This window comes from Ignavibacteriota bacterium (assembly GCA_016708125.1).
Taxonomy (GTDB): domain Bacteria; phylum Bacteroidota; class Ignavibacteria; order Ignavibacteriales; family Melioribacteraceae.
Genome location: JADJGF010000001.1, coordinates 403,701 through 461,371 on the forward strand (window position 1 = coordinate 403,701; position 57,671 = coordinate 461,371).

Here is a 57,671-nt window from a genome sequence, read left to right on the forward strand (position 1 = left end):
GAAATGAAATTATAATTCCGGAATCCGAAATTGAAGCAAATCTTAATTCAGATAATTTTAATATTGGCGCACTTGGAAATTTAATTCCATACGTTAATAACCAATCTGGTATTATAAATTCGCAGATTGAAATTGGTGGAACATATGCAAATCCAATTACAACAGGATTTATTAATCTTGAAGATGGAAAATTTACTTTTACTGAAAATAATTTAGAATACTCATTAAATTCAAATATTAATTTTAGAGATCAATATGCATCAATAGATAAATTTGAAATTTCAAATCACGCTGGTTCAATGTATTCCGGTAAAATTAATGCAAACGGAATTGTTGAACTTAGAGAATTTCCATTTAACAAAATTAATATTTCACTCAATGGAGATTTGGCTTTGCTGGGAAGCAGATCAAAAACAAAAGATGCAAATATTTACGGTGATCTTTTTATAAAAACGGATGATGATTGGAAATTTAAATTTGAGAATGATGTTTATACTTTTGAGGGAGATATTTTAGTCGATAAAGCTGATTTAGTTTACGCATCTAAAAATCAGCAGAATGCAAGATTTAATAATAGATTAGTTTACAAATTTGTGGAAGACAGTTCTAAAATTAATTGGAAAACTCAAAAATTTATTAGAATATTAAACGAAAATAATTTTAAAAATAATATTGCTAAATCAAGCTCATCAAAATTTGATTTTAATACTAACATAATTATTAAAAATATTGCCTCATTTAATTTTTTGATAAATCCAGAATTAAATCAGAAGCTAAATGTAGAAACAACGGGACAATTAGAATTTGAAACAATTGCAGATGAAATTAAAACACAAGGATCGTTAGCACTTTTGGATGGCTCGCGATTGGAATTCTTTAATAAAACTTTTGATTCGAAAGGAACTATCAGATTTGAAAGCGATATAACTGATCCGCATTTAAATATTGTTGCAACTTACATTGGTGAGATTGAAAATTTTGAGCAGCCCGGAAAAGTTGAAGAAGTTGCCGTTAAATTAAAAATCAATTCTCCCCTTTCAACATTAGGAAAAAATCCTTCCGCAGAAAATGAAAATCTATCGGTTTATGTTGGAAGAACAAATATTGAAAATGATATTCCCGATTCGAAATATGATGCATCAAACGCATTATCATTTATCTTGCTTAATCAATTAAGTATGGATATTACAGATGAACAAAAATCTACATTGATTGACGTTGCGGAAAACACAGCTTATTCTTTTCTTGGATCACAATTAACAAATTATTTTTCATCGGCACTTGGCGGATTGGTAAGCAATATCCGCTTTAACAAATATTCGAGTGATAGTTATAAATTACTTTTCTCCGGAAAATATAATAATATTCGGTATTCGTTTGGTGGTAATACAAAATATATGGAATGGAATAAAACCGATATTAAATTTGAGTATTTATTCAATCCAAGTTTTTTAATTCGTGTTGAGCAAAAAGATCCGATTGTAGAAACAACTACCGGAGAAAAAATTCAAGAGTTAGGTCTAAAATATAAATTTGAGTTTTAATGAAAAAAATTATTAAAGATTATTTTATCGCAAATCCAAACAATGCTATTACTTCCAAAACCCTGGGGAAAATTCTAAATATTAAAAAGAAAGATTACGAATTTTTCAAACAAGAACTTTATACAATAGCAAAAGAAGGAATAGTAAAAAAATCCGGTAAACGCTACAAATTAAACTTGGAATCAAAAAAGAAAATTATTGGCGAACTTCAGTTGGTAAACGGGCAAAATTACGGATTTGTAACTTTTAAAGATAAAAATCTGAAAGACGTATTTATTTCTGAAAAAAATCTAACAACAGCTTTTGACGGCGACAAAGTTGAAGTTGCTTTATTTGCAAAAAGAACCGGTAAAAATTTAGAAGGTGAAATTACCAAAATTGTTGAACGTAAAAGAAAAGAAATTGTAGGAGTTTTAAGAAAATCAAAATCTTTTTATTTTGTTGAACCGGATGATTCGAAAATTCACCGCGATTTTTATATTTCATCAAGCAATATCAATAAAGCAAAAGACGGCGATAAAGTTGTTGTAACAAAAATTGAATGGGAAAATTCTCATCTAAATCCGGAAGGAATAATTTCTGAAGTTTTGGGAAAATCCGGTTCTTACGATGCCGAAATTGCTTCAATTGCAAGAGAGTTTGGAATAAAATATAAATTTCCTAATTCAGTTTTAAAGGAAGCAAAAAATCTATCAAATAAAATTCCTGATGAAGAATATCAAAATAGAATTGATTTTCGAAATGTAAATGTTTTTACAATTGATCCGAAAACTGCAAAAGATTTTGATGACGCAGTTTCAATTCAAAAATTGGAAAATGGAAATACATTAATTGGAATTCACATTGCGGATGTAAGTCATTTTGTTCAGCCCGGAACGCAAACCTTTAAGGAAGCCGAAAGCAGAGGAACCAGCGTTTATATAGTTGGGAAAGTAATTCCAATGCTTCCCGAAACTTTATCAAATAATATTTGCTCTCTGGTTCCAAATGAAGATCGTTTAACTTTTAGCGTTCTTGTTGAGTTTGATAAAACGTTCAAACAAAAGAATTATAAAATTGCAAAAACTGTAATTAACAGTAAAAGAAGATTTACTTATGATGAAGTTCAAGAAATTTTGGAAACATCAAAAGGTGATTTTGTAAATGAAATAAAAAGCATAAATGAAATTGCAAGATTTTTACGAAACGAAAGAACGAAAAACGGTAGCATTAATTTTACAACTCCGGATATAGAATTTGAATTAGATAAAACCGGCATTCCGGTTTCCGTTAAAATTAAAGAAAGCAACGAAAGCCATCAGCTTATTGAAGAATTTATGCTTTTGGCAAATAAAATTATCTCGGAACACATAACTAAAACGAAAAAGAAAGAAAAAAATCCTTTTGTTTATAGAATTCATGATTTGCCAAGTGAAGAAAAAATTCAAGAGTTTGCAAAATTTGTTCAATCATTGGGATATACTTTTAATCCGCAAGTAACAAATAAAAGTAAGGAATTGCAGAATCTTTTAGAGAAAGTTAAAGGTTCCGAAGAAGAAGCTGTAATTAATGAAATTGCAATTCGGTCAATGGCTAAAGCTGTTTACTCTACACAAAATATTGGTCATTACGGATTAGGATTTAAATACTATTCCCATTTCACTTCGCCGATAAGAAGATTTCCGGATTTGATTGCTCACTTATTAATTTTTGATTATTTGAAAAATGAAAAACCAAAATTCACTTGGAAACAATTAGAAGAAATTTGTGAACATTCATCATTTACAGAAAGAAATGCAGCAAGCGCAGAAAGACTTTCGGTAAAATTAAAACAAATTGAATTTCTCAAAAATAAAATTGGAGAAACTTTTAACGGAATTATTTCCGGAATTACTCATTTTGGAATTTTTGTGGAACTTAGTGATAATTTGGCAGAAGGCTTAATTTCGATGAGAGATTTGGATGATGATTATTATATTTTTGATGAAAGTTCATATTCGTTAAAAGGAAAACATTCCGAAAAACAATTTCGGTTAGGCGATAAAATAGTTGTAAAGTTAAAAAGAGTAAACGAAGAAAAAAGAGTGATTGATTTTACTCTTTCTTAATGAATAAATAATTTTTATAATTATATAAATGTGATTCGGAATTTATAATGAAAATTACCATGAAATTATTTTTAGCAATTTTATTTTTCTCAAATATATTATTTGCACAGTTCGGGAAAAATCGAGTTCAATATAGAGACCATGAATGGTTCTATGTTCAATCAAAACATTTTGATATTTATTTTTCTGAAGGTGGAGATGATGCTGCCGAATTTACTGCACAAGCTGCAGAAGCCGCTTTGGAAGATCTTCAGAAAAAATTGGATTACCAGCTCAATAATAGAATTTCTCTCGTTGTTTATAATTCACATAACGAATTTCAAGAAACAAATACAACAGACGGATATCTTTCACAAGGAATCGGCGGATTTACCGAGCCATTTAAAAATAGAGTTGTATTCCCTTTCGAAGGATCATATAGCAAATACAGACATGTAATTCATCACGAATTAGTTCATGCTGTAATGCGCGATATGCTATACGGCGGAACAATTCAAAATATTATTGCAAAAGGAATTACTCTGCAATTGCCAATTTGGTATCACGAAGGAATGGCAGAATATTTATCAAGCGGATGGGAAACAAATTCTGATATGTTTATTCGTGATGCAATTATTAATGAATATCTTCCGGATATAAATAGGCTTGATGGATATTTTGCTTATAGAGGCGGACAAGCATTATTTAAATATATTGCAGATACTTACGGCGAGGAAAAAATTGCCGAACTTTTGCATAATGTAAAAGGAAAAGGAAATGTTATCGGAGGTTTCAAATCTTCAATTGGAATTGATCTTGAAGAATTAAATGAAAAATGGAAAAAAGAAGTTAAAAGAAATTATTGGCCGGAAATTGCTTCAAGAAAAGATCCAGATGAATTTGCAAAAAGATTAACGGATAATAAAAAACTCGGCGGATTTTATAATATAAGTCCGGCAATTTCTCCGCAAGGCGATAAAATTGTTTTCATATCAGATAGAAATATTTATTCAGATGTTTATATAATGAATTCGTTTGATGGAGAAGTAATAAAAAAAGTAATTGAAAGCGGTAGAACGGAGGACCTAGAAGAATTAAATTTACTTTTTCCCGCATTAACTTGGGCTCCGGATAATATAAGAATTGCACTTTCAAGTAAAAGTGAAGGTTCCGATGTAATAAAAATTATTAATACAGAAACTGAAGAAGATGAAGATTTGCCTTTTAAACTTCATGGAATTGAATCTGTTAGCTGGTCGCCGGATGGAAAAAATATTGCATTTTTAGGAAGCAATGCTAAACAATCTGACATCTACATTTACAATTTTGAAACTAGAAATCTTACAAATATTACTGATGATATTTTTAGCGAATATGTACCAAGCTGGTCGCCGGATAGTAAAAAAGTAATTTTTTCATCTGATAGAAATGGTTTTAATAAAAATAATTTTAATCAGGATGGTTTATCAATGTCAACTTTACAAGGATTTCAAATGGATCTTTATTTAGTTGATGTTGAAACAAAGAATGTTGATCGCGTTACCGATTGGCAATTCAGTGATGAAAAACAAGCAGTTTTTTCTCAAACAGGAAATGAAATAATTTTTATTTCTGACTTTAACGGAATTGATAATCTCTATAAAAAAAGAATAACTTTATCAAAAAATGATTCTGCAAATTCAATTTTAGAAACACCGGCAATTGCATTAACAAATTCGCTAAATAAAATTGAAAGTATTTCACTTTCTCAAGATGCAAAAAAATTAGTTTTCTCGGCATTTTATAATGCTGGTTTCAATATTTTTTTGATCAATAATCCGTTTGAAATGGAAGAAGTTAAGGATATTGAATTCACTAAATATATGAGTCAATTTTATGAAGATGAAATTCCTCAAGTTGAAGAAATAGCCCAGACTGAAATTCCGGAGGAAGGGAAAGAATTTATTTTTACAGACGATGCAAAAAAAGATTCTTCAGCAGAAAATAACTCAAAAATATTTATTGGTCAAATTATTGATCATGAAAAAGAATTGGAAGACACAATTAGAACAGATTATGCAGATTTTGTTTTTGCTAAAAATGATGTTTTTAAAGAAAACGAATTAGAAAACAAACCTCAGCTTTTATTCAGAGAAAAATTAGATGAAGAAGGAAATTTTCTAGTTAATAAATACAAAGTTGATTTCTCACCTGATTTAATTTACGCAAATGCCGGTTATAGTTCTTTGTACGGAGTTTTAGGCACAACAGTTTTATCTTTTAGCGATGTACTTGGAAATCACAGATTAGTTGGAACAACAAGTTTGCAAATTGATTTGAAAAATAGTGATTATGGTCTTGCATATTATTATCTGCCGGAAAGAATTAATTTTGGCGTTGCTGCATATCATACAGCAAGATTTGTTTATTTATCCGGATATTTCGGAAGCGATTTATATCGTTTTAGAAGTTACGGCGGAAATGTTTTTGCAAGCTATCCGTTAAACACATTTCATAGAATTGAAGCAAATTTAAGTATTCTAAGAGTTACGCGAGAAAATTTAGATTTTATTGAAGTGCCAGTTGAGAAAGCAACTTTTATAATTCCATCAATTAGTTATGTAAAAGATAATGTAATGTGGGGATACACTTCGCCGATCGAAGGTTCACGATATAATCTTACCCTAATGGGAAACCCCGGATTTACAGGCTCAAAAGAAAGTTTTGGAACATTAACTTGGGATTACAGAAAATATTTTAGATTTTTTTATGATAATGGATTTGCTGCAAGATTTTCCGGTGGTTATTCTTTTGGAATAAATGCTCAACGTTTCTTTATCGGCGGAACTGATAGTTGGATAAATAGAACATTTGCAACTCAAGATATTCCGTTAAATTCAGCATCAGATTTTGTTTTTCTTACACCAGCTCTTCCATTAAGAGGTTTTGATTATGCAGAACAAATTGGAACCAAATATTCGCTTGTGAATCTGGAATTAAGAATTCCTCTAATTAGATATTTATTAACCGGCGGAATTCCGTTATTTTTCCAAAATATTATTGGAACAGCATTTATTGATGCCGGAAGTGCGTGGAGTGACAATAGTCAACTTAGGTTTTTCAAAAAATCTTCAGAAGGAAAAACTGTTACTAATGATTTATTAATTGGCGGAGGATTTGGCGCAAGACTTTATTTCCTATTCTTATGGAAATTTGATGTGGCTTGGTCTTATGATGCTCAAAATTATTCTAAACCAAAATATTATATTTCTTTGGGATTAGATTTTTAATTTTCTGACGAAGGTTTGCTTTCTTTCTTTGTTTCTTTTGGCGTAGAACTATTTTCAGATTTTGCAATTGAATCTGAAGGTTTTTTAGAATTTTTATAATCCGTTTGATAAAATCCCGAACCTTTAAAAATTGGAGCAGCACCAGCTCCAATTAATCTATTTAATTTTCCAGAACACTTTGGACACACTTTTAATGGCTCATCAGTCATTTTTTGTAATTCTTCAAAAGTATAATTACATTCTGTACATTTATAATCATATGTCGGCATAAAAACCTCTGAAATTTGAGTGGCAAATTTATAGATTATATTTGTAAAATAAAATTTTATTTACAAATACTAATTCGCTATGTTTCCAAAAAATAGTTACGGTTATGAAAGGTATAAAATCTGCACTACTATTAGCATATTTTAGTTTTTTTCTAAGTTCTTGTTTAAACTACAATCAAGTTACAACTTTAAAAACTGATAATTCCGGAAAAATGTTTATCCATTATTGGGTGGAAATGGATCCCGATCTTGATTCTTTGCTCATAAATAAAATTGGATTGTTCAATAAAGAAAGTTTGACTGATAATTTTACTTCAACTTTTACAAGTATTAACTACGCAAATATTTTTAATGATTTTACCGATAGTACATTACACGCCCAAATTGAATTTGAATTTGTAAATTTTGATTCACTAAATCAGTTGAACTTTTTTAAACATTCAGAACTATCAATAATTGATGGACCTGATGAAACAAAAATATTTTCTCAATTTATTCAGCCAATTTCTACAACCTTTGGACTTTCCGAAAAAAATTATTCAATTACTTATACTTATTATCTACCCGGAAATATAATTAGGCATGATGCAAATTCACTTTCGAGAAATAAGCTCGAATGGAATTTTACTGCAAATGATATTGGAAATGGAAAAATTATTTCGGCTACCTTTATCCCCTTTAAACTAAAAGAAACACCAATTTGGATTTATGCATTAGCAAGTATTGTAATTTTAATTGTTTTAGTTTTTCTTCTTAAAAAAAGTAAAAAGTAGAAGAAAAATTACTATTTTTAAAAAATATCAAGTTTGACTTAACTTTTAGTTTTACTTATATTTATAGCTTGTATAAAAAATCGCAATTTAATTTTAAAAATGGCTGCTGCTGGTCCAAAAATTTTTTCTGGTTCTTCAAATCCGGAATTAGCAAAAAGAATCGCTAATTACATCGGAATTCCGCTAGGCGGCATTGACCTTAAAAAGTTTAAAGATGGCGAAATATGGGTAAAATTTAAAGAAAATATTCGCGGTGGTGATGTTTACTTGGTTCAATCTACACATCAGCCGGCAGAAAATCTTTTAGAATTATTAATAATGATTGACGCAGCAAAACGGTCTTCGGTTGCAACCGTAACAGCTGTAATTCCTTATTTTGGATATGCAAGACAAGATAGAAAAGATCAGCCGAGAGTAGCAATTACCGCAAAATTAATTGCAAACTTGATTTCAGTCGCGGGTGCAGATAGAGTTATAACAATGGATCTTCACGCTGCTCAAATTCAAGGTTTTTTTGATATTCCATCTGATCATTTATATGCTTCGTCTGTTTTTTTAGACGTATTTGAAAATCATTCTGATGATTTGGTTGTTGTTTCTGCGGATGTTGGCGGAATTAAATTAGCAAGATCTTACGCAAAAAGATTAAATGCAAATTTGGTTGTTATTGATAAAAGAAGACCAAAGCAAAACCAAGCTGAAGTAATGAATATTATTGGTGATGTAAAAGGTAAAGATGTTTTACTTGTTGATGATTTAATTGATACCGGCGGGACATTTATTTCTGCCATAAATGCATTAATTGAAAACGGTGCAAAATCAATTTACGGAGCAGTTACGCACCCTGTACTTTCAAGTGATGCTATAGAGAGAATAGAAAATTCAGCAATAACAAAACTATATGTTACGGATTCTATTCCTCTTAAAGAAAATGGAAATCTTAAAAAAATTGTAGTTCTTTCTGCTTCAAGGTTATTAGCTGAAGCAATTAGAAGAACCCACAATCATGAATCTATAAGTTCATTGTTTGATATTGATAAAGGTTAGAATTTAGAGTAATAATTGGAGTAAATAAAATTATGTCAGATATTAACATAATAGCGCAAAAAAGAGTAAAATCAACAAAAGGAGCTGTTAATCAACTTAAAAGAGAAGGAAACGTTCCAGGTGTTCTTTATTCAAAAGATTTGGAACCGTTAAATATTACAGTTAATGAGCTTTCTCTTAAACCTGTTGTTTATACTTCTGAAGTTCATTTAGTAAACTTAACAATTGAAGGCCAAGAAAATGTAAGATCAATTTTAAAAGATATTCAATTTCATCCTTTAACAGATAGAATTATTCATGTGGATTTTCAAGCGGTAACTCTTGGCAAAGCAATTCAACTTCAGGTTCCGGTTTCTTTTATTGGCTCTGCAATTGGAGTTAAAGAAGGCGGCAGAATTCAGCAAAATGTTCATAAATTAGATATTGAATGTTTACCAAAAGATATTCCCCAACATCTTGAAATAGATATTACAAATCTTCATATCGGAAAATCGATACTAATTAGTGATTTATCATTTGAAAATATTGAAATATTGAATTCAAAAGATACAGTTGTTGTTTCTGTTACATCTATTAAAGAAACATCTGATGAAGAAAAAACCGATTTGCTTCATGATACACCAAAAGAACCCGAAGTAATTGGAAAAGGTAAATCTCTAGAAGATTCTGAAGGATAATTTTTGAGATTAATTGTCGGAATTGGAAATCCCGGTAAGATTTATGTTGGAACCAGACATAATATAGGATTTTACATTTTAGATAATTTTGCTCATAAATTAAAAATTGATTTTTCTCCAACAAAAAGTGATTTTTGGCAAATGGAAAGTAGCTTAGATACTTTCCATTTTTTATTAATTAAACCAACAACTTTCGTTAATAATTCAGGATTGGTTGTTCAACAACTTGTTGATAAATTTCAATTAAATATTGAAGATTTATTAGTAATTTATGATGATGTTAATCTTGAGCTTGGGAAAATAAGAATTAGAAAAAACGGAAGCGACGGCGGACACAACGGAATTAAATCAATAATTTATCATTTACAATCTGATGAATTTCCAAGAATTAGAATTGGAATAAATGGAAATGATGAAAAAACTGATTTGGCAGATTACGTTTTAAGTAAATTTTCAAATGATGAAATCAAAACAATTCAAGAAAAACTTCCTTTTATATTCAGCTTACTTTCGGAATTTATTGTTAATGGATATGGAAAGATGTTAGATTATTTCAGTAAAGAATCAAACAAAAATACTTCCAAATTATCTCACAATGAGGAATGAATTTATGGAATTACTAATCTACATTATACCAGTTCTTGGCTTATCTGCACTTGCATTTTCATATTACAAAAACTCTTGGATTTCTAAAAAAAGCACCGGCACTGAAAATATGACCAAAATTTCTAAATACATTAGAGATGGTGCAATTGCTTTTCTTAAAACAGAGTACAAAGTTCTTTTCTGGGTAATTCTTGTTGTTGCAATTTTATTAGCATATTCAAATTCCGGAAACGAAGAATCTTCATGGTTAATTTCATTATCATTTGTTATTGGCGCATTTAGTTCTGGTCTTGCCGGATATTTAGGAATGAATGCGGCAACTAAAGCTAATGTGAGAACAACCGAAGCCGCAAGAATAGGTCTAGGCCCCGCTTTAGAAATTGCATTTTCCGGTGGAACAATTATGGGAATGAATGTTGTTGGTTTAGGTGTTTTTGGTCTCGGTATTTTATTTATTTTTTATTCAAATCTTAATTGGGATATTTTTAAAATAATAAATGTTCTTTCCGGCTTCTCATTAGGAGCTTCAACAATTGCGCTATTTGCAAGAGTTGGTGGTGGAATTTATACAAAAGCTGCAGATGTTGGAGCAGATTTAGCCGGTAAAGTTTATGAAGGAATTCCTGAAGATGATCATAGAAACCCCGCGACAATTGCTGATAATGTTGGCGATAATGTCGGTGATGTTGCCGGAATGGGTGCAGATTTATTTGAAAGTTACGTTGGGGCCATTGTTGGAACTATGGTTTTGGGTGCTGTTTTTGTTACGCCCGATGTTCCGGAATTAAAATTAGAAGCTGTAATTTTACCTTTAGTTTTAGCCGGAGTTGGAATTATACTTTCAATTTTAGGTTCACTTCTTGTAAGAGTTAAAGAAGGCGGAAATCCTCAAAAAGCTCTAAATTTTGGTGAGTTTAGTGCCGCCGGAATGATGATTGTTGCATCATATTTTATTATTACTTGGATGCTACCTCAATCATGGACCTACAATAATTTTGAATATACAAGTTTAGGAATTTTCTTTGCAACTTTAATCGGATTAGTTGCCGGAACTCTTATTGGACTTATTACTGAATATTATACCGGAACAGATTATAAACCAGTTCACAAAATAGCTTACCAATCCTTGACGGGTGCAGCAACAACAATTATTTCCGGTATGGGAGTTGGAATGAGTTCAACAGCACTTCCAACAATAATTTTAGCACTGGGAATAATTGGTGCATATGAATTTGCAAATTTATATGGAATTGCAATTGCCGCATTGGGAATGCTTTCAACTACCGGAATACAATTAGCAGTTGATGCATACGGACCAATTTCGGATAATGCCGGCGGTATTGCAGAAATGGCTGAATTACCAAAAGAAGTTAGAGAAAGAACTGATAAATTAGATGCCGTTGGAAATACAACTGCTGCAATTGGAAAAGGTTTTGCAATTGGTTCGGCTGCATTAACAGCTTTGGCATTATTTTCGGCTTACATGCAGCAAGCGGAAATTAATGTAATTGATTTGGCAAAACCAATTATTATGGGTGGATTATTTATTGGCGCAATGCTTCCATTTTTATTTTCATCAATGGCAATGGGAGCTGTTGGAAGAGCCGCAAGAGAAATGATTATTGAAGTAGGCAGACAATTTAGAGAAATTCCCGGTTTGCGTGAAGGAACTGCCGAAGCCGAATATTCAAAATGTGTTGAAATTTCTACGCAAGCTGCAATTAAAGAAATGATTTTACCCGGATTAATGGCAATTTCAGTTCCGGTAATTATTGGATTTATTTCAAAAGAAATGCTTGCCGGTTTATTAGCCGGAGTTACAGTTTCCGGAGTTTTAATGGCAATTTTTCAATCAAACGCCGGCGGAGCCTGGGATAATGCAAAAAAATTGATTGAAGGAAATTTAAATATTGATGGCAAAATGTACGGAAAAGGTTCGGAACCGCACAAAGCATCAGTTGTCGGCGATACTGTTGGTGATCCTTTAAAAGATACATCCGGACCATCACTAAATATTTTAATTAAATTAATGTCTGTAGTTTCCTTGGTAATTGCGCCATTAATTAAGTAAATTTACAGACTATTTTTTAACAACCCTGCTATTAAAAATAATTTTAATAGCCTAAAGGCCAAAGGGAGGAACAATGGCAACACGACATTATGAGAGTGTTGTAATTCTTAATGCAACGCTTGAAGATCCCCAAATTGAGGAAATTATTACCTCAATTCATCACCACATTAAAACAAATGGCGGTGAAATTACAGATGTAGAAAATTGGGGAAGAAAAAGACTCGCTTACGCAATTAATAATGCTAAAAGCGGATATTACCTAATCACCAGATTCATTGCAGCACCTTCAATGATTTCCGAATTTGAAAGATCACTCAAGCTTGATGAAAATGTTATAAGATATTTAACAATTTCATTGGATAAAAAGGCAATTGAATATCTCAAAAATGCCGCAAATAAAAAAGAAGAACCAGCTTCCGAACAAGGAACTGAGGTTCTTGAAAAATCAACGTTAGAATCAGTTAAAGAATAAAAAACGATTAGATGGAGGAAACAAATGGCTGAATTGAAAATGCCTGAATTAAATAATGTAATTGTAGCCGGCAATTTAACAAAAGATCCAATTTTCAGAGAAACTTCAAATAATACTCCTGTTGCTAATTTTCACGTTGCTGCAAATAGAAGATACAAAGACAGTAATAATCAGTGGCAAGAAGATGTTTGCTATGTTGGGGTTGTTGCTTGGAATAAATTGGCTGATAGCTGCAAAGATAGATTAAGAAAAGGCAGTGCTGTTCTTGTTGATGGAGAATTACAAAGCAGAACTTTTAAAACTGAAGATGGAAAAAATAGAACAATCGTAGAAATAAAAGCAAAACGAATACAATTTTTAAATAAATTAGGCAAATCAAATGAAGAATTTCCAGATGCAGCAGCTGAAGATTCTGATGACAGCTTAATTGAAGATACATCGTTTGATAAATTTCTAAATGATGAAGAGTCAAACCTTATCAATGATGACAAATAATTGAGGTAAAAATGAAAAATAAAAAAGCTCGTAGAGTTATAGACGAATACATCGATTACAAAGATGGAAAAAAACTTATTAAATTTATTTCTGACCAAGGTAAAATTATTCCAAGAAGAATTACCGGATTAAGTGCTAAACAACACAGAGAACTTGTTAGAGCAGTTAAAAGAGCAAGACAAGTAGCAATTTTACCATTTGTTTCAGAAGCAGTTAAGTAGGAGTAAATAATGAAAGTAATACTTAGAAAAAATTATGATCAACTTGGTAAAATTGGCGATCTTGTTGATGTAAAAGACGGATTTGCAAGAAATTTTTTATTACCAAGACAGATTGCATATATTGCAACAAAAGGCAATATTAGATCTTTAGAAGAAGAAAAGCAACAAATTGTAAAAAAAGAAGCAAAAGAACTTACTGCAGCAAAATCACTTGCGACAGAATTAGAAAATGTTTCTATAACAATTCCTGTTAAAGTTGGTGAAGAAGACAAAATTTTTGGATCTGTTACAAATCAAATGATTGCAGATGCTTTAAAAGAAAAGAAATATGATATTGATAAAAGAAAAATTGATTTGGAAGAACCAATAAAAGCTTTAGGAATTTATAGTGTTAACATTAAATTACATCCGGAAGTTAGTGCTGTAGTAAAAACTTGGGTTGTAAGAGAATAGTATTGTATTGATGAAAAATATTAAAGCCTTCAGAAATTTTTATTGAAGGCTTTTTTTATTTAATAACAGATTGATGAAGTAACTCAATCCGTGTTTTAATTGATTTTCTTATCTCATCTATCTATATTTTCACACTTATTTTAAATAAAACTATAATTAATTTACACTGTGGGCATTATGAAAGAGTTAAGATTTAGGTCAATATTAGTAATTGCAGCAGTTGCACTTAGTGTTTACTTGCTGTACCCTACTTTTCAGGATTATAACAACAATAAAGAAATTGCAAAAACAGTTAATAATCTGAAAGACAGTATTAAAACTTCAAATAGTAATTTATCAGATGAACAAATCCAAAATATTCTTGAATATAAAGAAGACAGTATTCGCGTTGCTGATCCAGATATTAAAGCAGCAAGAGAAAAACGAATTAAATTAGGTCTGGATTTACAAGGTGGAATGTACCTTGTTATGGAAGTTAATACTGCTAAATTACTTGAACGACTTGCAAAAGATCCGGATTTACAATTCCAAAATATTCTTAAAGAAACAACAGAAATTGCAAAGACTTCTGATCAGGATTTTGTTTCAATTCTTTCCGGAAAACTTGCTGAAAACAATATTAGACTCAGCAGATATTTTGGATCAATCAGACAAGAAGATTCAGAAATAATTGATGAACTTACAGAACAAGAATCTGACGCTGTTACAAGAGCTATAGAAATTATCAGAAACAGAATTGATCAATACGGAGTTTCGGAACCGTCAATTCAAAAACAAGGTGCAAGAAGAATTATTGTTGAATTGCCGGGCGTTGCAAAAAAAGAAGAAGCTAAAAATCTTTTGCAAGGCAGAGCAATGTTGGAGTTTAAATTGGTAAAGGATGCAGAATTTACTTTTCCAATTATGAATAAAATAGATGAAGTTCTTGCAAATTTAAATAAAGACACTACCGAAGTTGCTATTGAAGATTCATTACTTTCCGATACCGAACTTTCTGCAGAAGAATCTGCTAAAAAACATCCATTCTTTTCTGTTGCACGATTGATTTCTCAAAATAGTGCTGATGCGATTGTTGAAGAAGGCAAAAAAGATTTATTAAATAATTTGCTAAACCGAGCGGAAGTAAGAAAAGTTATTCCGGATAATGTTGAATTTGTTTATTCGGCAAAACCTTACGCTGTACAAGATGGAATTACTTATTATGTTTTGTATCTTGTAAATAAACAAGCTGAGCTTACTGGCGGAGTTATTGTTGATGCTCAGGCTAATATTAGTCAGCAAACAACTGCCCCGGTTGTAAATATGCAAATGAATTCGGAAGGTGCAAGAGAATGGGCAAGAATTACCGGTGCAAACGTTAATAAAAGATGTGCTGTGGTTTTAGATGGTTTTGTTTATACCGCACCAAATATTAATGAAAAAATCCCATCCGGAAGTTCACAAATCTCCGGAATGGATGATTTGGAAGAAGCCAAATTAATTGAAATTGTATTAAAAGCCGGTGCTTTACCAGCCCCAGTTGATATCATTGAAGAAAGAACAGTTGGTCCGTCACTTGGGCAAGATTCAATCAATCAAGGTTTTAATTCAACAATAATTGCTTTTATTATTATTGCATTTTTCATGTTCATATATTATAAAAAATCTGGCGCATTTGCTGATTTAGCATTATTGTTTACGATTTTATTTATTATGGGAATTTTGGCAGCCTTCAATGCAACTTTAACTCTTCCCGGCATTGCTGGTATTATTCTAACAATTGGAATGGCGGTGGATGCTAACGTTCTTATTTTTGAAAGAATTAGAGAAGAATTAACAACCGGAAAAACTGTAAAAGCTGCTGTTCAAGGTGGTTTTTCACATTCCTATTCCGCAATTTTTGATTCAAACATTACATCGTTTTTTACTGCAGTAATTCTTTATCAATTTGGAAGCGGACCAATTCAAGGATTTGCATTAACTTTGATGATAGGAATCCTTTCAAGTTTATTTTGCGCATTAGTTATTACAAAATTATTATTTGAGTTTATGATTGCTAAAGGATATGCAATTAATATAGGAAGCAGATCGAGAATATTCGATAAACTAAATTACAATTTTCTTGGTAAAAGAAAAATTGGTTATATACTTTCCGGATCATTACTTGCAATTGCAATTATTAGTTTTCTAATTAGAGGCGTTGAATTAGGAATTGATTTTAAAGGCGGTTCTGAAATTGCTGTTCAATTTGCAAAACCTATTGAAATTACAGATGTTAGACAAGAACTAAGTTCTATTGGATTGGGAAATGTTGAAGTAAAAACTTTTGGTGATGATTCCGGTGTTTTAGTTAGAACAGAATTGCAAGAAATTCCTAAAAATTTAGTTCCGAATGTAATTTCAACATTGGATAAATCAATAAATAAATATTTTCCGGGTGTACAAAAAACAATTGTTGATTCTTCTTTAAATTCATTTACATTTGAATTTCCATCAGTTGAAATTACTAACTCTCTTATAGAAAAACTTTTTGTTGATGGATTTCAAACTTCAAGAGCGACTGACGATATTGAAAACCGAAGAATGACAGTTAATTTAACAATTGCAGATTGGATTAAAGAAAATTTAATTCAATTACACTCTGATAATCCTTTCCAAGTTTTGAAAGAAGAAAAAGTTGGACCTAAAGTTGGCGAAGAATTAAAATTTGATGCAATTGTTGCCGTTATACTTTCACTTATTGTAATCTTAATTTACTTAGGTTTCAGATTTAAATTTGGATTTGCGCTTGGTGCGGTAATTGCCCTTTTCCATGACGTTTTAATTACTCTCGGAGCATTCTCGTTATTGTACGGATTGATACCTGGACTTAATTTAGAAATTTCTGTAAGTGTGGTTGCGGCCTTTTTAACTTTAGTTGGTTACTCAATTAATGATACTGTAGTTGTTTTTGATAGAATTAGAGAAGATATTAAAATACACAAAACTGCTAATATTGAAGAAATAATGAATAAAGCTATAAATAAAACGTTATCAAGAACCGTAATTACAAGCTTAACTACTCTATTTGCAGTAATTGTAATTCTAATTTTCGCCGGTGAGGTTTTAAGAGGTTTTGCATTCTCATTATTCTTCGGAATTATAATTGGTACATATTCATCAATTTTTGTTGCGAGTGCATTCGTTTTAGAATATGCAAAAAAACGCGGACAAAAAATTCAATTCTAAATTGAATATTATTTTAGTAAAACAAAAAGGCAACTAATAAGTTGCCTTTTTTTATTTCTACAAATTCAGTAAAAAATTTGATTATAATTTTGCTGATGGCTTTGTAATATTGAGTAAAGCTTTGTGAGAATTCGATAATTTGAAAAGACAAAAACGAAAAACAGATGTTCGTTATTTGGAATTCCGGCGTTTTTAATAAGAAGAGAAATCTAATAATTAAAGTAAGAGATGTCTCATCAAAAACAATTCGACATGACAAATCTCTAATACTCAATAAAATAAAGATTATAAAACTTTTAATACTACCATTGTAATATCGTCATTGGGTTCTGTATTACCTCTAAAAACTTCTAAATTTTGTATTGATAAATTTAAAATTTCTTTTGCGCTTAGATGAGATTTTTCTTTTATCACTGAAATAAGTTTATCATAACCAAATAAATCATTATTAGAATTCATTGCTTCGTTTACGCCATCTGAAGAAAAAATAAAAATATCATGCGGAGAAATATTAACTTCCAATTCTTCCAAATTATTTTTGAACAAATCTCCACTTTCTAATCCAATACCAATTCCTTTTGGTTTTATATATTGCACAACTCCATCTGTAATTTTTAAAGTTGGAGTATGACCGGCTCTGCAAATTTTTATTTGCCTTTTTGCAACATCAATAAATGCAACCGTTAATGTTATAAACCATTGTTTATCAATATTTCCGGTGATTCTTTTGTTTAATTCATAGAGAACTTCTTTCGGCGATCTGGTATCAGTGCAGAAAAGTTGTATCATTGTTTGAAGTTTTGACATATAAAAAGATGCGGAAAGTCCTTTGCCGGAAACGTCTCCAACAACAATAAACATTTGCGTATCTGTAATTTTAATAACATCATAATAATCGCCGCCGACTTGCATTGCGGGAATCATAATTCCGGAAATATCTAAATTATTTAATTTCGGAATATTAATTGGAAGCAATCCTTCTTGTATTTGACGCGCAACAACTAATTCCCTTTCGAGCTTTATTTTCTTGGCTTCTTCTTCATACAATCTTGCATTTTCTAAAGAAACAGCCGTTTGATTTGCCGCAGCAATTAATAAATCAATATCTTTCCCGGCAAATTGCGCTCCCGAATGTTTCAATCCAAATAATAATAATCCAATAATTTTCTTTTTAATATAAAGCGGAATTATTGTATAAATTCCTTCTGCAATTAATTCTTTAGAAACACATGGAAAAATATTTTCAAACTCGGTTTGATCAAATGCAATTGGATGTTTAAGTTCTAATTTTTCATTTATTTTCAATTCAATTACATTTTCACAATTTGTAAATGTTAAATTTTTATTTTGAAAACCGTCTTCCCTTTTCAGAATAAATTCATTTGTGTTAAAATCTTTTATTGCAATTCCAAACTTTTCAACTTTTAAAGAATCAACAAATGTTTCTAAAACCGAATCTAAAATATTATCCATTCCAACAATTGTAGAAATATCATTGCTGAATTTCATCAAAACTTTTTGATACGCAAATTGTTCCGGATAAAAATATTTTGTAATTACATTTTGAAATCTGTCTTTTGTCGATTGAAAAATAAGCGCAAAAATTATGAAAATTCCTCCGGCAACAACGCCTTGATATTCCGAAGTTACAGCTTCACTTATGTACTGACCCAAAACATAAATTATTAAAAAATAACTTCCGGCAATTGTAATTGTTGCGGTTCCGTAGAGAATTGTGTTTTTTAAAACATCGCTTACATCCAATAATGAATATCTGAAAATCGAATATCCAAAACTTAACGGAAGCAGAATGATTAAAAATATTGGTAGATAATATTCCGGATTATTAAATATAGAATCAGCTAAAACATTTGCAAATGTATTTACATAAATAATTGAAATTACTCCAACGGTATAGCCGATCAATACTACAAATATTGAAGCTCGTTCGGTTGGATCTTTTAATTTCATAAAACTTCTGAATAGAGAAATTAACCCGATTATTAATGCAATAAGAATGGAAACATTTATAAATCCGATAAGTATGAAAGTTGATTTATTATCAAAAACATTTGAAGTTGCAAGCGGATAATAAACAAAATATATTCTTGAAATTACAGCAACTGCCGCAAAAATTGTTGGCGTAATAATCAAAAATTTTGAAGTGTATTTCTTTTTTATAATTTTTGTTTCAAGCGGAAATACCCAGAAAAAATAAATAAAAATATACGGAAGAAATATTGATGAAATTACCCAGCTTAGATCTGCAAAAAGCGTTAAAATTTTATACTCAAAAAATGGATTTAATAATTGATTTCCGGAAAAAAGGTAAACTGTATTTGAGAGAACAAACAGAGCTCCAATTCTATAAAATAATAATTGCGGAAATCCATAAGGTTTTGATGATAAAACTACAAATCCAACCGCAAGCCAAATTATGCCAAGAATTGCAAAAGCCAATCCGCCTATATCAATAATTTTCTTTACTTTAATAGTTGTGTCAAAAACTTTTCCCTCTCTTGAAACTGTAAAAACAAGCGAATCGCCGGTTGGTTTTCTATCTGCCAAATATGAAGCGTGAAATAAATTTCTTAATTTTTTACCGTCAATTTTTAAGAAAGTATCGCCGTCTCTAATTCCTGCATTCCAAGTTATTCCATTATGTTTTACCAAATCGAAATAAATTCTTAAACTGTCTTTACCAATTTTTTCTTGCTTCCACAAACATTCATCATTTGTTCTTGGCGTAATATTCAAAATAAAATACAGATTAATAAATCCTATTATTCCAAGTAATATTGTTACCGGAAGAATTATTTTTTTTCTGTATTTTGCTAAAAATTTACTTAACATAATTTATTTTATTTTTAGTACAAGACACGTAATATCATCAGATTGTTCTGATCCTTTTGTATGAAGATTTATATCTTCTAAAATATTGTTCAATATCATTTTCGAATTTTGATTAAAACAATTTAACATAAGATTTTCCAATCGTTCATCGGTATATTCATTATTGTTAAAATCCATTGCTTCGGTAATTCCATCCGTAAATAATAAAATTACATCTTCAGAATTTAAACTTATAGTTTCCATTTCGTACGGAATTATTGTTTTCATTACGCCAAGAATCATTCCGCCTTTTCTTAATTTTTTAATTCCGTCTTTGTTAACCAATAACGGCGGATTGTGTCCCATATTTACATAAGAAAATTCGTTTGTAATTGAATCAAAAATTCCCCAGAAAAATGTTATAAAACTTCCGTTTGTCGTATTCTCAGAAACAACATCATTCAAAAAATTAGACGCTTCTTGCAGTTTATAGTTCTGCTTATAAATTGCTTTAAGAAATGCTTGAAGATTTGCCATTAACAATGATGCTTGAATTCCTTTGCCGGAAACATCTGCAATTGCAATTAGTAATTTATTTTCAGTAAGCTGAACAACATCGTAAAAATCTCCGCCTACCATTTTCGCGGTTTTATTAATTGCTTCAATTTCAAACTTTGCTGATTTTGGTAATTTGCGCGGAAGTAAATTTCTTTGAATATTTTTGGCAATTTCTAAATCTTTTTCAATTTTTTGTTTTTCCAATGCTTGCTGAAAAAGTAAACTATTTTCAATTGAAATAATTGCCAAACTTGCAACAGATGATAAATATTCCAAATCTGATTGAGTATAATCTTTGTTTGATAATCTTTTGCCAAGAAAAATAATTCCTTTTGTAACATTTTTAATTATCATCGGAATTATAACTTCAATTCCAATTTTTTTTAATTCATCAAACTTGGGCGAACTGCTTGCGTGAATTGGGGATGAGACAGATTTACACTCGCAATGATTTATTAAATCTTCCAAAAGTTTATTGTTGAATTTACTTTCAAGAATATTAAAATTTTCATTTTGAATTAATACAATTGCAAATTTTGAAACAAGCATTTGCGCACTTATTGCAAAAGTTAACAATTTTGAAACTCTATCAATATCCAAAATACTGCTGAATTCTTTTCCTAAATCAAACAATGAATTTAATTGATTTATTTTTCCATCGAGCTGTTTGTTAATTTCATTTAGTTTTTCAAAATTTTGAATATTCTTAATTGCGGCACTTCCAATTTTTACAATTGTTGAAAGAAATAATTTGTCTTCTTCATCATAATCTTTTTGAGAAAGTTTTTTACCTAGTAAAATAAATCCAATTACTTTATCTGTTGAAATAATTTGTTCGTAAATTTTAATATTTTCTTGAAGAAGTAAATCATCAAAATTTCTATCTAAATTATTTACAATCAAATTTGAAATTCTTTTCGCATCAATTTGAGTAAAACCTTTGTAAAGTTTAGGCTCAAGGTTTTTCTCATCAAAAAGTGCAATAATTCCTTTTGTAGTATGAAGTTTTCCGAAACAAGTTAAAAGTAAATTGTTGAGTGCAAAATCTAAATTTAAATTTGAGTTTATATTATTTGAAAAATCAACGAGAGCAGAAAAATTACGAAGTGCAATGTTACTATTTGGTAAATTCATTATAAATTATGAAAGATATTTGACAAGCGTAACTTTGTTTTTCTTGTCTTTTGGTTGAGAATATTTTACCTCATCCATTAATTTTTTCATCAGAAACATTCCTAATCCGCCGACTTTCTTTTCTTGATAATATTTTTTCAAGTCCGGTTCCGGAATTGAAGTTGAATTAAAATGTTCGCCATTATCTGTAATAGAAACCGAAAATTTGTTACTTTTCACGGAAATATTAATTCCAATTTTTCCTTTATTAGAATATTTGTAAGCATGTTTAATAATATTTGTGCAAGCTTCATCAGCAGCTAAAACAATTTTTCCCGATGTATCATTGTCAAAACCGGCATCTTTAGCGGCTGTGCGGATAAAATCTCTAATTACAGATAAATTATCAGTACTGCTTTTAACTGTAATTTTTTTAATTATATTTTTTCTAAAATCGTTCAATGTTATTTTGCCTGGATGAATTTTTCAATTGCATCTTTTTCATCTTTAAAGAATTCATACAATAAAGGAAATCCTAATAAATCAAAAATATTGTACACTTCATCTTTAAGATTGCTAAATTTAATATCGCCGCTATTTTCACGCATTGTTTCTACATAAGCCATAAAAACTCCTAAACCGGCACTGCTTATATATTGAAGGTCTCGAAAATTTACTACGACTTTAAATTGCTTACTATCAATAAGCGAATTAAAAGCATTTTCAAGCTCGGGCGCTGTGTGTGCATCTAAAAATCCTTTTACATTAAGCACACTAACTTTGCCAACACCCTCCTTACGAACATAAAAATCTGCCATTAACTTTCTCCCTCTATTTTGTGGGAATTCCACTTTAATAAAACTAACGTAATATCATCATGCTGAGAATTATTTTTAGAAAACGTTGTAACGGATGTCATAATTTGATTTGATAATTCATCAACAGATAATTGGGAATTTTTATTTATTACATCTTCCAATCTATTGTAGCCAAATTCTTCTTTATTTTCATTTAAAGCTTCATTAATTCCATCTGTAAACAATATCAAAATATCGTTATTATTTAGTTTAATTTCCATTTCTTTTATATTGTTACTGAACTTACTTGTAAAATCTAAACCAAGCCCTATTCCTTCGGGAATTAATTTTTCTACATTATTTCCGTTAAAGTAAAAAAGCGGCGCATGACCCGCTCGTACAAAATTAAAAATTCCATTTGAAGTATCAATAATTCCATAAATTGCAGTAACAAAACTTTTTTTCGATAAACAATTTTCCAAAATGGAATTTGCTTGAATTAGTATTTCCTTGGGATTATTTATCAATTTAGAAAGTGAGGAAAATACTCCTTTAACTTCCGCCATAACAAATGCTGCTTCAATTCCCTTTCCGGAAACATCCGCAATTACAATTCCCAATTTGTTTTCATCAATTTTAAAGAAATCGTAATAATCGCCTCCGACTTCAAACGCCGGAACGAACAAAGCAGAAATTTCTAAATTTTCACATTTAGGTGTTTGCTGTGGTAAAATTTTATATTGAACATCTCGCGCAACATCCAGCTCTTTTTCTAATCTTTCTTTCTCAATCGATTCTTCCAAAAGTTTTGCATTTTCAATTGCAACAGATGCAATTCCCGCAAATGTGCTTACCGATTTGATGTCTTCTTCTTCAAACATTCTGCTGCTTTTTCTTGCGGAAAATAAATATCCATTATTTTTATTTTGAATTAATAATGGTGCTGAAACTACTGATTTTATTGAATGAGGTAATTTATGTTTCTTATCAAATATTTGTAAATCCGTTGTCTTAACATCATTTTCAATCAACAAATTATTGTTCATCAAAAAAGTAGAAATATGATTTGCATCAACCAAACCAATTCCGGAAATTGAGTGAATATCAAATCCGCTATTTTTTTTAATTACAATCCAAGCAGAATCAGAATTACTTACTTTAATTGTTGTTGAAGTTATTGTTTCCGAAAGTTCTTCAAAATCAAAAACTTGGCTCATCAAAATACTTATATCTTTAAGGCTTGTAAGTTCTTCGGATTTTCTATCAATAGCTTCTGCGGTTGGAAGATGAAATAAAGTTGTGAAAAATATTATTGTAAAATAAATTATTCCGTACAGCATTACTAAACTTGCAAAATATTCAAGCGCCGGTGAGAAGTTTCTGATAATGCTGAAATCTTCTTCTTGTGTTGTTGCAAAATTTATTGCGGATAATGAAATCAACAAAACAGAAATTACCAAAAGTGTAATTTTTTGTTTTTTATTTAGAAATGCAATCCATGCAACTCGCAATGAATTTAGAAAAATTAATCCGATTGATATTGCAAAAAATGTGTTATAAATAAAATCAAAATCGCCGTCTGCAATTACAATAATTCCATTCCCGGTTTTTGTAACATTTAAAAATGATGCGGAAAGTGAAGTTAAAATTATAAATATAATTAGTGTATTGAAGTAAACACTTGGATCTTTTTTCTGCCGGTGAAAGCAAAGTTTTTTGTAAACGGAAAATATGTATGCGAGTGAACCAATAAAAATAAAAACAATAAATGTTGAAAATAAAATGTAAACTAATCCCGATGAAATTCCCGCATTACTTTCGTCAAATAGCCAAGATGTAATTGAAATTATGAAGAATATTAAAGCGTTTAAAATTCCAACATTTACAACAAGCGAAAGCGGTTTGCTTAATTTGGGATCAATAAATTCTATAACATAATTTACCCAAGCAAATACGCTTATTAAAACAAGAAGTTCGTTTATTAATAAAAATAGAATTGAATCATTAACCGGAAAAATAATTTTGAAAATAAAAAATACTATTGAAATGAAAACGGCATTTTCTAATTTTTTATTTCCGAATGAATGAGAATTTTTGATTTGCAAAATTACTTACCCAATTTTTTCTGAGATAATTTTTATCCTCTAATTTCATCTTTATACGGTTCAAGAATAATCTTCAAAGTTTCACGTGCTCTAAAAATCCTTGATTTTATTGTTCCAACTTCACACTCAAGTTTTTCTGCAATTTCTTGATAACTATATCCATCAATATCTCTAAGTATTAGCGGAGTTTTCAATTTATCCGGAAGTTTCAAAATTGCTTTCTGCACAATTTTCTGTAAATCAAAATTATCGTTATCGGTTTTGCCGCGCTTTTCATAATCATTATCATCTATTGGAACAAAAATACTTCTTACTTTTTTCTTTCTTAAATAATCTCTGCACTTGTTAACCGTTATTCTATAAAGCCAAGTTGTAAATTTTGATTCAAACCGAAATTCTTTCAGCTTGTGATAAACATTTATAAAAACATCTTGTGAAATGTCATCAACATAATCGACATCGCCCAAAGTTAAAAAAACTAAATTTCTAACTTTATCTTTGTGCTTTTGAATCAATTCCGTAAAAGCTCTTTCGTCGCCTTGTTTGAATTTCTCAATTATCGGGAAATCATCATCAAGGATATTATTTAATTCTGTTTCTTCTGAGTTCAAAATTTAGACGATGTTTATTGATAGAAAGTTCTATAATTATAAATATGGATTTTATTCATTATTTATAAATATATAAAAATGTAACCACAAATAAACTTTAAGAATAACAATACTTTTAATGATTTTAAGCATTTTTTAATAAACTTTTCTTGATTTAAAAATTACTTATAACTAATTTACCAACAAATAATTAGGAGCAAAGATGAGAATAAAAACTTCTGAAAAATATTCAGCAGTCGTAATTGAATTTAAAGGGAACGTTATTGGCGGTCCGGAAGCTGAAGAATTTAGCAAACTTTTGCATAGTTATTTAGATGAAGGTAAAAAAAATGTTGTTGTTGATTTAAGCAGCGTAAAATTTATGAACAGTTCCGGTTTGGGAATGTTAATAAGCGGATTTACAACAATGAAAAACGGCGGCGGTTCTCTTAAACTTGCAAGAGCTACAGAAAAAATTAATAGTCTTCTTGTAATTACAAAATTAATTACAATTTTTGATAACTTTGATTCTGTTGATGAAGCTGTAAAAAGTTTCTAATTTTTTTTTATAAATAAAATATTTTTACCCCAAATTATTTTAAATAATTTGGGTTATTTTTTGTCTTTTTTGCAATTTTGAAAATTAAGCAAATCTCACTATTATATTTTAATTACTTTGAGGAAAATTTATGAGTGTGTCAATTGTTGTCGGAAGTCAATGGGGCGATGAAGGAAAAGGAAAAGTTGTTGATTTATTAGGTTCTAATGTTGATATTGTTGTTCGTTATCAAGGCGGTGCAAATGCGGGACACACAATTAAAATTGGCGATAAACAATATATTTTTCATTTAATTCCATCCGGAATTTTACATCCAAATGTAATTTGCGTAATTGGAAACGGTGTTGTAATTGAGCCAAAAGCATTATTGGATGAATTGGAAATGCTGCATCAAAACGGAATTGATTTTGAAGGTAGATTATTTATTAGTCACAATGCACATTTAATAATGCCGTATCATAAATTAATTGATTCAATTAATGAACAAGGGAATTCCAAAATTGGAACAACCGGAAGAGGAATTGGTCCGTGCTACATTGATAAATATGCGAGAAGAGGAATTAGAATTGCAGACCTATTAGATAAAAAGGAACTCAAAATAAAAATCAAAAAAAATCTTGATGAAAAAAATAATTTGCTTAAAAATATTTATCATCATGAAGAATTAAATATTGATGAAATAATTGATGAACTAATTTCTTTTGATAAAAAAATTGATAAATATATTACAGATACTGCGGAATATTTAAATGACGCAATTGTTAAAAATAAATCAATATTACTTGAAGGAGCGCAAGGAGCTTTGCTTGATGTTGATCACGGAACTTATCCTTACGTAACTTCTTCAAATCCAACTTCCGGCGGAGCTTGTACCGGAACTGGAATTCCTCCAACAAAAATTACAGATGTGATTGGAATTGTTAAAGCATATACAACACGTGTTGGTTTGGGTCCATTTCCTACCGAATTATTTGATGAAGACGGTGAAAATTTACGAAAAATCGGAGCAGAATTTGGCGCAACAACCGGAAGAGCTAGAAGATGCGGTTGGTTTGATGCATTCCTCGTAAATTATTCCAGAAAAATTAATGGAATTGAAAGAGTTGTAATTACCAAACTTGATGTACTTGGACATTTTGATGAAATTAAAGTCTGCACCGGCTATGAATTAAACGGAAAAAAATTAAAATATTTCCCAACTTCATCCGCTGAATTGAATAATGTCATTCCAATATACACAACTTTAAAAGGATGGAAATCAGATATTTCCGAAATAAAAAATTATGATGATCTTCCTGTTGAAGCAAAGGAATATTTAACTTTTATTTCGGTTCAATGCGGTTTTGAAATTAAATATATTTCCGTTGGTCCCAAAAGATCTCAAACAATTGAACTTTGATAAAAGATATTTCATAATAACTTTTAAAACATCCGCATATTTATTAGTTTTCAATAGAATTATTTTAAACTAAAAATTTTCTACATTCTAAAAATGTTATATGAATTTTAAACTTGTTTTACTTGTTATTGCTTTAGCAATTACTGCTGGAACATTTTACTACACACAATCACTTGTAAACGAATTACAAAAAAGAGAAATTCAAGTAGCAGAACTTTACGCCAACACTCTTGAATTTATTGCAAATCCAAATTCTGATAATAATGCAGATTTAACTTTCATTTTTGAAAATATAATTAAGAGAATTAATTTCCCTTTAATTTTAACTGATACAAGCGGAATTCCAATAAGCGGAAGTCAAGGAGCTGGAATTAAAAATATTGATATTGATTCAAATCTAACACAACTAGAAATTGATGCTTTTTTAATTAACAAAGTAAAAGAATTAGCAACTGTGCATAATCCTATAAATGTTTCTTTTAAAGATTTGGACGGTAAAGAAAAAGTTTTTAACAAAATTTATTTTGGAAATTCCGTTTTAATTCAAAAGTTAAAATATTATCCTTTTCTTCAAGTTTTATTTGCAATATTGTTTCTAACAATTTCCTACATCAGTTTTAGTTATGTTAAAAGAACTGAGCAAAGTAATATTTGGGTCGGAATGGCAAAGGAAATTGCTCATCAATTGGGAACACCGATTTCAAGCTTAATGGGCTGGACGGAATTACTAAAACTTAAATATCAAAAACCGGAAGAAGTTGTAAATGTTGCCAACGAAATGGAAAGTGATCTAACACGTTTGAATAAAATTACAAATCGATTTTCTAAAATTGGTTCAAAACCTGTACTTAAAAAAAATGATTTAAATGATGTAATAAAATCGGTATTAAAATATTTTGAGAAACGACTTCCTCAAACGGGCAAAGATGTTGAGCTGATTTACCTAAATAATAAATCAATATTATTAAATTTAAATGCTTCACTTTTTGAATGGGTTATTGAAAATTTAATTAAAAATTCCATTGATGCAATTGGAAGTAAGAAAGGTAAAATTTTAGTTTCCGTTGTAGAGAAGGAAAACACAATCGAAATTGAAGTTACAGATAATGGAAAAGGTATAAATCCTAAAAACAGAAAAGATGTTTTTAAACCCGGTTATAGTACAAAAAGCAGAGGCTGGGGTTTGGGTTTAAGTTTATCAAAAAGAATTATTGAAGATTATCATAAAGGAAAACTTTTACTAAAATCTTCAATTCCTAATGAAGGAACAACGTTTTTACTTATTCTAAATAAAAATATATTAAAAGTTCAGGAAGAATTATGAGTTACTCAAGACCATCTTGGGATGAATATTTTTTAAAGTTGGCAATGCTGGTTTCGGAAAGAGCAACTTGTCCAAGAATGCATTGCGGCTGCGTTTTAGTTAGAGATAAAAGAATATTAGCAACCGGATATAATGGATCAATTCCCGGTGATTCTCATTGCGAAGATGACGGCTGTATGATTGTGGATAATCATTGTGTTAGAACAATTCATGCAGAAATGAATGCAATAATTCAATGTTCAATTCACGGAGTAAGCACGCTTGGCGCAACTGCATATATTACAAATATGCCTTGTACAAACTGTTCAAAAGCTTTAATTGCAGCGGGAATTAAGGAAATTGTTATTTTTTCCGATTATCATGATACAAAAGCTGAAGAATTCTTTAAAATTGCAAATGTTGAAATTAGACGATTGGAAATTCCGAAAAATTCTATTAATTATGATTTGAAAAATTATTCTTCCGCAAAGGAAATTAAGAAAGATGAGTAAAATGTCGAATGATATTTTTCAAAAATATTTCAAAGCCGAAAATTTTATAAATAGAGATTTAAGCTGGCTCGAATTTAACAAACGAGTTTTAGAAGAAGCTTTAAATCCAAAATTACCTCTGCTTGATAAAATAAAATTTATCTCAATATTTTTTACAAATCTTGATGAATTTTATATGATCAGAGTTTCTGGTTTAAAAGAACAAATCAGAGCCAATATAATTACCGCAACAATTGATGGATTAACGCCGTTTCAAGAATTAAGAGCAATTGATAAAGAAGTTAAAAGTTTATTAACCTTAATTGATGAACTTTGGAAAAACACTATTATTCCGGATTTAACAAAAAACAATATTATAATTTCAAAATTAGTTGACTTACCCAAAAATGAACAAGAAGCTTTAAGTCAATATTTTCACAATGAAATTTTTCCGGTTTTAACTCCTCTGGCATTTGATCCCGGAAGACCTTTTCCATACATATCAAACTTAAGTTTGAGTTTTGCAGTATTAATTTCAAACTCAAAAAAAGAAAAACATTTTGCTCGTATAAAAATCCCAAATATTTTACCAAGACTTTTAAGAGTTGATAAAATACTTTATCCAAATCAGCCAAAAAAGAATGGAAAACTTGCTGCCAAGTTTGTTTGGATTGATGATTTAATAAAACAAAATCTGCACTTTTTATTTCCGGGTATTAATATTGAATGCTCACATCTTTTTAGAATTACAAGAAACACAGATATAAGTATTCAAGAAGATGAAGCCGATGATTTGCTTCAAGTAATTGAAGAAAATATTAAACAAAGAAAATTTGGTTCTGTTGTAAGGTTGGAAGTTGAAAAAGAAATTCCAAATTTTATGATAGAAACCTTCATTGAAAATTTAAATATTACCACAACTGATATACATTTTATCGATGGTCCGCTTGGTTTAAGTCAAATAATGGAATTGTATAGTTTACCATTTCATCATTTAAAGGAAACACCTTATCAGCCAAAACCGTTTATAAATTTTGATGAAAATGAAAATATGTTTTCCATTTTAAGAAAAGGAGATGTTCTACTTCATCATCCGTATGATTCATTTACACCGGTTATTGATTTCATAAAATCTGCATCGCAAGATCCTGATGTTTTAGCTATTAAGCAGACATTATATAGGGTTGGGCAAGATTCTCCGATTGTTAAATATTTGATAGAGGCAGCGGAAAGAAGAAAACAAGTTGCTGTTCTTGTAGAATTAAAAGCAAGATTTGACGAAGAAAATAATATTTTCTGGGCAAGAGAGCTTGAAAAAGCTGGTGTTCATGTTGTTTATGGTTTAGTAGGATTAAAAACTCACGCAAAAATGACAATGGTTGTGAGACGCGAAAGTGACGGAGTTAAAAGATATGTTCATTTAAGTACCGGAAATTATAATGCTTCGACAGCTAAGTTATATACTGACTTTGGATTATTCACATCAGATAAAGAAATTTGTGAAGATGTTTCGGAAGTTTTCAATTATCTAACTGGTTATTCAGAAAAAAGCGAATTTAAAAAATTATTTGTATCGCCCATAAATACGCGTACTAAAATTATCAATTTAATTAAGCGTGAAATTGAAAATGTAAAAAACGGCGGCGAAGGTTATTTAATTTTCAAATTTAATTCGCTTGTCGATAACTCAATAATTGCCGCTTTATATGAAGCTTCACAAAATGGAGTTAAGATTGATTTAATTATTAGAGGAATTTGTTGTTTAAAACCTCAAGTAAAAGGATTAAGTGAAAATATAAATGTGAGAAGTATAATTGGAAGATTTCTTGAGCATAGCCGAATTTATTATTTCTTCAATAACGGTAACAAAGAAATGTATTTAAGCAGCGCCGATTTAATGCCAAGAAATTTAGACAGACGAGTTGAAACGACTTTCCCTATTGAGAATAAGGAAATTAAAGAAAATATTTTGAAAAATGTTCTGCAAGTATTTTTGAATGATAACACCAAAACAAGAATTTTAAATTCCGATGGTGATTATTCTAGAATTTATCCATCTGAAGGTGAAGAAGAAATTTCTGTTCAAGAAATTTTAATGAAAGGTAATTCTCTATATTCGTTAAAATAAATTTATTTCTTTACTAAAATAATCTATAAACTTGAGCAACCAAAAAACAAACTGTTAATCCCAAAACTACTGGGAAAATAGTTGAAAATATCGTCCACTTTAAACTTCCCGTTTCCTTATAGATTGTATAAATAGTAGTTGAGCACGGATTATGAATTAAACTAAATAACATAAGATTAATTCCGGTTAAAACTGTCCAGCCACCGGCTTTTAAAATTTCACCAGTTTCATTTACGGAATCAAGTTCAAACATTACTCCCGAGCCGGAACCAGCATCAACAATTCCTGCACTCATTACCGTTAACATTAAAATAGTTGGAATTACAATTTCATTTGCGGGAATTGCAATAATATATGCAAGTAAAATTACTCCATTTAATCCAATAAATAATGCAAATGGATCAGTAAAAACAATAAAATATTCGGCCAGAGAAATTTCATTTACATTAATATTTGCAACTAACCAAATTACCATTCCAGCCGGAACAGCGAAAACAATTGCTCGCCACAAAACAAAAATTGTTCTATCAACTAATGAAGTATAAAGTGTTTGTAAAATTCTTGGCGGTCTATACGGCGGAAGTTCTAAACTAAAAGCAGAAGCCTCACCTTTTAAAACTGTTCTCGATAAAGTCCAAGAAATTACTAAACTTAAAAAAATTCCTAAAAGCGCAACTCCAACTACAGCCGATGCAGAAGCCAAACTTGCCAAATTTGGTGGAACTAAACCCCCAATAAAAATTGATGCTATCAAAATTTGCGTTGGCCATCTCCCGTTACACAATGAAAAATTATTTGTAATTATTGCTATTAATCTTTCTCTCGGACTATCAATAACTCTTGCCGCAATTACTCCAGCAGCATTGCAACCAAATCCCATACTCATTGTTAAAGCTTGTTTTCCATGAGCGCCGGCTTTCTGAAAAAGTTTATCCATATTAAACGCAACTCTTGGTAAATATCCAAAATCTTCTAACAATGTAAATAGTGGAAAAAATATTGCCATTGGCGGAAGCATTACGCTGATTACCCAAGCCATTGCAAGGTAAGCGCCATCAATAAAAAGTCCATCTATAAAATGAGGAATTCCAATTGATAACGATGCACTTTTTAGAATTGGATGAATTTTATCAATAAGAAATTCTGCAATTAATCCGGAAGGATAATTTGCGCCTTGTATTGTTAACCAAAATACAATTGCTAAAAGAAAAAACATAATTGGGAATCCCAGTAATCTGCTTGTAACAATTTTATCTAATGAAACTTCCCATTCTGTTCTTAATTTATTTTTTTCATTAATTATTGATTTTGTTGCAATCAAATTTGCATCACTAAAAATGGATTCGGTAATTGAATCATGTAAGTTTTCACCCAAATCCCATCTTAGTGAATCGGCATAATTTAGTAAATCAATATTTTTATTTGAACTATTTTTTACATCATTCATACTGCTTCACCAATCTGATTTGAAGAAAGAATTCCAATATTTCCAATTTCACCGGATTTTACAGCATCAATAATTGTTTGATCACCTTCAAGTAATCTTATTGCAACCCATCTTGCATTTGGCAAATCAGGAAAAACATTTTTGATTCTTTCACTTAATTGATCAATAGTTATATTGATTTTTTTTGAATATCCTTTAACTCTATGCGGAACACAAACATATTCCCCTTTTGCAACTTGATGAATATATTCCAACAACTGATTCATTCCTGTTCTGCTTCTTGCAGAAGTTGCAACCACCGGAATTCCTAATTGTTTTGATAATTCTCGTTCATTTATTTTTATTTTTTTTCGTTCGGCTTCGTCAATTAAATTAAGACATATAATTGCTCTATTTGTAATTTCTAAAATTTGAAGAACTAAATTTAAATTGCGTTCAAGTTTTGTAGAATCAACAACAATTACAGTTACATCAGGCTGACCGAATAAAATAAAATTTCTTGCAACTTCTTCATCAGCGCTTGTGGAAAGTAAAGAATAAGTCCCAGGTAAATCAACAATTTTATATTTATTTTCATTGAATTCAAATCCGCCTTCTGCTCGCGTAACTGTTTTTCCGGGCCAATTTCCGGTGTGTTGCCTTAATCCCGTTAGATTATTAAAAATTGTACTTTTTCCTGTATTGGGATTTCCTGCCAAAGCAACAACATAATTGAAACCGTGCATATCAACGCCTAATTTTATTAGGTTTGCTAAGTTATGTGCCGGGCAATTTGCGCAATCACTTTTTGTATTTGTCATTTTTTAACCAACATTTTTAAGAATTACTTGTTTTGCATGATCTTTTCGCAAAGCCACAATTGTATCTTTTACAACAAACGCAATAGGGTCATTCAACGGACTTTTCATCAAAACAGAAATTTTTGCTCCCGGAACAATTCCAAAATCTAACAATCTTCTTCTTTGCTGTCCTCTACACTCCGGAAGAATTTGTAAAATTTCACCTTCTTCACCGGTTTTCAAGCTTAATAAATCTTTATGAAGTTCTTCTATAAACTCTTTTTGCTCAGCTAATTCAACATGAATATTTGATGCAATAAGCGGTGTAATATTTTTTTCTATTCCGTCTGAAATAATTATTAATTTCTTATTTGATTTACTGAGAAGTTTAATAACTTTTCCGGGATAAAGTTTTTCGTCAATTAAATTCATGTAAATTGATTTTGGCTCATCTTCAATATGTAATATTTTTACTGTATCACCAGCTTTAATTTCATTTAAAGAAATACCTTTTTTTTCCGGTAAAATTCCATCATTTGTCGGAATTGGATCACCGTGCGGATCAAATTTAGGATTACCAATTTTTGCAGATAATAAATCAGCTTCGGCTGGTGTCATGAAATGTTCTATCAATTCTGCCTGCTCATGCCAATCTAATTCTTTCGTTCCAATTTCATCGGCTAAATAACTTTCCCATAATCTGTGAACTCTAATTATTCGAAGTGCATATTGTTTACCGGATCCTGTAAGTAAAATTCCCTGATCATTTATTTCAATTAAATTTAGTTTTTTTAATTTTGAAACAATATGGGATGCGCTATCGGTTGAGATTCTTAAATTTCCGGCAATACTATTTAAGGTTGGTTTTAATTTGTGATACTCATAATCAAAAATATGTTTTAATGCATCTTCAAGCTGAACTTTTTTATTCGAGATTTTAAATTTTTTATACTTTGCAAAAATTCCTTTTTGCGGATAAAAAACAATTAAACTTAAGAATAGTATGATTATAAATATTGTTAATGAAATTATAGGACTAATTGTCATTATCATTTTCAATCTCTCTCACAAAAATATTTTCAATAATTTTTTCACTAAGCATTTGCTTAGTTTTATTAATATTGATTAAAATTGAACCATCAAAATTTATTTTATCTAAAATTGAAATTTCTTTATTAAGCGAAATACTAATTTTTGATAAATATTTCATCAGTTCATCAGATTTATCATTTACCCGCACAATTAAATATTTTTTATTGATGCTGCATTCCTTCATTGGAATATCATCTTTAACCGCACGAAATTCCCCCCTTTTATTCGGGATTGGTTCGCCATGCGGATCAAGGCTTGGGAAATTCAAATGCTCATCAATCTTATCAATCAAATTTATTGTAGTACAATGTTCTAATTTTTCAGCTTCAGCGTGAACTTCATCCCAAGATAATCCTAAAGTTTCGATAAGAAATAATTCCCACAATCTATGTTTACGAATAACATCAATTGCAATTTTTTTTCCCTTGGCTAATAATTTTATTCCCTTAAACTTTCTGTATTCAATATAACCTTGCTGCGATAATTTATTTGCCATCTCTGAAATTGCAGCTTTAGAAACATTTAGTTCTTTTGCCAATTCTGATGAAGTTATCATTTTCCCATTTAAACTATTCTGCATGAAAATGGTTTTTAAATAATTTTCTTTTGATATTGTTGCCATAATTATTATAAAGTTAGGTATACTTAATTTTAAAGTCAAGTATATTTTATTTCTCTTAATCAAGTTTGCTAAATCTTAGTAACTTGGTTATCAAACTCCTAATTCCTATTTTTACTTTATTATTATTAAAAATTTAGAAAGAAATTTTATGGCAGAAAATTTAAGCGGACAAATTGGAACATTACACACAAAACTTTTACCTAATGTAAAATATACTATTGCTGTTGCAAGTGGAAAAGGCGGCGTTGGGAAAAGTACAGTATCAGTAAATTTAGCATTAGCTTTATCTAAATTAGGTGCAAAAGTTGGATTATTAGATGCTGATATTTACGGACCGAGCATTCCTTTAATGATGGGAATTACCGGAAAACCGAAAATTTATCAAAATGAGGGAACGAACAAAATGGTTCCTTTAGAAAATTATGGAATAAAATTAATGTCAATCGGATTTTTAATTGATGATGATAATCCCGTAATTTGGCGCGGACCAATGGCGAGCGGCGCATTAAAGCAATTTATGTCTGATGTTGATTGGGGAGAATTGGATTATCTAATTTACGATTTACCACCTGGAACCGGAGATATTCAATTGACTTTAGTGCAGACAATTCCTTTAACTGGTGCAATAATTGTTACAACTCCTCAAGAAGTATCTTTAATTGATGCTAAAAAAGGTTTAAAAATGTTTGAAAAAGTAAATGTTCCGGTTTACGGAATTATTGAAAATATGAGTTATTTCATTGCACCGGATACTGGAAATAAATATAATATTTTTGGATCTGGCGGCGGAAAAAGTTTAGCCAACGAACTTAACTCAAGGTTTCTTGGCGGAATTCCGATTGATCCAAGAATTTGTGAAGGCGGAGATAACGGAAAACCAATTGTTCAAGTTTTACCGGAAAGTGAAGAATCACAAATAATAATTGGAATTGCACAAAATTTAATAACATCCGTAGAAACAAATGCTGCATCGGCTTCTGATATAGAAATTGAATTATAAATGATACAGATTGATAAGAATATTATTTTACAAACTTTAGAATCAATTAGACCATTTCTCAATGAAGATAATGGCGATATTGAATTTGTAAATATTACCGAAGACGGAATTGTTGAAGTTAAGCTTCTTGGCGCATGTGCAGATTGCCCAATGTCAACAATGACTTTGAGAGCCGGTGTTGAACGGGCTTTGTTAAAAGCGATTCCACAAATAAAAAGAGTTGAATCAATAAATTAAATTTGGAGTAAAATGAGAAAGTACATTATTGCCGGAAATTGGAAAATGAACAAAAATTTATCTGAAGCAATACAATTAGTTTCAGATTTGAAAACTGAATTGGATGGTAAAACGATAAACGCCGAAGTTATAGTTGCACCAACTTTTATAGCTTTAGAAGCTGTAAAATCTTTAATTAAAGGAACTTCAATAAAATTAAGTGCACAAAATATGCATTCTTCAGATTCAGGCGCTTTTACGGGAGAAATTTCCGCAGATATGTTAAAAAGTGTTGGATGTGAATATGTTATTCTTGGTCATTCCGAACGAAGAACAATTTTTGGTGAAACCGATGAATTTATAAATCAAAAAGTTAAACAAGCATTAAAAAATAATTTAATTCCTATTTTATGCTGCGGTGAATCTTTAGAAGAAAGAGAAAACGGTACAACTTTTAAAGTAGTAGAATCTCAAATAAGAGCATGTTTAAGCGGTTTATCAGACGAAGAAATTAAAAATGTTGTAATTGCTTATGAACCAATTTGGGCTATTGGAACCGGTAAAACCGCTTCTCCAGAGCAAGCTCAAGAAGTTCATGAATTTATTAGAACTTTGCTGACAAATTTAACAAACGCAGAAATAGCTTCAGAAATTACAATTCAATATGGCGGAAGCGTAAATGCAAAAAACGCAAAAGAATTATTATCCAAACCGGATATTGATGGCGCATTAGTCGGCGGCGCTTGTTTAAAAGCAGATTCTTTTAGAGATATTATTCTAAGTGTGTAATTTTTTTAGGGGTAAATTTAATTTTACCCCTAATTCTTCTAACTTATTGTAATAAAATAAGTTAACAAATACATATCGAATTGATTTCGCCTCTTTTTTTTAGTATATTTTCAAACTATTTTAATACTAATATTTTACTTAAATGTTAAAAAAATATCTTCCTCTTTTCATTATTTTATTATTCCAAACAAATTTAATAGCTCAATTTAAAATTGATCAGCTTCCATCTGATTTAGATCAGTTAAGAGATTCATTATTTCTTGGAATAACGAAGACAAGAACAATCCAAAATTTGAATAATTCTTGGAAGGTTTTTTTTGTTGATGAGCCGGAAAATTTTAGTGAAGTTTCTTTTCCGCTGAAGTTCACTTCCCAAAAAACTGTAATTTTTGAAAAAGAATTTTCAATTGCTGCTGATAAACTTGCCAAAAATTTAATTCAACTGAATTTTTTAGGATTGAATTATTCGGCTGAAATATTTCTCAACAATGCTACAATTTATAAACACGCAGGCGGTGAAATTCCATTCACAATTGATTTAGCTGAGAATTTGCTGAATTATGATGTGCCCAATATTCTAAGAATAAAAATTCAATATGATTTAAATTCCGAAAGTACTATTCCGCTTTTGCAAAGATTTTTATTCCCGACAAATTTTGGCGGAATTTTCAGAGATGTTTATTTATCGTTCAAACCCAAATTGGGAATAAGAGAAATCTTTTATAAAGTTGAGGATGATGTAAGTCCGTATAAAAATAAAATTGATTTTACGGTTGAGTTAGAAAATTTATCAAAAATAATTTCAGATTCTACAATTCAAAATTATGATGGAAATTTAAAACTTCAGACTTCAGTAAAATTAAATTTTGATACCTCTGCGGTTTTTTATAATATCTGGAATATTACTCCAAATAACCGTAAAACAGATTTCTCAATTCGTTTACAAAACGTTGTAAACTGGAATCCCAAATTACCAAGATCATATGTTGTTACAATAAAATTAACAAACAATAGCGGTTATGTTTTTGATGAATATGTAAAAAGTATTGCTCTCCCAAATGTTAAAAAATCAAATAAATCACTTACAATTGGCGAAAATACTTTTATTATAAAAGGAGTAACTTATATTCGATCAAACATTGAATCGGTTTCTAGTTTTAAAAGAATTGAGAAAGATATAAAAGCAATTAAAGAAGCAGGATTTAATACGGTTAGATTTAGCAGATCAATTCCTCATCCTTATGCTGTTTATCTTTGCGAGAAATATGGAATGTTCTCCTTATTGGAATTGCCAGTTAATTCTGTTCCGGAGAATTTTACAAATGATATAAATTTTAGAAGTAGAGCAAATTCTTATTTAAGCAGAACAATTAAATATTATGATAAGTTTAATACGGTTATTGCATATGGCGCTGGCGGATCTTATATAAGATCATCAAAAAGTCATTCGGATTTTATTACTTCAATAAATAAATTGATAAAATCCTCTTCGCAAAATAAATTAACCTATTCATCATTCATTGGAAATATTAATGGCAATGTAATTGATGGATTAGATTTATACGGAATTGAAATTTATGATGAAGATCCGGCTTTATTTATTGGGAAATATTCAAACGAGACCTTCAACGATTCATCGTTCTATTTTATAAGTGAAGCAACTTATCCAACTTACAAAGGCGGAACAAACGGATATTTAAATAATTTTTCATTTGAAGGACAAGCTAAATTTTTTGATGGAATAATTGATATAACAAACGAATCAAATTTAAAAGGATTTGTTTTAAACAGCATGTTTGATTTTAAAGGAGATTTTGCACCATTCTATGCCGGATTTAATAAAGAAAATAATTATTCAATTGGAATTCTTTCTCAAAATGAAGACGGATCTCGATTAAGTTATAACGTAATAAAATCAAGATTAACTTCAGAATCAAAAACTTCCATACCGATTGGAAACAGCAGTGAAGATGCGCCTTTAATTTTTATTATTGCAGCGTTGTTAAATTCAATAATTATTGCTTTACTCATAAATTCAAAAAGAAAATTTAGAGAAGACACAACAAGAGCTTTATTGCGTCCTTATAATTTTTACGCAGATATTAGAGACCAAAGAATATTAACTGGGTTTCATTCAAACATTTTAATGTTTTTATTAGCGGGTTCAAACGCATTATTGTTAACAATAATTCTATATCACTTAAAATCAAATATCCTTTTTGAAAAAATTATTATTGCATTTGGCAGTTATAAATTCAGTTCAATAATTTCATATTTAGCTTGGAACCCGGAAGAAGCATTTGTTTATCTATATATTGCAACAATTACAGCATTTATTTTATTGAGTTTTATTTATCATGCTTCTTCATTTTTTGTAAAGACAAGGGTTTTATTTTCAAGTGTATATTCGGTTGCAATTTGGGCATTTCTTCCATTGGCATTGTTAGTACCGGTTGAAACTATTCTCTATAAAATTTTACAGATGGATATTTACAATTACATAATTTATGGAATTATAATTCTTTTCATAATTTGGAATATTCAAAGATTTCTAAAAGGAATATATGTAATATTTGATGTAAGACCTTTCTTTGTTTATCTGTTCAGTTTCAGCGTGTTTTTTCTAATAACATTTATTCTTGTAGTTTATTTGCAATATTTCACAAACACAATTGATTACATAAGTTTAGCTCTCAAACAGTTTTCTCTGCTATAAAGGAAAAATATTTGCATTTATCCAAAATTGAAATATTCGGATTTAAATCATTTGCCAATAAAACTGTAGTAGATTTTACGCGCGGCATTACCGGAATTGTTGGTCCAAACGGTTGCGGCAAAACTAATATTGTGGATGCAATTAGATGGTGCTTAGGCGAACAGAAAAGCAGCACTCTAAGAAGTGATAAAATGGAAAACGTAATTTTTAATGGAACAAGAACTAAAAAGCCAATGGGAATGGCGGAAGTTTCTTTAACCATTATGAATGATAAAGGAATTCTTCCGACTGATTTTTCTGAAGTTACAATTACAAGAAGAATTTTCAGATCCGGTGAAAGTGAATATTTGCTGAATAAAAATATTTGTCGACTTAAAGACATTACCAATCTTTTTATGGATACCGGAATGGGAACAAATGCTTATTCCGTAATTGAATTAAAAATGATTGAAATTATTTTAAGTAACCGTGCGGAAGAAAGAAGAAAAATGTTTGAAGAAGCTGCCGGTGTAAACAAATATAAACTCCGCAGAAGACTTTCTTTAAATAAACTTGATGAAGTAAAAAAAGATTTAACACGAGTTAATGATATTGTTTCCGAAGTTGATAAAAATGTAAAATCCTTAGAACGCCAAGCGAAAAAAGCTGATAGATATAATCAGCTTCAAACTGAATTGCGCGAATTAGAAATTGGTTTAGCCGAAAGAGAATTTTATTTTTTCTCAAATCAGTTAAATAATTTTAAAAATGATTCTGAAATTCTTTTAAATCAAAAAGATGAAATTGATAATCAGAGAAGAGAAATTGAATCGCAGTTGATTCAACTTAGACAAGAAATAAGTTTGGTAGAAAGTTCTTACCGAGAAAAATCAAATTTTATTTCTCAGCTGACAGAAAAAATATTTAACCTCAATAAAAATATTTCCGTCTCACAAGAACGAACAAAATCTCTTCAAAATAATATTGGCAGATTTGAAAACAATATTGAAGATTATACAATTGAAAAAGAAGATGCAGATCAAAATATAATTGACTATTCGCAAAAATTAAATCAGTTGAATAATGATTTAATTGAAAAAGAAAAAATTGTTGCGGAAAATAAAATTCTTCTTGATAAAAAAAGAAATGAACTTTTTTCAAATAGAGAAATTTATAAAACAAAATTTGAGCTATTTAATAATTCCCAAAAAGAATTTTCTTCAATAGAAAATAAAATTTCGAATAATTCAAATTCAATTGAACAGTTCAATCAAACTTTAGCAAAGCTGAATAATAATATTCAATCAATTACGTCAAGCATTGCAAAAAGCGTTGGTTATTTGGAAGATTTGGAAAATGAAAAAATTCAAGTTGAACAAAAGTTCAAAGAATCCGAACAAATTTATGCAAAGAATTTACAGTTAAAAGAAAATTTGGAAAAAGAAATTTCCGAACTTAGAGTTAGAGAGTTAGAAGAAAAAGGCAACATCAATAATGTAAAAGATAAAATTGAATTCTTCCAGAATTTGATAAATAATTTGGAAGGAGTTTCTCAAGGCTCAAAGGCTTTGATTGAAAGCGAAGGCTGGACGACAAAAGATAAATTTATTTTAGCAGATGTTGGTTTGCCAAAAGAAGAATTCAGATTTGTAATTGAAACAATTTTGAAAAATGTGCTGAACAATATTTTGATTGATTCTATTGATGATTTAAAATCTGCAATCGATTATTTGAAAAAAAATCAATTGGGAAAAGCTTATTTCTTAATAAAAGAAAATTCTAAAAATAAAGGTTTCCTAAAAAAGTTAAATAAAATTTCAATTTCAAGAAAATCTAAAAAGATTGAAAAAGATGCTGATTTTATAAGCTGGGCAAACAGTTTGATTGAAGTCGAACCAAAATGGAAAGAATATTTTGATCAAAGTTTAGCGCAAACAGCAATAATGAAAACTTTGGACAGCGCTTTAAATTTAATTAAAATTTTTCCCGAATTTAATTTCATTACGCTTGAAGGAGATTATATTACGAGTTCCGGAATTGTTGAAGCCGGCTCTTCGGAAAATTTGGAAGATTCGCTTTTCGGAAGAAGAAAATTATTGGAAGATTTGAAAAATGAATATCCGAAATTAGAAAATAATTTGAGTAAGCTCAGAAATTTTATCGAGCAAAAAGAAGAAGAATCTTCAAGAATTAATTTGAAAATTATTTCTGATCAAGGAAAAATTTTACTTAGCGAAATAAATAATATTGAAAAACAAATTTCTCAATTGGAGTACGAAAAAGGTAAATCGGCAAATGATATTGAACGTATTCAAAATGATATTCAAGAAAGTGTTGCAGGATTAAATTCAACCGAAAATGAACTGTCAAATTTAAATTCACTTTTTGATGAAAAGAAATCTCAAATCAGCAGTCTAAGTGATGAATTAAATAGTTTTGAAAACTTCCTTAAAGAACATGAAGAAGGTTTTTCAAAATTTCAATCAGAATTTAATTCAATGCAAATTACTTTGGAGCGTTTAAAAGGTGAAAATAGGAATATTACTAATTTGTTAAATAATTCAACTGAATCCAGCAATTCGCTTTCAAAAACAATTGAAAAACTTTTACAAGAAATCAGCAATTCGCAAAATGAAATTAATTCAATCGGATCAATGATTGAAGATACTCAAGCCGAATATGATGAAATAAATTCGGAGAAAATTACAAACTCCGAGCAACTAACTAAAATTGAAAATGAATTATTTGAGAAAAAAAATAATTCATCAGAACTTGAGCATAAATTAAATGCAGTAAGAAATGAACGACAAAATATTTCAGATAGAATTCATCAAATTCAAGTAAAGGAAAATGAAATATCAATTCGTTTCGAAAATCTTGTTAATCACATTAAAGATGAATACAGTATTCAGCTTGAGAAAAAAGAGTTTGAAGATATTGAGACTTTTAATTTCAAATCAGCATCCGAAGAAGTTCATTCATTTAAAGAAAAATTAAAAAATTTGGGACCGATAAATCTCTTGGCTTATTCAGAATATGAAGAAGAAAATGAGAGATTGAAATTTTTGGAACAGCAAAGAAATGATTTAGTAAATTCCGAAAAAGATTTAATCAGTACAATTAAAGAAATAAATGAATCTGCAGAAACAATTTTTATGGAAACATTTGCTCTAATAAGAGAAAACTTCCAAAAAATATTTCAATCTGTTTTTAATCCCGGCGATGAAGCAGATTTAATTCTTGAAGAAGGTGTTGATCCATTAGAAGCAAAAATAGAAATTATAGCAAAACCAAAAGGTAAACGCCCAACTGGTATTGAACTTTTATCCGGAGGAGAAAAAACCTTAACGGCAACTGCACTATTGTTTGCAATTTATTTAGTTAAGCCAAGTCCTTTCTGTATTATGGACGAAGTTGATGCTCCGCTTGATGATGCAAACATCGATAGATTTACAAAATTACTTAAAGATTTTAGCGATAATACGCAATTTATTATTGTAACTCATAATAAGCGAACAATGGAAGCAGCAGAAAATATGTACGGTGTTACGATTCAGGAAGAAGGAATCTCAAAATTAGTTGGTGTTCAATTTAACGAAGAAATTAGTGTTTCGGCATAATGCAAAACTTACAAAATAAAAAATTTAATATTTATATAGATTTTGACGGAACCATCACCAATATTGATGTTGGCGAACATATGTTCCTTAAATTCGGTGAACCAAAAAAATGCCAAAGTGTAATTAATGAATGGGTTGATGGAAAAATTAGTTCCGTAAAAGTATGGATTGAATTATGCAAAACCGTAAAGGATTTTAATGAAACAGAGTTTGATAAATTTTTAGATGAAGTTGAATTAGATCCTTATTTTCTTGAATTTGTTGAATATTGTAAAACAAATAATTTTTCTGTTACAATTTTAAGCGATGGTTTAGATTATTACATCAATAAAATATCGCGAAAATTTAAATTTGATGATTTGAAAATTTATTCTAATAAACTCGTGATAGATGAAAATAATTCGCTCATTCCCTCTTTCCCTTATGGAGATGAGGAATGTAAAGATTGTGCAAATTGCAAAAGAAATCATATTCTCAATTCTTCAAGTGAGGAAGATATAAATATTTATATTGGCGATGGATATTCCGATACTTGCGCAGCTCAACATTGTGATTATATATTTGCAAAAAGATCACTTCTAAAATATTGTGAGAAAAATAGAATTCCGTATTTCCCATTTAACAATTTTAATGATGTTTTGAAAATTGTAACTCAGTTAGCGAATAAGAAAAAAATTAAAAAAAGACATCAAGCATCTTTGAAAAGACGAGATGCATTTATGCAAGGATAATGATGACAATAACAAAACAGTTAGGAAAAATTTTATTTAAGAACAGAAGTTATACTCCCATTCCATTTGTAATTTTGATGATTATTTTTCAAAAGGCAACACTAGCAAGTATTTTAATTGGATTTGCAGTTGTCGTAATCGGTGAACTTTTCAGATATTGGGGAGTTGTTTATGCCGGAAGTGCAACACGAACTACATCCGGAGTTGGTGCAAATCAGTTAATTGTTAGCGGTGCATTCGCTCACTTGAGAAATCCGCTTTACCTCGGAAATATTTTGATCTATTTGGGAATTGGAATAATGTCAATGGCGTTATTTCCATATCTTCAAATAATTGCATTGGCATTTTTTATTTTTCAATATTTTTTCATAATTGCTGAAGAAGAAGAATTTCTTACAAAAACTTTTGGTAAGAAATATGAAGAATATAAAATCAATGTTCCAAAATTATTTCCAAGAATTTCTGCGTATAAAACTAAAGATACAAAAAATCAACCGTTGAAATTGAAAGCTGGATTAAAATCAGAACGACGAACATTACAAGCAATTGTAATTATTTCTTTAATAATTATTTTTACATTTATTTTTAGTTAATGTGAATAAAAAAATTATGATAATTGCCGGTGAAGCATCTGGAGATTTGCACGGTTCTTCTTTAATTGATGAACTTTTAAAGATTGATCCAGCTTTAGAAATTTCCGGAATTGGCGGCGATAGAATGATCAAGAGCGGATTGAAAAAATTACATCACATAAGTGAAATGTCCTTTCTTGGTTTTTTTGAAATAATAAAACATTTGCCGTTTATAAAAAAAGTTAAAAATGATTTAATCACTCATGTGAAAAATGAAAATATTAAAACAGTAGTTCTTATTGACTATCCCGGATTTAATTTGAGTATTGCAAAAAGTTTTAATCAATTGGGAATAAAAAATATTTATTACATCTCTCCTCAAATCTGGGCTTGGGGAAAAGGCAGAATTTCTAAAATCAAAAATTTAATATCAAGAATGATTGTGTTCTTCCCTTTTGAAAAAGTTATGTATGATGAAAACCAAATTCACTCGGATTTTGTTGGTCATCCGTTGGTAAGTAAAATTGATAATTATAATTTTTTAACAAAAGATGAATTAGTTAAAAAGTACAATTTGGAAAATCAAAAAGAATTTTTAGTAATTCTTCCCGGAAGCAGAAAACAAGAAATAAGCGAATTCTTTAATGATTTAATTTTAGGCGCAGAAAAAATTGCCGATGAATTTAATTTTCAAATAGTTGTTGCTTGCGCTGATAATATTGAAGAAAATTATATTAGAAATTTTTCTACGGTGAAAAATTTCAAAGTAATAAAAAATGATACATACAGTTTATTAAAAAATTCTGCTTTTGCAATTGTTAAATCGGGAACATCAACTTTAGAAACAGCAATTATTGGAACGCCTTTTATTGTTGTTTATAAAACAAATTTTTTAACTTATTTAATTGGTAAAGCTTTAATCAAAATAAAAAATATTGCTCTCGTAAATATTGTTGCAGAAAAAACAATTGTGAAGGAATTAATTCAGAATGATGTAAATCCAGAAAATATTTTTAATTCAATAAAGATTATTTTAAATGACAAAGAAATTTTAAACAAATTGAAAAATGATCTTAGTGAAATAAAAAGAAAGTTAAATACGCAAGGAAATCCAAGTAAGAAAGCTGCAGAAATTATTTACTCGGAATTAAATGCTTTTTAGAAATCTCAAAAAAAGTTCTTTGAATTTTATTGGTAAACATTTTGCAAGTATTTTGGTAAACATGCTTTGCGGTTCACTGAAAATAACTGAACATAATAAGGAAATAATTGAATCGCTTGATGAGAAAAATCAAAATTATGTTTTGGCATTTTGGCACGGCAAAATGATCGCTCCATGGTATTTGTTTAGGAATACAAATTCGTCTGCAATAATTAGCATTAGTAAAGATGGAAGTATTTTGGCAAGTATATTAGAAAAATGGAATTATGATGTTCAACGCGGTTCAAGCAATAAAGGCGGAAAAGAGGTTTTGGAAAGTTTAATACTTTCTGCACAAAATGGAAAAAATGTTTTAATTACTCCGGATGGACCAAAAGGACCAATTTATAAAATGAAAGCCGGAGCTGTAATTACAGCAAAAAAAAGTGGAGTTCCAATAATTTTTACTAGTGTTTTCAATAAAAAGAAATTAGTACTAAAAAGTTGGGATAAATTTGAAATCCCATATTTCTTTAGTGAAGTGAAAATAAAATATTCGGAACCATATTATATCGATAAAAATTTATCTTACGATGAAACTGATAAAATGATAAATACTTTGGAAAATGTGCTTATAGATTTAGAAAACGATTTGGAGAAAAATTGTTGAAGTTTATTAGAATAATTTTATCTCCGTTAACAATTTTGTACAAATTTATTATTGATCTTAGAAATGATCTGTTTGATAAAAATATTTTTAAACAAACAAAAGTTGATTGCAAAGTTATTTCGGTTGGAAATTTAACCGTCGGCGGTTCCGGTAAAACACCGTTTGTAATTATGTTAACAAAATATTTGAAGAATAAAAATAATAAAGTCGGCGTATTAAGCAGAGGTTACGGAAGAAACAGCAAAGGATATTTACTTGTTTCAAAAGACGGTTCACCATTAATGAAAGTTAGCAAATCCGGTGATGAAATTTTACTTGTATCAAATGAGTGTAAAGTGCCCGCCGCAGTTGCCGAAAAACGTGTTGATGGTGCACAAAGATTTTTAAAAGACGTTAAATTGGAAACAATAGTTTTAGATGACGCATTCCAACATAGATGGATTCAACGTGATTTGGATATATTAATTATTGATCAAAAATTTTTAAGCAGCGTAAATGATATTGAACAAAATTTATTGCCGCTTGGAAATATGCGTGAATCATTTGATTCTGCAAATCGTGCTGATATGATAATTATCAACAGAAAATTTTCTCCAAAAATTAATATTCCAACAAAACTCAAAAATCATTTTTCTGATAAAGATGTTTTTTATTCGTCCTATCAAGTTGAAGGAATATATGATGTTAAGACAAATAAAAAATATAGACTGGATGAATTTGAAGGTCAAAATAGTTTAGTTGTTTGCGGAATTGCCAGACCGTTTTCATTTTTAAGAGTTTTGGAAGAAAATAATATTAACATCAAAAACAAAATTATTTTTACTGATCACAAAGAATATTCGATAAAAGAAATTGAACAAATACGAAAAGATTTTTACAGTACAAACTCTCATTCAGTTTTAACAACACAAAAAGATGCAGTTAAACTTATGGAGTTTAATAAAGAATTGGATGACATTGATATATATTTCCTAAAAATTGAATTAAAAGTAGAAGAAGAAAAAAGATTTTTTGAAAAAATAGATTCAAAAATATTTAACTAATTATTCAAACAAATAGATTCGAGGAAAACTAATGGCAAAGAAACAAAATTCAAAATTCGTTTATTTCTTCGGTGGTAAAAAAGCTGATGGTAAAGCTGAAATGAAAGGTTTGCTTGGCGGTAAAGGTGCAAATCTTGCTGAAATGGTAAATATCGGATTACCTGTTCCGGCTGGCTTTACAATTACAACTGAAGTGTGCACTTATTATTATGACAATAAGAGAAAATATCCAAAAGAATTAGAATCTCAAGTTCTAACAAATCTTGCAAAAATTGAAAAAGAAATGGGAGCAAAATTTGGTGATAAAAAAAATCCATTATTGCTTTCAGTAAGAAGCGGCGCAAGAGCTTCAATGCCCGGAATGATGGATACAATTTTGAACTTAGGATTAAATGATGTTACAGTTGAGGCATTAATTGCTCGTACAAATAATCCACGATTCGCTTATGATTCATATAGAAGATTTGTTCAAATGTACGGCGATGTTGTGTTAGGTTTAAAGCCAAAAGATAAACATGATCATGATCCATTTGAAGTTATTCTTGAAAAAAAGAAATCTGATAATAATATTGTAAAAGATACAGATCTAACTGCAGAACAATTAAAAGAGTTAGTTGCAGAATTTAAATCTGAAATAAAAAAAATTACCGGACACGATTTTCCAACAGATCCTATGAAACAATTATGGGGAGCAGTTGGTGCAGTATTTAGTTCATGGATGAATGAAAGAGCTATCGTTTACAGAAAATTAAATAGTATTCCGGCAAGCTGGGGAACTGCAGTAAACGTACAATCAATGGTATTTGGAAATATGGGTGAAGATTCCGGAACCGGTGTTGCATTTACTCGCGATCCAGCTTCGGGTGAAAATTTATTTTATGGTGAATATCTATTTAATGCTCAAGGTGAAGATGTTGTTGCCGGAATTAGAACTCCACATAAAATTTCTGAGTTAAAGAAAGATAATGCAAAAGTTTACAAACAATTGGATGACATTAGAAAGAAACTTGAAAAACACTACAAAGATATGATGGATATTGAATTCACAATTCAGCAAGGTAAATTGTGGATGCTTCAAGCAAGAGTTGGTAAACGTACTGGATTTGCTGCTGTTCAAATTGCGGTTGATATGGTTAGAGAAAAATTAATTTCTAAAAATGATGCTTTACTAAGAATTGATCCGGAACAATTAAATCAATTGTTAAGACCAATTTTTGATACTAAACAAAAAACTCAAGCAATTTCGCAAGGTAAATTATTAGCAAAAGGATTAAATGCTGGTCCGGGTGCTGCAGCCGGAAAAATTGCTTTCTCAGCTCAAGATGCAGAAGAAATGGCAAAGAAAGGCGACAAAGTTATTCTTGTAAGAATTGAAACTTCTCCCGAAGATATTAAAGGAATGAACGCAAGCGAAGGTATATTAACTGCTAAAGGCGGAATGACATCACATGCTGCATTGGTTGCACGACAAATGGGTAAAGTTTGTGTTGCGGGCTGCGGTGCTTTGGAAATCGATTATAAAAAGGGAACATTGAAAGTTGCTAATTCAGATTTAGTAGTTAAAGAAGGTGAATATATTTCCATCGATGGTTCAACCGGTGAAGTAATTCAAGGAGAAATTCAAACAAAACCTTCTGAAGTTGTACAAGTTTTAATCACAAAAGAAATGGATCCAAGCAAATCTAAAGTATTTAGAACATACAAAGATTTAATGAGCTGGGCAGATTCTACAAGAACACTTGGAGTTAGAACAAATGCCGATCAACCAGATCAAGCAGCTAACGCAATCTCGTTTGGTGCAGAAGGTATTGGACTTTGTCGCACAGAACACATGTTCTTTGGCGGTGATAGAATTCTTGCCGTAAGAGAAATGATTCTTGCTGAAACTGAAGCTGGAAGAAAAAATGCACTCGAAAAATTATTACCTCTACAAAGAAAAGATTTCTCAGAAATTTTTGAAGTGATGAAAGGTAAACCGGTAACAATTAGAACTTTAGATCCACCACTGCATGAATTTTTACCGCATTCAGAAAAAGAACAAAAAGAAGTTGCCGATGCTCTAAAAGTTACAGTTGAGAAATTAAAAACCAAAATGGAATCTTTAGCAGAATTCAATCCTATGCTTGGATTTAGAGGCTGCAGATTAGGAATTAGTTTCCCGGAAATTACAGAAATGCAAGCTCGTGCAATATTTGAAGCTGCAGTAGATGTTGCTAAAAAGGGTATAAAAGTTAAACCGGAAATTATGATTCCGCTTGTTGCAACTCTTGAAGAATTAAAATTACAAGAAGCAATTGTAAGAAAAGTTGCCGCTGACGTATTCAAAGAAAAAGGAAAAAAAGTAGAATATTTAGTTGGTACAATGATTGAATTACCAAGAGCTGCATTGATTGCCGATGAAATTGCAAAAGTTGCTCAGTTCTTCAGTTTTGGAACAAATGATTTAACACAAACTACTTTTGGATTATCAAGAGACGATGCCGGTAAATTCTTACCACTTTATGTTGATAGAGAAATTTTACCTCGTGATCCATTTGAAAGCCTTGATCAAAATGGTGTTGGTCAATTAGTTCAAATCGGAACTCAAAAAGGTAGAAAAACAAATAAAAATCTTAAAGTAGGTATTTGCGGCGAACACGGCGGAGAACCTGAATCTGTAGAATTTTTCCATAGAACCGGATTAAATTACGTTAGCTGTTCACCATTTAGAGTTCCAATTGCAAGATTAGCTGCGGCAAGAGCTGCACTAAGAAAATAAATGCTAATTAATTTAAAATTTACTAACCAAGCTGTTAAAAGTTTGGTTAGTGTTTTTAATAAACTAAAATTATTATTCATAATTAATTAGCAATAATTTTATGATATAGGAGAATAAATGAAATTATCTGATTTTAAATATACTTTGCCAAAACCTTCAGTTGCCAGATATCCAGTTAAGCCAAGAGACAGTGCAAAGATGATGGTTTTTCAAAGAGGAACAACAAATGTTGAGCATAAAAAATTTACCGACGTTGTGGATTTTATGTCAAAGGGCGATGTTCTTGTTGTAAACAATACAAAAGTCATGCAAGCAAGATTGTTCGGACAGAAAGAACGAACAAATGCTAAAATTGAAGTTTTTGTTTTGCGTGAATTAAACAGAGAAGAAAAAATTTGGGATGTTATTGTTGATCCGGCAAGAAAAGTAAGAATTGGAAACCGAATTTATTTTAATGATAAACTTTGGTGCGAAGTAATTGATAACACAACTTCGCGCGGCAGAACCGTAAGAATTAATTACGATGGAGATGATATTTATAAAGCAATTGAGAAAATTGGACAAACTCCGCTACCGCCATACATTAAACGTCCAACAGAAAAATCAGATCGTGAAGATTATCAAACACTTTTTGCTGAAACAGACGGCTCGGTTGCTGCACCAACTGCCGGTTTACATTTCACTTCTGATTTAATAAAAAAGGTGAAGAAAAAAGGAATTAAAATTGTATCGGTTACGCTTCATATTGGATTGGGAACTTTTAGACCAGTTGAAGTTGAAGATTTAACAAAACATAAAATGGATTCTGAATATTTTGAAATTCCCGATGAAACTGCTTTAACAATTAACGAAGCTTTGAAAGCAAAGAAAAATATTTTCGTCGTTGGAACAAGCGCAACCAGAGCTTTAGAAAGCAGTGTTACAGCAGAAGGATTTGTAAAACCAAACTATGGCTGGACAGATAAATTTATTTTTCCTCCATACGAATTTAAAATAACCAAAAAACTTATCACCAATTTCCATCAACCGGAATCAACTTTGTTAATGCTCGCAGCAGCCTTTGGTGGTTATGATGAAGTTATGAAAAACTATAAAAAAGCCATGAAAGAAAAGTATAGATTTTTAAGTTATGGTGATGCAATGTTAATTTTATAATGAGCAACGTAGCAATAATTCCTTCTGCCGGCTCTGGCTCAAGATTTAATTCCCCAATTCCGAAACAGTATGTTAAGGTTTTGGGGAAAGAGATTATTGTTTACACACTTGAAATTTTTCAAAACTGTGATAATATTGATGAAATAATTATTCCCGCTGATAAAAATTATTTTAATCTTTTATTTGAACTTAAAGAAAAATATAATTTTACAAAAGTCACAAAAATTATTGAAGGCGGAAAAGAAAGACAAGATTCAGTTTATAATGGATTAATTTCAAAAAAATTTAATGATGATGATTTAATTCTTGTACATGATGCTGCTCGCCCGCTTTTATCAACAAAACTTTTACTAACTTCTTTAAATGAAGCTCAGAAATTCGATAGTATTGTTGTTGCAATAAAAGCAAGAGATACATTGATCAGCGGAAATGAATTTGTAAAAAATTATAAAGATAGATCAAAAATTTATTATGCACAAACGCCGCAGATTTTTAGATACAAAATTATTCTCGATGCATTTGAAATTGCGAGGAAGAATAATTTTACAGCTACGGATGAATCAATGTTGGTTAAAAATGCTGGTTTTGATGTAAAAATTGTTAATGGTGAATTTACAAATTTTAAAATAACAGAAAATTCAGATCTTGATATTGTAAAAAAATTGATTGAAAATATTTCATAAGTTCATTTTAAGTTTAAATAATAATTTTTATCATTGAAAATATATCTATTATTCAATATCTTGAATAAATTTTTGAGGAGAATATGCCAAATCTTCTATTTATAATTGTTTTATCATATTTAGTTGGATCAATACCGATAAGCATAATTTTATCCAAACTTGTTAAAGGTGTTGATATTCGCAATTTTGGAAGCGGAAATGCCGGCGGTACAAATGTTTCTCGCGTTCTTGGAAAAAAATATGGAATTCTTACAATTATATTAGATGCATTCAAAGGTGTAATTGCTGTTGTGTTTATATCAAGATTATATTTTGGCAATTTCCCTTTTTCAAATAACACTCCTTTTGATGACTTTACATTAATTCAAATTATTGCGGGAATTTCCGCTGTTATCGGTCATATCTGGACTATATTCGCCGGATTCAAAGGTGGCAAAGGCATTGCAACCGGATTAGGAGTTTTAGTTTCAATTGTAACTTTAGATATGATTATGGCATTGGGTGTTTTTGCGTTAGTTGTATATTTCTCAAAATATATTTCGTTAGCTTCAATGTCTGCTGCAGTTTCGGTTCCGTTAATCATGATTATTAGAGAAAATATTTTTGGTGTTGATATTCCAAGTTATCATAATATTCTGCCTTTTGTTATTGCATTGGCTTTGCTCGTAATTTACACACACAGAGCAAATTTAGAAAGATTAATAAATGGAAGTGAAAATAAAATTTCACTCTTCAAAAAAAAGAATAAATAATTAATGCGTATTTCAGTATTAGGTGCAGGAAGCTGGGGAACAGCTCTTGCAATTATTCTCCAATCCAATGGTCATGATGTTACTCTTTGGGAATATAAAAGAGGTTACTATAAAACATTAAAAAGGACCAGAGAAAACAAAATTTATCTTCCTAAAATTAAAATCCCTAAAGAAATATTAATTACAAATTCTCTTAAAGACGGCTGCTTAAATCAACATATGATTGTTCTTGCAATTCCCTCTCAATTTATAAGAGGTGTTTTAAAAAGTATTAAAAATTTTGATTTCGGCGATACAACATTTATAAGTGTTGCAAAAGGTATCGAACAAAAAACATTATATACAGTCTCGCAAATTATTAAAGATGAAATTCCCTCAATTGAAGATAAAAATATTGGTGTACTTTCCGGTCCAAGTCATGCGGAGGAAGTTGCGTTAAAAATTCCTACTGCTGTAGTATCTGCCTCAACTGATTTAGAAACTGCACAGCAAATTCAAGCCGCATTTACTACATCCTATTTTAGAGTTTATTATTCTACAGATATTATTGGCGTTGAACTTGGCGGCGCATTAAAAAATGTTATTGCAATTGGGGCTGGAATGGTTGACGGTGCAAAATTTGGTGATAATACCAAAGCCGCAATTATGACAAGAGGAATTGCAGAAATTTCCAGAATTGGAATTGAAATGGGTGCACGACCAGAAACTTTTTCCGGGCTTTCCGGAGTTGGGGATTTGATTGTAACTTGTATGAGCAAACACAGTAGAAACAGATATGTCGGTGAACAAATTGGCGCCGGTAAAAAATTGAAAGCAATTTTAAACTCAATGCAGATGGTTGCCGAAGGTGTTGCAACTTGTCAATCTTCTTACGAATTAGCAAGGAAACATAATGTCGCTACTCCAATTGTTGATGCAGTATACAGCGCACTATTTCTCGATAAAGATCCTAAAAAAGCGACATATGAATTAATGGCAAGAGATATGAAATCGGAACATTAAATAATTTTATAAATTCCTTCCGAAAAAAATATGCATACCAAACAAATATCAGATTCAATACAATTCTTAAGCGGTGTTGGTCCAAAAAGAGCCGACTCATTTAATCAGCTTGGCATCAAAACAATTGAAAATTTACTTTTTTATTTTCCGACAAAATATTTAGACAGAAGCAAAATTTTGAGTGCAGTAAAAGTTTCTCAACTTGTAGTAAATGGTTATGATGGAGAAGTAACAATTGTTGGAAAAGTTATTGATTCTGAATTTATAAATTATGGAAAGAAACAAATTTTTAAAGTTATTTTTCAAGATAACAGCGGATTGTTTGAGTGCGTTTGGTTTAAAGGAATAAAATATTTTAAAACTTATTTTAAAATTGATGAACATTATGCAATTTCTTCAAAACCGGTTTTAACAAAATATGGTCATCTACAGTTTACGCATCCCGATTTTGATAAATTCAGTATTGATGAAACTAATGATTTCGTTAATACCGGCAAGGTAATTCCCTTCTATTCAATTCCAAAAGAACTTAAAGAAAATAATATCGGCGATATCGGCTTGCGAAGAATTATCAAGCAGGCAGTTGATGATTATTCTGATTTAATTTCTGAGACACTTCCGCAAAATATTATTTCAGAAAATAATTTAATTAAATTAAACGATGCCGTAAAAAATATTCATTACCCGGAAAATTTGGACATACTTTCGCTTGCAAAAAATAGATTTAAATATGAAGAATTATTTTACATCGAAACTTTGGTTGCATTAAGAAAAAATAAATTCCTTTCCAACACAAAAGGCATTTCATTTGCAATTCATTCGGATGTTATCAAAAAATTTCTTAGCAAACTTCCATTCGAATTAACAAAAGATCAATTAAAAGTTTTACACGAAATAAAACTTGATATGACAAATTCCAAACCGATGAATAGACTTCTTCAGGGTGATGTTGGAAGCGGAAAAACTATAGTTGCCGTAATAAGTATGTTGATTGCCGTAAGCAATAATTATCAAGCTGTAATAATGGCGCCCACGGAAATTTTAGCTCAACAGCATTTTTTAACAATTAAAGAATTATTAAAAACTTTTAATTTAAGAATTGAATTGTTAATTGGCGGAACTAAAAAAAGTGAGAAAGAAAATATTATTGAATCAATAAAAAATGGAAACTGTAATATTATAATTGGAACTCATGCGCTGATTGAAGAAAATGTGGAATTTGAAAAAGTGGGTTTGGTAATAATTGATGAACAGCATCGATTTGGTGTTGCACATAGAAGCAAAATAATAAGCAAAGGAATTTCTCCGGATGTTTTAATAATGACCGCAACGCCAATTCCGCGAACTTTAACAATGACGTTATACGGCGATTTGGATTTATCAATTATTGAAGAAATGCCGAAAAATAGAATGGTAATAAAAACAGTTTTACGCGGTGAAAAAAATCTTCCGGAAATTTACAATTTCGTAATTGATAAATGCAAAGAAGGTTATCAAACATTTATTGTATTTCCGTTAGTTGAAGAATCTGAAAAAATGGAATTAAAAGCTGCTGAAGTTTATTACGAAAAATTAAAAACTTCGTTTCTCCAAAATTTAAAATTAGCTTTACTTCACGGCAGAATGAATTGGAAAGAAAAAGATGAAACAATGCACAAATTTAAAAACAAGGAATTTGATGTTTTGATTTCTACGACGGTTATTGAAGTTGGAATTGATATTCCCGATGCAAATATCATAATAATAAATGATGCTGAAAGATTTGGATTATCGCAGCTTCATCAATTAAGAGGAAGAGTTGGAAGAAGTAATAAACAAGCATACTGTATTTTAGTTACAAAAAATGATTTATCTGCAAAGACAAAAAGTTTTAATTTTGATTTTGATTATTTATCGAAAGCGCAAATTGATTTTCATAAATCAAAAATTAGATTGAACGCAATGGTAAAACATTCAAGCGGATTTGATCTTTCTGAAATTGATTTAAAATTGCGCGGACCCGGAGATATTTTCGGCAAGATGCAAAGCGGATTTCCAAATTTGGTTTTTGCAGATTTAACAACTGATCAACAAATTTTAATTAAAGCTAAGGAAGATGCTTTCAATATTATTGCCGAAGATAATAATTTAAAAGATACAAAACATTTTATGATAAAGAAAAAATTGAAAGATTATTATTCGGAAAATTTACGTTACGCAACTATTGGATAAAAATTTATTCAACAATTTCAACTAAGTCTTTTTCTAAAGTTTCATTCGGTGTTTCTATAATTCTTCCGATTTCTTCATCATCTTCATAAATAATAAATGTCGGAACTAATTCTATTTCCAAATTTTCTGTTTCGTTTGATAAACCATTTTTTGTTCTATCAACATTTATAATTGTAAGATTATCGTCACAAAAGCCAATAGAATCAAGGATTTTTAAGAATCTTGGAACTTCCCTTCTACTATCGCTGCACCAAGTTCCCAAAACAATTTTAATTTTCGTATTAACTAATTTTGATTTATACTCACTAATTAAATTCGTATCTACTTTATAATTTTTATATTCAATATCAAACCAAATAGCAAAATTTGAATCTTTGAAAGCTTCTTTTGTTGAAACTCCAACTAACATTAATTTTTGAGTTTTTGCATCTTCAACTAATTTATAATTTTGCGCAAACAATGAAATAGCAATAAAAAAGAAAAAAATTATTTTCATAAAATTTCCGTTAACATTTTGTATTTCTGATATCAATTCCCCAGTAAAGTTTTTTTCTGAGGATTTCAAAATAATGTTTTTGCAAACTGTGAACTAAATTTAAATCGTATTCACTTTTTGTAATTTCCAATACTGCCGTTGGTTTTAAATAACTTACTCTTTGTCCATCACAAATTACTTGCACATTTTGAAATGGTGAAAAAGATTTTATTACAACTTTTTGATTGCTCGAAATTACAAGCGGACGCATTGTTAAAGTATGCGGAGAAATTGGGCTAAGCGTAATTGCTTTTGTTTGCGGATTTACAATTGGTCCGCCGGTAGATAAAGAATATCCGGTTGATCCGGTTGGCGTTGCAATAATAATTCCATCTGCGGAAAATGTACTAACGTGTTCATTATCAATTTCAATTGTTATTTCAATCATCTTTGGATATTTACCGCGATCAATTACAATATCATTTATTGCATATAAACTGTCACTTTCTTCCGATAAACATTTACCTTGAAGTGTGTTTCGCTTTTCAATTATTAAATTTCCCTTTTGCAAATTTGTAATCAGATCATCAATTCTATCGGTATCATATTCAGTGAGAAATCCGAGTTTGCCAAAATTAACACCAACCAAAGGAGTTTGTGTAAATCTTGAATGATAAGCAGTGTGCAGCAATGTTCCATCGCCGCCGATTGAAATTACAACATCACAATTTTTTGATAATTCTTCGTCGCTAAATAATGTAAAATTATTCCAATTAATTTCTAATTCATTTTCCGCTTTTAACACAGAATTACTTAAAACAAATTGTATTTCCGCTTCAGAAAGTTTTTGTATAAATTCTTTTAAGAATTGTAATATTTCTTTTTTCTGATAATTTGGTGTTATTCCAACAATCATCTTATTACTTCTTTAATTGTTTGAGTAAATAATTTTATTCTAAATTTCTAAATTGTAATTCATACAATTTTCTGTACAAACCTTTTTCATCATTTAACAATTCTTGATGATTTCCTTGCTGAACTATTTTTCCTTTATCTAAAACTAAAATTCTATTTGCATTTCTAATTGTACTCAATCTATGTGCTATAACAAAAGTTGTACGTTCAGCCATAAGTCTTTCAATAGCTTCTTGAACCAACATTTCGGACTCATTA

The 57,671-nt window shown here is 29.9% G+C and carries 48 protein-coding genes (2 of these 48 cut by a window edge); 34 read left to right on the forward strand and 14 right to left on the reverse strand.

The features are described from left to right. The 3 genes in view from IPH62_01980 to IPH62_01990 are tightly spaced (at most 59 nt apart) and all read left to right on the forward strand, a layout consistent with a single transcriptional unit that may run on beyond the window. Nucleotides 1-1,544, forward strand: partial view of a hypothetical protein gene (locus IPH62_01980; protein ID MBK7104034.1) — the 3' end only. 2,929 nt of this gene lie to the left of the window's left edge; only the last 1,544 of its 4,473 coding nucleotides appear in the window; its start codon lies beyond the left edge, outside the window; its stop codon occupies nt 1,542-1,544. Beyond that, nucleotides 1,544-3,631, forward strand: coding sequence for a ribonuclease R (gene rnr, locus IPH62_01985; GenBank protein ID MBK7104035.1), 2,088 nt, complete (start codon nt 1,544-1,546; stop codon nt 3,629-3,631). The genes IPH62_01980 and rnr overlap by 1 nt, the downstream gene beginning before the upstream one ends. 59 nt (nt 3,632-3,690) lie before the next feature. After that, the gene (locus IPH62_01990; protein MBK7104036.1) at nt 3,691-6,879 is read left to right on the forward strand and encodes a PD40 domain-containing protein; all 3,189 of its coding nucleotides are present in this window, start codon (nt 3,691-3,693) and stop codon (nt 6,877-6,879) included. Here IPH62_01990 and IPH62_01995 read toward each other — a convergent pair. Next, nucleotides 6,876-7,148 carry a zinc ribbon domain-containing protein gene (locus IPH62_01995; GenBank protein ID MBK7104037.1) on the reverse strand — a complete coding sequence of 91 codons (273 nt, stop codon included), beginning with the start codon at nt 7,146-7,148 and terminating at the stop codon, nt 6,876-6,878. The genes IPH62_01990 and IPH62_01995 overlap by 4 nt on opposite strands. A 104-nt stretch (nt 7,149-7,252) precedes the next feature. Here IPH62_01995 and IPH62_02000 point away from each other — a divergent pair, with 104 nt between their 5' ends. From IPH62_02000 to secD, 10 genes are all read left to right on the forward strand, one after another. Further along, the gene (locus IPH62_02000) at nt 7,253-7,921 is read left to right on the forward strand and encodes a hypothetical protein (protein MBK7104038.1); all 669 of its coding nucleotides are present in this window, start codon (nt 7,253-7,255) and stop codon (nt 7,919-7,921) included. A gap of 99 nt (nt 7,922-8,020) precedes the next feature. Further along, nucleotides 8,021-8,968, forward strand: coding sequence for a ribose-phosphate pyrophosphokinase (locus tag IPH62_02005; GenBank protein ID MBK7104039.1), 948 nt, complete (start codon nt 8,021-8,023; stop codon nt 8,966-8,968). Nucleotides 8,969-9,000: 32 nt separating this feature from the next. Then, complete coding sequence (locus tag IPH62_02010) at nt 9,001-9,645, forward strand: 50S ribosomal protein L25 (GenBank protein MBK7104040.1); 645 nt, start codon at nt 9,001-9,003, stop codon at nt 9,643-9,645. Nucleotides 9,646-9,648: 3 nt separating this feature from the next. Then, a complete protein-coding gene (locus tag IPH62_02015; GenBank protein MBK7104041.1) occupies nt 9,649-10,251 on the forward strand; it encodes an aminoacyl-tRNA hydrolase in 603 nt (200 codons plus the stop codon). Between the two features lie 4 nt (nt 10,252-10,255). Further along, nucleotides 10,256-12,322 (forward strand): sodium-translocating pyrophosphatase, encoded by a 2,067-nt coding sequence (locus tag IPH62_02020; protein ID MBK7104042.1) that lies wholly within the window; start codon nt 10,256-10,258, stop codon nt 12,320-12,322. Between the two features lie 73 nt (nt 12,323-12,395). Beyond that, nucleotides 12,396-12,794 (forward strand): 30S ribosomal protein S6, encoded by a 399-nt coding sequence (gene rpsF / locus IPH62_02025; GenBank protein MBK7104043.1) that lies wholly within the window; start codon nt 12,396-12,398, stop codon nt 12,792-12,794. A 24-nt stretch (nt 12,795-12,818) separates the two neighbouring features. Next, nucleotides 12,819-13,289, forward strand: coding sequence for a single-stranded DNA-binding protein (locus tag IPH62_02030; protein ID MBK7104044.1), 471 nt, complete (start codon nt 12,819-12,821; stop codon nt 13,287-13,289). An 11-nt stretch (nt 13,290-13,300) separates the two neighbouring features. Next, nucleotides 13,301-13,510, forward strand: coding sequence for a 30S ribosomal protein S18 (locus tag IPH62_02035; protein ID MBK7104045.1), 210 nt, complete (start codon nt 13,301-13,303; stop codon nt 13,508-13,510). A gap of 9 nt (nt 13,511-13,519) precedes the next feature. Then, entirely contained in the window at nt 13,520-13,963 is a 444-nt protein-coding gene (locus tag IPH62_02040) for a 50S ribosomal protein L9 (protein ID MBK7104046.1), read from the forward strand. A 177-nt stretch (nt 13,964-14,140) separates the two neighbouring features. Beyond that, nucleotides 14,141-17,170, forward strand: coding sequence for a protein translocase subunit SecD (secD, locus tag IPH62_02045; protein ID MBK7104047.1), 3,030 nt, complete (start codon nt 14,141-14,143; stop codon nt 17,168-17,170). A 285-nt stretch (nt 17,171-17,455) separates the two neighbouring features. Here the strand turns inward: secD and IPH62_02050 are convergent, their stop codons facing one another. From IPH62_02050 to IPH62_02075, 6 genes are read right to left on the reverse strand one after another with little or no spacing between them, the layout of a single operon-like run. After that, nucleotides 17,456-20,023: a SpoIIE family protein phosphatase gene (locus IPH62_02050; protein MBK7104048.1), complete on the reverse strand. Its 2,568-nt coding sequence runs from the start codon at nt 20,021-20,023 to the stop codon at nt 17,456-17,458. A gap of 3 nt (nt 20,024-20,026) precedes the next feature. Next, nucleotides 20,027-21,694 carry a SpoIIE family protein phosphatase gene (locus IPH62_02055; GenBank protein ID MBK7104049.1) on the reverse strand — a complete coding sequence of 556 codons (1,668 nt, stop codon included), beginning with the start codon at nt 21,692-21,694 and terminating at the stop codon, nt 20,027-20,029. 6 nt (nt 21,695-21,700) lie between these two features. Continuing rightward, entirely contained in the window at nt 21,701-22,135 is a 435-nt protein-coding gene (locus IPH62_02060; GenBank protein MBK7104050.1) for an ATP-binding protein, read from the reverse strand. 2 nt (nt 22,136-22,137) lie between these two features. Then, on the reverse strand, nt 22,138-22,491 hold the full coding sequence (locus IPH62_02065; protein MBK7104051.1) for an STAS domain-containing protein: 354 nt from the start codon (nt 22,489-22,491) through the stop codon (nt 22,138-22,140). Continuing rightward, nucleotides 22,491-24,575, reverse strand: a complete 2,085-nt coding sequence (locus IPH62_02070; protein MBK7104052.1) for a SpoIIE family protein phosphatase — start codon at nt 24,573-24,575, stop codon at nt 22,491-22,493. The genes IPH62_02065 and IPH62_02070 overlap by 1 nt, the downstream gene beginning before the upstream one ends. A gap of 32 nt (nt 24,576-24,607) precedes the next feature. Next, nucleotides 24,608-25,189, reverse strand: a complete 582-nt coding sequence (locus IPH62_02075; protein MBK7104053.1) for a sigma-70 family RNA polymerase sigma factor — start codon at nt 25,187-25,189, stop codon at nt 24,608-24,610. Nucleotides 25,190-25,388: 199 nt separating this feature from the next. Between IPH62_02075 and IPH62_02080 the strand changes: the two genes are divergently transcribed. The 5 genes from IPH62_02080 to ppk1 all read left to right on the forward strand — a co-directional run bounded on the left by IPH62_02080 (nt 25,389) and on the right by ppk1 (nt 31,045). Continuing rightward, complete coding sequence (locus IPH62_02080; GenBank protein ID MBK7104054.1) at nt 25,389-25,724, forward strand: STAS domain-containing protein; 336 nt, start codon at nt 25,389-25,391, stop codon at nt 25,722-25,724. A 130-nt stretch (nt 25,725-25,854) separates the two neighbouring features. Further along, the gene (locus IPH62_02085) at nt 25,855-27,123 is read left to right on the forward strand and encodes an adenylosuccinate synthase (protein MBK7104055.1); all 1,269 of its coding nucleotides are present in this window, start codon (nt 25,855-25,857) and stop codon (nt 27,121-27,123) included. A 100-nt stretch (nt 27,124-27,223) separates the two neighbouring features. Next, a complete protein-coding gene (locus IPH62_02090) occupies nt 27,224-28,447 on the forward strand; it encodes a HAMP domain-containing histidine kinase (protein MBK7104056.1) in 1,224 nt (407 codons plus the stop codon). Then, nucleotides 28,444-28,938: a dCMP deaminase gene (locus IPH62_02095; protein MBK7104057.1), complete on the forward strand. Its 495-nt coding sequence runs from the start codon at nt 28,444-28,446 to the stop codon at nt 28,936-28,938. Before IPH62_02090 ends, IPH62_02095 begins: the two co-directional genes overlap by 4 nt. Continuing rightward, entirely contained in the window at nt 28,931-31,045 is a 2,115-nt protein-coding gene (ppk1, locus tag IPH62_02100; protein MBK7104058.1) for a polyphosphate kinase 1, read from the forward strand. Before IPH62_02095 ends, ppk1 begins: the two co-directional genes overlap by 8 nt. 13 nt (nt 31,046-31,058) lie before the next feature. Here the strand turns inward: ppk1 and IPH62_02105 are convergent, their stop codons facing one another. Genes IPH62_02105 through IPH62_02120 form a run of 4 tightly spaced genes read right to left on the reverse strand, consistent with a single transcriptional unit; the run spans nt 31,059 to nt 34,985 of the window. Next, nucleotides 31,059-32,492: a ferrous iron transporter B gene (locus tag IPH62_02105; protein ID MBK7104059.1), complete on the reverse strand. Its 1,434-nt coding sequence runs from the start codon at nt 32,490-32,492 to the stop codon at nt 31,059-31,061. Next, complete coding sequence (locus tag IPH62_02110) at nt 32,489-33,292, reverse strand: 50S ribosome-binding GTPase (GenBank protein ID MBK7104060.1); 804 nt, start codon at nt 33,290-33,292, stop codon at nt 32,489-32,491. The genes IPH62_02105 and IPH62_02110 overlap by 4 nt, the downstream gene beginning before the upstream one ends. A gap of 3 nt (nt 33,293-33,295) precedes the next feature. After that, the gene (locus tag IPH62_02115; GenBank protein MBK7104061.1) at nt 33,296-34,324 is read right to left on the reverse strand and encodes a DtxR family transcriptional regulator; all 1,029 of its coding nucleotides are present in this window, start codon (nt 34,322-34,324) and stop codon (nt 33,296-33,298) included. Continuing rightward, complete coding sequence (locus tag IPH62_02120) at nt 34,308-34,985, reverse strand: metal-dependent transcriptional regulator (protein ID MBK7104062.1); 678 nt, start codon at nt 34,983-34,985, stop codon at nt 34,308-34,310. Before IPH62_02120 ends, IPH62_02115 begins: the two co-directional genes overlap by 17 nt. 148 nt (nt 34,986-35,133) lie before the next feature. On the opposite strand from IPH62_02120, the gene IPH62_02125 reads away from it, so the two are divergent. From IPH62_02125 to recG, 16 genes are all read left to right on the forward strand, one after another. Next, the gene (locus IPH62_02125; protein MBK7104063.1) at nt 35,134-35,985 is read left to right on the forward strand and encodes an Mrp/NBP35 family ATP-binding protein; all 852 of its coding nucleotides are present in this window, start codon (nt 35,134-35,136) and stop codon (nt 35,983-35,985) included. Beyond that, on the forward strand, nt 35,986-36,222 hold the full coding sequence (locus IPH62_02130; protein ID MBK7104064.1) for a NifU family protein: 237 nt from the start codon (nt 35,986-35,988) through the stop codon (nt 36,220-36,222). 12 nt (nt 36,223-36,234) lie between these two features. Further along, nucleotides 36,235-36,990 carry a triose-phosphate isomerase gene (locus tag IPH62_02135; GenBank protein ID MBK7104065.1) on the forward strand — a complete coding sequence of 252 codons (756 nt, stop codon included), beginning with the start codon at nt 36,235-36,237 and terminating at the stop codon, nt 36,988-36,990. Nucleotides 36,991-37,132: 142 nt separating this feature from the next. Continuing rightward, nucleotides 37,133-39,706 carry a hypothetical protein gene (locus IPH62_02140; protein ID MBK7104066.1) on the forward strand — a complete coding sequence of 858 codons (2,574 nt, stop codon included), beginning with the start codon at nt 37,133-37,135 and terminating at the stop codon, nt 39,704-39,706. A gap of 11 nt (nt 39,707-39,717) precedes the next feature. Further along, nucleotides 39,718-43,305, forward strand: coding sequence for a chromosome segregation protein SMC (gene smc / locus IPH62_02145; protein MBK7104067.1), 3,588 nt, complete (start codon nt 39,718-39,720; stop codon nt 43,303-43,305). After that, complete coding sequence (locus IPH62_02150; GenBank protein MBK7104068.1) at nt 43,305-44,036, forward strand: MtnX-like HAD-IB family phosphatase; 732 nt, start codon at nt 43,305-43,307, stop codon at nt 44,034-44,036. Before smc ends, IPH62_02150 begins: the two co-directional genes overlap by 1 nt. Nucleotides 44,037-44,038: 2 nt before the next feature. Then, entirely contained in the window at nt 44,039-44,629 is a 591-nt protein-coding gene (locus IPH62_02155; protein ID MBK7104069.1) for an isoprenylcysteine carboxylmethyltransferase family protein, read from the forward strand. Between the two features lies 1 nt (nt 44,630). Continuing rightward, on the forward strand, nt 44,631-45,770 hold the full coding sequence (gene lpxB, locus IPH62_02160) for a lipid-A-disaccharide synthase (protein MBK7104070.1): 1,140 nt from the start codon (nt 44,631-44,633) through the stop codon (nt 45,768-45,770). Then, nucleotides 45,760-46,419, forward strand: a complete 660-nt coding sequence (locus IPH62_02165) for a lysophospholipid acyltransferase family protein (GenBank protein MBK7104071.1) — start codon at nt 45,760-45,762, stop codon at nt 46,417-46,419. The genes lpxB and IPH62_02165 overlap by 11 nt, the downstream gene beginning before the upstream one ends. Then, entirely contained in the window at nt 46,413-47,462 is a 1,050-nt protein-coding gene (gene lpxK, locus IPH62_02170; GenBank protein ID MBK7104072.1) for a tetraacyldisaccharide 4'-kinase, read from the forward strand. The genes IPH62_02165 and lpxK overlap by 7 nt, the downstream gene beginning before the upstream one ends. 31 nt (nt 47,463-47,493) lie before the next feature. Then, nucleotides 47,494-50,220, forward strand: a complete 2,727-nt coding sequence (locus tag IPH62_02175; GenBank protein MBK7104073.1) for a pyruvate, phosphate dikinase — start codon at nt 47,494-47,496, stop codon at nt 50,218-50,220. A gap of 117 nt (nt 50,221-50,337) precedes the next feature. Next, nucleotides 50,338-51,375, forward strand: coding sequence for a tRNA preQ1(34) S-adenosylmethionine ribosyltransferase-isomerase QueA (queA, locus tag IPH62_02180; GenBank protein ID MBK7104074.1), 1,038 nt, complete (start codon nt 50,338-50,340; stop codon nt 51,373-51,375). Then, entirely contained in the window at nt 51,375-52,058 is a 684-nt protein-coding gene (gene ispD, locus IPH62_02185) for a 2-C-methyl-D-erythritol 4-phosphate cytidylyltransferase (protein MBK7104075.1), read from the forward strand. The genes queA and ispD overlap by 1 nt, the downstream gene beginning before the upstream one ends. 83 nt (nt 52,059-52,141) lie before the next feature. Then, a complete protein-coding gene (plsY, locus tag IPH62_02190) occupies nt 52,142-52,810 on the forward strand; it encodes a glycerol-3-phosphate 1-O-acyltransferase PlsY (GenBank protein MBK7104076.1) in 669 nt (222 codons plus the stop codon). 3 nt (nt 52,811-52,813) lie between these two features. Next, entirely contained in the window at nt 52,814-53,812 is a 999-nt protein-coding gene (locus IPH62_02195; GenBank protein MBK7104077.1) for an NAD(P)H-dependent glycerol-3-phosphate dehydrogenase, read from the forward strand. 30 nt (nt 53,813-53,842) lie between these two features. Next, nucleotides 53,843-56,023: an ATP-dependent DNA helicase RecG gene (gene recG, locus IPH62_02200; GenBank protein ID MBK7104078.1), complete on the forward strand. Its 2,181-nt coding sequence runs from the start codon at nt 53,843-53,845 to the stop codon at nt 56,021-56,023. A gap of 4 nt (nt 56,024-56,027) precedes the next feature. Here recG and IPH62_02205 read toward each other — a convergent pair whose 3' ends face one another. The 3 genes in view from IPH62_02205 to IPH62_02215 are tightly spaced (at most 34 nt apart) and all read right to left on the reverse strand, a layout consistent with a single transcriptional unit that may run on beyond the window. Beyond that, nucleotides 56,028-56,519 (reverse strand): thioredoxin family protein, encoded by a 492-nt coding sequence (locus IPH62_02205; GenBank protein ID MBK7104079.1) that lies wholly within the window; start codon nt 56,517-56,519, stop codon nt 56,028-56,030. Nucleotides 56,520-56,529: 10 nt separating this feature from the next. Continuing rightward, complete coding sequence (locus IPH62_02210; GenBank protein ID MBK7104080.1) at nt 56,530-57,414, reverse strand: NAD(+)/NADH kinase; 885 nt, start codon at nt 57,412-57,414, stop codon at nt 56,530-56,532. A 34-nt stretch (nt 57,415-57,448) separates the two neighbouring features. Then, nucleotides 57,449-57,671, reverse strand: the 3' portion of a protein-coding gene (locus tag IPH62_02215; GenBank protein ID MBK7104081.1) for an ABC transporter ATP-binding protein. Its footprint extends 1,637 nt past the window's final position; the window shows 223 of its 1,860 coding nt (coding positions 1,638-1,860); the start codon falls outside the window, past its right edge; the stop codon is at nt 57,449-57,451.

Coding starts and splice junctions, on each gene's coding strand:
- rnr (MBK7104035.1), top strand. CDS start 1,544: ATGAAAAAAATTATTAAAGATTATTTTATCGCAAATCCAAACAATGCT.
- IPH62_01990 (MBK7104036.1), top strand. CDS start 3,691: ATGAAATTATTTTTAGCAATTTTATTTTTCTCAAATATATTATTTGCA.
- IPH62_01995 (MBK7104037.1), bottom strand. CDS start 7,148: ATGCCGACATATGATTATAAATGTACAGAATGTAATTATACTTTTGAA.
- IPH62_02000 (MBK7104038.1), top strand. CDS start 7,253: ATGAAAGGTATAAAATCTGCACTACTATTAGCATATTTTAGTTTTTTT.
- IPH62_02005 (MBK7104039.1), top strand. CDS start 8,021: ATGGCTGCTGCTGGTCCAAAAATTTTTTCTGGTTCTTCAAATCCGGAA.
- IPH62_02010 (MBK7104040.1), top strand. CDS start 9,001: ATGTCAGATATTAACATAATAGCGCAAAAAAGAGTAAAATCAACAAAA.
- IPH62_02020 (MBK7104042.1), top strand. CDS start 10,256: ATGGAATTACTAATCTACATTATACCAGTTCTTGGCTTATCTGCACTT.
- rpsF (MBK7104043.1), top strand. CDS start 12,396: ATGGCAACACGACATTATGAGAGTGTTGTAATTCTTAATGCAACGCTT.
- IPH62_02030 (MBK7104044.1), top strand. CDS start 12,819: ATGGCTGAATTGAAAATGCCTGAATTAAATAATGTAATTGTAGCCGGC.
- IPH62_02035 (MBK7104045.1), top strand. CDS start 13,301: ATGAAAAATAAAAAAGCTCGTAGAGTTATAGACGAATACATCGATTAC.
- IPH62_02040 (MBK7104046.1), top strand. CDS start 13,520: ATGAAAGTAATACTTAGAAAAAATTATGATCAACTTGGTAAAATTGGC.
- secD (MBK7104047.1), top strand. CDS start 14,141: ATGAAAGAGTTAAGATTTAGGTCAATATTAGTAATTGCAGCAGTTGCA.
- IPH62_02050 (MBK7104048.1), bottom strand. CDS start 20,023: ATGTTAAGTAAATTTTTAGCAAAATACAGAAAAAAAATAATTCTTCCG.
- IPH62_02055 (MBK7104049.1), bottom strand. CDS start 21,694: ATGAATTTACCAAATAGTAACATTGCACTTCGTAATTTTTCTGCTCTC.
- IPH62_02065 (MBK7104051.1), bottom strand. CDS start 22,491: ATGGCAGATTTTTATGTTCGTAAGGAGGGTGTTGGCAAAGTTAGTGTG.
- IPH62_02080 (MBK7104054.1), top strand. CDS start 25,389: ATGAGAATAAAAACTTCTGAAAAATATTCAGCAGTCGTAATTGAATTT.
- IPH62_02085 (MBK7104055.1), top strand. CDS start 25,855: ATGAGTGTGTCAATTGTTGTCGGAAGTCAATGGGGCGATGAAGGAAAA.
- IPH62_02090 (MBK7104056.1), top strand. CDS start 27,224: ATGAATTTTAAACTTGTTTTACTTGTTATTGCTTTAGCAATTACTGCT.
- IPH62_02095 (MBK7104057.1), top strand. CDS start 28,444: ATGAGTTACTCAAGACCATCTTGGGATGAATATTTTTTAAAGTTGGCA.
- ppk1 (MBK7104058.1), top strand. CDS start 28,931: ATGAGTAAAATGTCGAATGATATTTTTCAAAAATATTTCAAAGCCGAA.
- IPH62_02105 (MBK7104059.1), bottom strand. CDS start 32,492: ATGAATGATGTAAAAAATAGTTCAAATAAAAATATTGATTTACTAAAT.
- IPH62_02110 (MBK7104060.1), bottom strand. CDS start 33,292: ATGACAAATACAAAAAGTGATTGCGCAAATTGCCCGGCACATAACTTA.
- IPH62_02115 (MBK7104061.1), bottom strand. CDS start 34,324: ATGATAATGACAATTAGTCCTATAATTTCATTAACAATATTTATAATC.
- IPH62_02120 (MBK7104062.1), bottom strand. CDS start 34,985: ATGGCAACAATATCAAAAGAAAATTATTTAAAAACCATTTTCATGCAG.
- IPH62_02125 (MBK7104063.1), top strand. CDS start 35,134: ATGGCAGAAAATTTAAGCGGACAAATTGGAACATTACACACAAAACTT.
- IPH62_02130 (MBK7104064.1), top strand. CDS start 35,986: ATGATACAGATTGATAAGAATATTATTTTACAAACTTTAGAATCAATT.
- IPH62_02135 (MBK7104065.1), top strand. CDS start 36,235: ATGAGAAAGTACATTATTGCCGGAAATTGGAAAATGAACAAAAATTTA.
- IPH62_02140 (MBK7104066.1), top strand. CDS start 37,133: ATGTTAAAAAAATATCTTCCTCTTTTCATTATTTTATTATTCCAAACA.
- IPH62_02150 (MBK7104068.1), top strand. CDS start 43,305: ATGCAAAACTTACAAAATAAAAAATTTAATATTTATATAGATTTTGAC.
- IPH62_02155 (MBK7104069.1), top strand. CDS start 44,039: ATGACAATAACAAAACAGTTAGGAAAAATTTTATTTAAGAACAGAAGT.
- IPH62_02165 (MBK7104071.1), top strand. CDS start 45,760: ATGCTTTTTAGAAATCTCAAAAAAAGTTCTTTGAATTTTATTGGTAAA.
- IPH62_02175 (MBK7104073.1), top strand. CDS start 47,494: ATGGCAAAGAAACAAAATTCAAAATTCGTTTATTTCTTCGGTGGTAAA.
- queA (MBK7104074.1), top strand. CDS start 50,338: ATGAAATTATCTGATTTTAAATATACTTTGCCAAAACCTTCAGTTGCC.
- ispD (MBK7104075.1), top strand. CDS start 51,375: ATGAGCAACGTAGCAATAATTCCTTCTGCCGGCTCTGGCTCAAGATTT.
- plsY (MBK7104076.1), top strand. CDS start 52,142: ATGCCAAATCTTCTATTTATAATTGTTTTATCATATTTAGTTGGATCA.
- IPH62_02195 (MBK7104077.1), top strand. CDS start 52,814: ATGCGTATTTCAGTATTAGGTGCAGGAAGCTGGGGAACAGCTCTTGCA.
- recG (MBK7104078.1), top strand. CDS start 53,843: ATGCATACCAAACAAATATCAGATTCAATACAATTCTTAAGCGGTGTT.
- IPH62_02205 (MBK7104079.1), bottom strand. CDS start 56,519: ATGAAAATAATTTTTTTCTTTTTTATTGCTATTTCATTGTTTGCGCAA.
- IPH62_02210 (MBK7104080.1), bottom strand. CDS start 57,414: ATGATTGTTGGAATAACACCAAATTATCAGAAAAAAGAAATATTACAA.